The following is a 57,671-nucleotide window of genomic DNA, read 5'->3' as shown; positions in this document are numbered from 1 at the left end:
AGATTAAAACAACGGCTCCTAGTGTTGATGCAACCAAAACTCCGAAAAAGCCAGGCATGTTGATGTTGAGAAGGTCTAAGATGCTTCCGCCGATGAAGGCTCCAATGATTCCTACGATCATGTTGATGAGAAGTCCCTGGCCTTTTCCTTTAACGATAATGCTACCCAGCCAGCCGGCAATGATTCCGATAATGATGAAGAGAATGTAGCTCATGTTGTTCGTGTTGGTTTTTATTAAGATACGAAAAAATATGTGGTTTTTATCCTCAAGCCGGATGGGCTCAAACTTTTTATTCATTTATAATTTTTACGGGCATTCATGAGCTCGCAAAGCTCGGTTCCATTGATGAGAAAGTTTGCAAAGAATCTACGGCGCATCTACTCAGTGACCCATCACGGCTCCAAAGCGAATAGAAATAGATAGTCTCACTCATTCTTCGTTCGACAGCATTTCTATTTGCCGATTTCTCTGCCTATGGGGCCCCACTTGCGCAGCTGATGCCGGTCCCCACAAAAATTGAGGTTTTCACTTTTATTCGAGTTATTACATTAGTTTATCTTTCCTTCAATCTAATTGCATTATTTTAAATCATGTTTTGCCTGAAGGGCAAATATCTTAATAGCCCAGGGTAAGGAAGTGATAATGACTGCCACTCTGGGGTAATGGGTTTGATTTGGAATCGTCGCAACTGGGTGAGGTGTTTTGTGTGGGAGGTTTCTTGCGACGGATAATATGGTTTGTTTTGTCTTCGAGCCAGACGGGCTGTTCTTTTATCATTGCTATAAAAGAACCAAAAGATCTAGACGCCAAAAATTTGTTACCCATAACGACTTAAAGTCTAAACAGAATAATATTCACTCGTACCTCGCTCATGAAATTCTGTTCTTAACGACTTTTTCATCTATGGGTTCCCAACAAATTTTTGGATGTCACTGTTAGTGCAATAAATAAACGTTGTTTTAAACGGGTTTTGCCTGAAGGGCAAATATCATATAGCCTAGGGGAAGGGAATGATAATGACCGTCGCCCTGGGTTAATGTGTTTCAAATGAAATCGTCGCAACTAGGTACGTTGCTTTGTGTGGTTTTTTATTGCGGCGAATGATGGATTGGTTCGTATTGTTTTCGAGCTGTTAATTTTCTCTTAAATGAGTGATGTTTTGTGAGTTTGATTTGTGGTGATTTGTTTTTTCATTAACTTCAGATGAGTATTAAGATTAATGAAATTTGTAATGGAAAATAAGAACGATATTCTACTAAATAATGACATCCTTGTAAATAAATCTCCCATTTTAAATGAGGGAAGTCCTGAGGAAAAGAGGGAGGAGATTTTAAAATATTTTCAAGTCACATGGGCGCTGGATGATAGATTGTACGATAGCCTGAAAACTGAAGAGGCTTTTTACATGAGGGCTGATCCACTTCGTCATCCTTTGATTTTTTACATTGGACACACCGCTACCTTTTACATTAATAAATTAATTCTGGCAGGGATTCTAACTGAAAGATTGAACCCCAAATTTGAATCGATGTTTGCGGTTGGTGTAGATGAAATGTCGTGGGATGATTTGAATGAGCAGCATTACGACTGGCCTAAATTGGAGGATGTAAAACAATATCGCAGGCAAGTGAAGCAAATAATCGAGAACCTAATTCTTGAACTTCCCCTGCAAATGCCTGTCAATTGGGAATCTCAGTTCTGGGTAATTTTAATGGGCATTGAGCATCAACGAATTCACATCGAGACATCATCTGTATTGATCAGGCAATTGCCTGTTGATCAGGTTCAGCAAATTGATTTGTTTGAAAGCTGCACAGATAGTAATGTGGCTCCTGAAAATGTATTGGAAAGAGTAGAGGCTGGTAGGGTGAGCATAGGAAAGGATCGTGATGATGCACTTTATGGCTGGGACAATGAATTTGGAAGCTTTAAATCTGAAATTAAATCTTTTAATGCTTCGAAGTACTTGGTTTCGAACCAGGAGTTTAAAGAGTTTGTAGATGATGATGGCTATGGAAAAGAAAAATGGTGGACCGAAGAGGGCTGGAATTGGGTGCAATACAAGAAATGCAGCTATCCATTCTTTTGGTTAAAGGATGGAGAACATTGGAAGCTTCGTTTGATGAGTGAGGAGATTGAAATGCCATGGAATTGGCCTGTGGAAGTAAATTATTTGGAGGCCAAGGCATTTTGTAATTGGAAATCGGCGCAAGTGGGAAAGAAATTGAGAATGCCCACCGAAGCGGAGTATTATCGTTTATATGATAGTGTGCAAATACCGGATCAACCAGAATGGGAGCAAGCGCCTGGAAACATCAACCTGGAGCATTATGCATCTCCTTGTCCGGTAGATCAATTTGAATCGGCTGGTTTTTACGATGTGGTTGGGAATGTGTGGCAATGGACCGAAATGCCGATCTCAGGATTGGATGGTTTTGAGGTGCATCCTTTCTATGATGATTTTTCGACTCCTACTTTTGATGCCAAGCACAACCTGATAAAAGGGGGATCGTGGATATCGACAGGGAATCTTGCGATTCGAGATTCGCGTTACGCTTTTCGTCGTCACTTCTTTCAACATGCCGGATTCCGATATATCGAATCGGAAGAGGAGGTAGAAATTAAATCGGATTATTATGAAACCGATGAGTTGGTATCGCAATATTGTGAGTTCCAGTACGGGCAAAAGTACTTTGGAGTTGAAAATTATGCGCTTTCGTGTATTGGTTTAATAAAAAGCCACATAAGGGATGCGAAGCGAAGTAATGCTTTGGATTTGGGATGTGCAACTGGACGAATGACCTTCGAACTGGCGAAGTATTTTGACCATGTTACGGGGCTTGATTTTTCGGCTCGTTTCATTCGAATTGGTACGCAGCTTAAAGAGAGCGGGAAGTTGAATTACATCCGACAAGAGGAGGGACAACTGAATTCGTACCAGGAGTTTAAGTTGAGTGATTTTGGTTTGGATCAATATAGAGATAAGGTAGAGTTTTACCAGGCGGATGCTTGCAACTTGAAGACTTTGTATTCGGGTTACGATTTGGTTTTTGCCGGAAACTTGCTGGATAGGCTATACGATCCGAAGAAATTCCTAAAAGAGATTGCCAATAGAATCAATAAGGATGGTTTGTTGGTGTTGACTTCTCCTTATACCTGGTTGGAGGAGTTCACCGAAGTAGAAAATTGGATTGGTGGCTTCAGAAAAGACGGAGAACCATACTCTACGCTTCAGGGCTTGAAGGATATCTTGTCTGATCATTTTCAAATGGTAGACGAACCCAAAGATGTGCCATTTGTGATAAGGGAAACATCGCGTAAGTTTCAGCATACGGTTGCGGAAATGACGGTTTGGAGAAAGAAGTAATTAACAATGAATAATTGAGAAAAGGGGGTGATGTTTTGTCTCATCAGGCGGATTCGGCTTTACTGTCACCCAGGGGTAATGGGTTTTGTGCTATAGGCACTTTTTGATTTTGTTCAAATATTCGATTTTAGATATAAAAAACGGAGAATTATTAGTTCTCCGTTCTTTATGTTTCTTATGAAGTTTACAAATCAATTGTTTCGATACCAATGTCTCCGTGAGAAGAATAGTAATAAGAATTACTGTAGGAGTTTCCTGAACTAACTATTACCAACTTGTTGTCTTTGCGTAATATAAAAACAGGATACCCCTTAGTTTTGAAATTGTCAATTCTACTTAATGAGGAGTAATTAAAGATGTCAATTTGTTTTTTATCATTAATTCCTGCAAAGATTTTTGTTTCGTTTGAGTTAAATTCAAAATCATTGTAGGTGTCATTTCCTCTTGGAAGGGTTCCTATAAACTCCATACTTGAATTTGCATGATAAAGTGCTCCTTCACGAGATGTGATGATAACATTGTTTACATTAGAGACTTTAAAAATATTAGCATCAAGGGGATGATCGCCATGATACCTGTCTTCTTTGTGAAGAGTAAACTTTCCTGATTCATCGAATTTATAGTAATCCATGTCGATAGGAGTGATGCTTGTGGTAATTTCAATGATTTCATTTCCACTTGGCAATAGTCTTAATCTTGTGTCGTCGAAATCGCCAGATCCATCGATGTACTCTAATGTTTCTCGGCTGTATGATCTTAATGGTTGTTCCCACCAAGGCGAAGGAGACACAGAAGCAAATAGGAGTCCTTTGTTGTTACTGATTACACACTCAACTGCAACTCCAACGTTAATTTTTTCTTTTTCGTTAAGGTTATCCAAATCGTAAATGTACAACCAACCATCTGAACTTGGGATGTATAGTTCATTTCCGAAGCCATTATTACCGATATGGAAGTATCCAATGGAGCCATTTAAAGACAACTCGTCTACTACGGTATAGTCTTCATAGTTAACAGCTGTGATCTTGTTATCAGATAACATGTAAATGATTGGTTTGCTAGGATGCAGCTCTGCTTGTTGAATTGAATTTAAGAATGTAGGAGTGCCTGTTGTCTCTACCCAGTTACTGGTTCTTTCGTAGTTTTCTTTATTATAAAGTACAGCATAGTAAGAAAGTTTCTCAGCGAAAGGTACTTTGGTATCGATGAATTCATTTGAACTAAAATTGGTGATGCTTGTAACCAATTCACTGTTATATTGTCCTGGAATAGATCTATACAGTTCCATTTTTACAACTTCGTGATCTAAATTGCTCCATTTTAGTTTTGCAGAATGATCAGCTAATTTTTCTACTTCCAGGTCAATGCTTTTAGGAGCTAAAGTGTTAATTATAATTGAATCGCCAGAAGTAATGCCGAGATTGTTTGTTGCTTCAATTTTAATGTAGTGTTTTCCTTTAGATAAGGAACTGGTTTTCATTACTACATATCCTTCTTCATCTTTACTAAATAGTTCAAGGTCTCCATCAATATTACTGCTCCACTGCAATTTTAAATCGTCTATGCTGGTGTTGTTGTCGAGAACCCTGGCCTTAAATGTAATTTCTTCATCAGTAGAGAATCCTGCGTATAATTGAGGAGATGAAATGAAAACATATGGCTCAGCTAATAATCCAGGAATGATGTCAATGTCAATTCTTTGCAGGTCATCGTTTAGTTTTACAATGGTTTTTCCGCTGCCATACTTAGGGATGTAGCTGTAAACATCATAAGTGCCTGTTTTTAACCCTTTAAAATGCACCTGTCCAAATGCATCAGTTGTAAGCTCATTAGTGTATGGATCAGTAATAACTTTAATTCCTTTATTTACTTCATTTCCATTGTTCAATATGGTTGCAACGATTTGTCCGTCACCACCTAAAAATTCATTTGCGTTGTCATCTTTGTTGTCGCAACTTGAGATAAGGATTAAAAGAAGAAAAGCAATGAAAGATAATTTTTTCATGTGTGTTAAGTTTGTAGTATGATTTAAATGGTATTAGGTTAATTTGAGGAGACAAATGTAATAAATGATATAATATTTAGAGTGTATTTTAACTGTTGATTGTTTATGTTGTGTAATTGTTTTTATCCTCAAGCCGGATGGGCTGTTCTTTTATCATTGTTATAAAAGAACCAATCCCGATAGCTATCGGGACTAGACGCCAAAAATTTCGTTACCCATAACGACTTAAAGTCTAAACAACCGAACGAAGTGAGCTCATGAACACCTTACAGATATAATTATTCTGTGAATAAAATAATATTCACTCGTACCTCGTTCATGGAATCCTGTTCTTTACGACTTCCTCGTCTATGGGGCCCAACAAATTTTTGAATGTCACTGTTGGTGCAATAAATAAACGTTGTTTTAAACGGGTTTTGCCTGAAGGGCAAAGAACATATAGCCCAGGGGAAGGGATTGATATTGACCGTCGCCCTGGGTTAATGGTTTTTGAATGAGATCGTCGCAACTGGGTGGAGTGTTTTGTGTGGTGTGTTTATTGCGACGGATAATGGATTGGTTTGTTTTGTCTTCAAGCCAGACGGGTTCTTACTTTTTTATTCATTCATAATTTTCATGGGTATTCATGAGCTCGCATAGCTCGGTTCCTTAGATGAGAAAAGTAAGCAAAAGAATCAAGCCAATCGGATACTGTTCGCCATTCTATGGTTACGGTGTGCCCCGACTCGCTCCCGATAGTTATCGGGACTATTGCGGCTCCCGATCAATGTGTTTCTTTTGAAATGTTTTATTGAATAGAAAGAAATGTAGAGTACTTTATTCTACTTTCTCTATGATGACTTCTTCGGCTTCGCCGGACCAATAATGTACGGGAGCTTCTAATTTTTTAGATATTAATTCTTGTATGTCAGGTCTAACAGTCATTTGCCCTTTCATAATAGCTTGGAAGGCTGGTCTTGTTAGTGGAAGGGATTCAGACAGGTCATGAAATAAAAGACCTAGCTTCCTTAGTCGTGTTTTTAGGACATTAGGATAAATCAACCTGTGTTGATCTGTTGAAGTTTCGAAGCTTTGATCGGAATCGCAAAATCTCACTTCCTCAGGGAGTTGATTTCCACAGTTGGGGCAGTAGTTTAGTGCTTCAAATATTAAATAGTTACAGCAAGTGCACTTGTGCTTTCCTGGATAATGCTTTTCAGGCTCTTTTAGTTTATACTCTTTTATGATATCAGGTTGGGAAGGAGTAGAAATTGACTCTTCTTCATTCTTTTGGATTTGTTCCTGTTTTTTATGGAATATGTAGTGAGGATCTTGTGATTTTTTAATGACTTTATGGAAATCGAACTCGAATATTTCTGTTAGTACTAAAATGCTGTATTCATCTATTCGTTTCACTCCGGAAAAAATAGATTCAAAGATTGATTGTTTTAATTTTAACTTTTCAAAAATTTGTTCAGAGCTTAAGTTTTTTGCCTTCATGGCTTCTTCGAAGGCTTCAGGAATAATGTAATATTTTGTCATTGTGTTTATTGTATGTTTTGATTAAAAGTAAGGATAATAATTCAAAATAAAATAAGGATTAGGATAAATTGTTTGTTTGGGTGATCGTATTTTGTTAAAGTTAGTTTTGGTGAAGTTTGTCGGATAAATTCCCGAGAGTGTGGCTAAAACTTGTAAAGATTGTGTAAATGCATATCTGCTATTCATCGAACTCCGCTTGTTCATTCACAAAGCATTTTACAGAAAAAGCCAAGGGGATGCCTTGGCTTTACAATTATTAATTTTAATATCAGTAAGGATATTTGTTTTATGCCGGATGCGGAAGCGGTTGTGGCTGCATCTCTACTTTAATGTTAAGGTATTGGTTACTGTAACGACGAATAGTAATCATTGTAGTTTCGTAATTGATATTCTCTACCTTTAGCGTGAATTCACCATCAGGGAAATTCTTGAATGAGAAGTACCCATTTTTAGTGATTTTGGTTTGCATATCGTTCTCTACAACGCTTACCTCACCGTAAGAAATGGCCGATCCTGTTTCCTTATCTACAATAAATCCTCGCACGTCGATATGTGAGGTGTTAACCTTTTGCAGTTTGCGTGCGCTAAAGTAGGCATTTACCATATCGGGATGAGAAACACGATAGCTTTCGATAGACCAGTCGAGTTTTTCTTTCAGAAAGATATCGGTAGTTCGAATCAAGTCTTCAAACTCCTTTTTGTTGAGCTTGTTCTGTTCTTTGATGCGAATTTTATCTGCATTTTTGTCCTCGATATCATCGATGCGTTTTTTGTAAGCAGTTATGAATTCAGCTGTAATAGAGTAGTTTGCCAATTCGGTTTGGTTCTAAAGTGCCAAATCGTGCAATTGTTCTGCAGCATCGAGACGTATGCTTTGAGAGGTTCTCAATAATTTTTCCTGTATGGTATCCAGCTTATTGAGTAGTTCTTGGTTGTTGGTATCGTTGGCGAAACGTATTAGAGCTACGATTGTCAACTTGGAATTGTCGGAAAGTTCTTCGAACAATTCTCGTTTTGCCTTGGTGATCCACTGTGTTGGCTCATTCAAATCGTTACGTAATGTACGCAATTTGGTATGGTATCCTGTAAATACCATGATTTGAGCTTTTGTAGATTCATCGGTTTCGAATACCGATTGGTTGTCGTTCAACGCCTCTTCGAGGTGCTGGTAGCTTTGAAGCTTACTAGATTGTCTAGCTATCATTTTTTTGAATATTAGCCAATAAGTGACTTCTTGTTTTTAGCACTTACCGGAAATTAAGAAAGTAAATTGGTATTCAACTCACAAAAGCGTGAGGAGGGTAGTAGTTTGATACAGTTGCCTGTATCCTTATGGTAGCAGTGGTTGCCTAAGGTTTAAAGGGAGGAATATATATGGTTTGCCAGTTTTCATTTATAAATAACATGAATCTGTACTATGTATAAGATCATTTGTAGTGTCATTAAAAGGATCAATTGTAGTATTTAATGGATCTGTACCATGATGAAGAGGGCTGATTTGCAAGTTAAAAGTTCCTGGACTACTTGTAAATGTGCTTGTAAACTGATAAGGATTATCTGTAGTAAAAGCAAGAGTACCAATTGTTAGATCATATGGATCTGTACAATGATGAAGCAGGCGGATTTACAAATTCATTGGATTTGGACCATGTGTAAGTGTACCTGTAAACTGATTAAGGGTATCTGGAGTACCGTTAAGAGGACTAATTGTCAGATTAAATGGATCTGGACAATGATGAAGAGGACTGATTGACAGGTTAAGAGTACCTGTAGCATGTGTTAGTGTACTTGTAAAATGATTTAACGTATCTAAAACATGAGTAAGAGGGCTAAATGACTGTGTAATTTGTTTTGGATTAATTTTAAATCGATCTGTCAGTCATGTAAGTGCTTGCAATTAACAATGCATTCATTTCCTTCTCACAAATCCTTCTCTTGTTCTTTGCTAATGCAGTAAATTGATAATATATATCGTATTGTTTAGCTAAACTCATCTCGAATGTATGAAAGAATAATTAACAATACAAAATAAATTTGAAATGTAGGGTTTTAAAAAGTTGAGATGTTTAACCTGCATTTATTGAATTTGCTAGTATTTCAGATAATATTAAGAAAACTTAAACAAATGCTGTTTAGAATCATTCAAAATATGATAATTGATGAATTGGGTGTGTTTTTACCAAAAATGAACTTTTAGTCACTTCAAAGTTCAGTAATTTATAATGAAAGTGTGTTTTGTTTACATGAACGTCTTTTCTCTGTTTGTCAACTTGCTTGTGGTTAGTAGTATTTTGTTAGAAAAAATATATTTTTAATATATGTGTACAATGGCATTGTTTTTGATGGAGATAATTTAACTGTGTAGTTTTATTGTATGATGATATTTAGTGTTGAATATAATTATAGTTTTGAGGTTAGGTGTCGTGTATTTGAAGTTAGAGGTGGGGGGTGAAACATTATTTTGCGGAGAATTTATTGCAAACTTGAATAAGAAGTAATGTTTAAAAATGATAAAAGTATTGAAGGATATTCAATTCTGACTGATATGGTGTGTGTAAAGGAAAAGTGTCTTGAATTTGTAAATGAATAGATTGTTCATTGCTAGAGTTAAATGAGAATTTCCAATTGATTTATTAATTGGTTTGTAGAAGGGATAATTATACGAGTGATAATTATAGTGGAGTAAATAGAAATTTTTAATAAGAGTAATTCCGATATAATTTAAATAATAATTAAACTATGAAAAACCATTGGACAATAATCAGTAAGTATATGCTATTAATATTGATGGTATGTAATTTTAGTTCTTGCGATAATGATGATACCAAAGAGCTGGAAGTGGAAATAATATTAAATAAAGTAAGCTACTTAGAATTTTATGATAGCGAAAGGTATCAGTTTAGTTGGGACGTAGAAAGTGAAGAACATCATGATTTTAAATATAGCCTGCTTCTTGGAACAACTGGAGATAATCTTGAAGTAAAAGCAAAAAATCTTGAGCAAAAATACTATGACGTAAAAGAATTAGAAGTAGGTACGACATATTACTGGCAGGTTGAAGTCATTCATCGTGGTATAACCAAAAAGTCACATATATCTGTATATAAAGTGTATGATGTAAATGACAATAGTCTTAGATAAAAGTTACTCCAGTTATTTTAAAAATTCATTCTAACAAATTTAATGCAGAGGTATAAATCAATATACTATCTAAATTTATACATAAAGAAGATGTGAGTGATGTAAGTGTGGCTTTAGACCATGAAGGTGGAGAGTAGAATTTTTCCTCTTCATTTCTATCGTGTCACGCTAGGAGTTTTACACCTATACCAACAGAAGATTACAATACCAATAGATCAATATGAACAACAAGTACAACACCTTTTAGGTAGGGATTAAAGATGTTTTTGTTAGGAGGTATGGAAGGTTGCTAGCTTAATGGTGTGTTATGAAAAGACCTCAACCCCCAGCCCCTTCTCCTCGAGGAGAAGTTGAGTGCAACAAATTGAGTATAGAGAAAGTTGGGATGAGGTGGTAGGAGAAGGTTTCAGGAAGTAAGAAGTGTAGAAGAAATATTGAAATTGTAAATGAGTGGATCAAAAGATATAAGTATTGGAAATGATATATGGATTGAGTGGATTGAATTTGATTCAGAATCAGTAAAACCAAAAGATATTGATTCATTACTTGATCCTACTAAAATATTTTGGAAACATATAGAGGTGGAATGTGTGGCTGAATGTTGTGGTATAGATGCTTTCTCGTTTCTGGGTGAAGATATCATAAAAGCTTGTAAGAAGGTTGGAATACCAAATATAGTAGTGTTGTTTGATCAAATGATTAGAGAAATTGAATTGTTGGATGATGAAGTTTTAATTAGTGGTCTTTTGAATCAATTGATTAGTAGAAAAGTATTTTTGGACTTGCTTCAACATATCGTAATGCAAATTCGAAAAGTATAGTGAAAAAACCTCAACCCCAGCCCCTTCTCCTCAATGAGAAGGGGAGGTAACTACAAGAATTTGAGTAATGGGATGAGGTGATAAATTTAAATAGAGAATGAAATATAATTTAATACTAATGGTTTTGTTGTGCTATTCTGCTGTAGGAACTGCACAATTGAAAGTGGAGAAGGTTTATCGTAAGCAAAATGCTTATAATCGAATGACATCATCCTTTCCTGTTTTTTGGGTTTCGGAAGATTCAAAGGTGTCGAATGCTGTTAATCAGTTTCTTCAGATGAATAGACTTGGTCTGCTTGTTGGGAAAGAGAAAGAGCATGTGTTTGAAAAGGATTGGCCACAAGAAGATCGTTTTCATGGGAGGCAATCGGTTGATTATAGAATTATTGAGAATAATAAGGCGTTCTTGTCAGTTGAATTGAATGAAGAGTTTATGGGGGCTTATAGCTCTTATTCTACTGATCATGAGAATTTTGATTTGCGCAATGGAGAGGTGGTTTATCTGCCGGATCTTTTTACTGTAGATGGTTATGAAATTTTTAAGAAGATGATCAATAATGAGAGGAAGTTGAGTCTTCAGGCTGCTATTGCATCTTCTTACCAGGGGATTTCGGAAATCCTTAAAGAAATTCAAGCATCAAATGATGAAAGCTTAATTGAGAGTTTAAAAAGTGATCTTGAAGACTCTTATGATGAAGTTTCCATTTATGAGGACTGTATAAAGACAATTGAAGAGTATAGCTTCTCAAAAGAGTTTTGTTTAAAGAAAGAGGAGTTGGTTGTTTATCGTGGAAGATGTTCGAACCATGCCTTGAGAGCCTTGGATGCTATTGGAGATTTTGAAAATACAATGAAATATTCACTGATTAAGCCGCTTTTGTCGAAGTATGGTTTGAATCTTCTTTTCGATGAAAAGCCTGGGGATTTTGAAACGCATTACTCTGAAAAAATATTCTACGGTCATATTGCTGAAAAGTATCCTATTACATTGGTGCTTGATAAGTATTCGGATGAATATGTTAGTGGGGTTTATTTGTACAATAATATAGGCAGAACAATTCACTTGAGCGGAGAAGCGAAAGGTAATGGGCTTGTTTTAAGTGTGTACAATGAGAATGATGATAATACAGGAGAGTTTAGTTTAACTGTATCGGATGACAACAAAAGCATTGTAGGGGTTTGGACCAATACTGAAGGAAAATCCTTAAAGGTTGAATTGAAGAGAAGGGGAAAGTGAAAAAGGATGAAGTGAAAAGGATAAAGTAATTAGTGAAAGATGAAAGATACATTTAAAGTGATATTGATATCGCTTATGCTGTTGGTAGCCATTGATGTTACGGCTAAGGATGAAAAGATAAGTTTGATAGAGAGAAATGGTAGCGTATGCTTGAAGGTAAAGGGTGTTGTTTTTAGCAAGCACGGAGAGCTTATGAGGTTCAGAAATGAAAGGCATACGAATTCGTATAATGTATTGGAGCTTTATAATATTGTGAATGATTGCAACAATAAAAATCGATCTGCTTCGAAAGAAGATGATGGGGGGATGGATTTCGAGGATGTTTCTTATGATGTACTCGGCAGGATTGATGAGATTGGATCGAAAGATATTTCCTATGATATTCATGGAAGGGTGGATAGAATAGGTTCCAAGGATATTTCCTATGACATACATGGCAGGATTGATGAGATTGGTTCGGATGAGATATCCTACGACATACACGGTAGGATAGATGGAGTTGGATTTAAGGATATTTCCTATAACATACATGACAGGATCGATGAGATTGGTTCAGATGAGATATCATACGATATACATGGCAGGATAGATGGAATAGGCCAGGCTGAAATAGAATATGATATACAAGGAAGAGTGGAAAGAATTGGAGATACAGATATTTCTTATGATACAAATGGAAGAATAGATCAAATTGGCAATAGGTCTGTTTCTTATGATATTGATGGAAGGCTTGTTGAATGGTAATTCTATTGCTTATCCAAAGCATATGATTTTAACTGGAAAAGTATAAAACGAACATGTAAATTTTAATCTTATAAATTACATAAAAGGGTAATGATTAAAATTTCTTGTGAGTTCCATGTGTCAACTAAAAGAAAATTTAAACACATGAAAATTTGATAGTATGAAGCAATTGAATAAAATTCCATTTGGATTAAAGGTGAAGACATTGTTTTCAGGAAAGTTGGTTACAATGGGATTGTTTGTATTATTTGTACCAACGATCATATTAATGGCTTTTTTGCCTAGTGTTGATTTTCAAGATTCAAAGTATGATGCTGAATCGGTATCTGAAACAAAAGGAGTTGTGTTGGCTGTGCAGGAAACGAATTCTTCGTTGAATGGAAAGAGGGCTTTGAAATACAAGTATGAGTTTTACCTGGAGAATGCCAGAGTTACAGGAGAATCGTTTGGCTACGAAGAATCGATTGGTGTGGGGGATACGGTTGCTGTTGTGTATGTAAAGGATGAGTTGGGTATATCAAGAATTAATGGAACAAAGAATGGTGCTTTTGGAATTGATAGTATCAGTCTTTTGTTTGTTTTGATAGCGCCTGGTTTTGTGATTGTTAGTATTCCAATCTATAAAAAGGTGATGTTGTTAAAAATGCTAAAGTCTGGATTCAAAATATTACCGGCAAAGATTCAGTCGGAGATTAAATTACCAAGTTTTCAGATTGGAAATTCTAAATCATTTTACCGATTACAGTATTCTTATGAAGTTTCGGCTTCTGTTTACACGAAAGAGCTTTATGCGATTCAGGATGAATATAGTATGAGTAGGATTCGTATGAGTACTATGCTTGTTGATTCGCATAATCATACCCAGGCAGTTGTTCTTGAGGATTTACCGATTAGAATGAGAGATTATATTGTTGAGAAAAGTGCAATGGGTGCCAGTTAACATGAAGTTGATGGATGAGGGATGTTTTGAGCTTAAGTTTCAGCTCCTTGGTTCTGATATTTAACGGTTTTAAATGGCTGCAAATAAAATTGATACGATAGGGATTGTAATTTGAATAAATACGAAGAGAGCTTCAGTAATGAAGCTCTTTTTTTGTAATGTATTAAAAGGATTGTGACTTATCAAAAGATGTGTTGGTGTTTATTTAAAATGATTCTTACAAGAGTTTAAACTAAAGGTTTAGTTTGTAGTGTTTATATTAGTGGTAGGATACCGTTGAGTGAAGGGAAAAGGGGTGAGGGTATCGAGAGTTGAACTAAAAACAGATTGGTATGAAGATGAACTGGAAAAGGAAGATTGTATTGCTGGCTTTGATAATGATTAATTGTATTTGTATTGTTTTTGCAAAAGATACAGGCAAAGGAGAATCGCCTTACTTCGTTGTGCTTACCGGAGAGGGAGAACTTGCTAGATTGCCCTTAAAATCTACGAAAGTAGATGTGAATGTATCGGGGGTAATTGCCGATGTAAATGTAAAGCAAATCTATACAAATACAGGGAAGTCGACCATTGAAGCCATTTATGTTTTTCCGGCATCAACGCGAGCTGCGGTTTATGATATGGAGATGAGCATTGGTGATAGAAAGATCAGGGCAAAGATAGAGGAGAAGAAGAAGGCCAGAAAGATGTACGATAAAGCAAAGAAGAAGGGGAAAACAGCATCCTTGCTTGAAGAAGAGCGTGCCAATGTTTTTAAAATGAGTGTGGCCAATATTGTGCCTGGAGCTACTGTTGAGGTAGACATGTCGTATACGGAGTTGCTTGTTCCTACCGATAAGGTTTATGAGTTTATATATCCTACTGTTGTTGGTCCCAGATATGCTAGTAAGGAAGAGTATCAATCCGGAAACAAGAGCAATTGGAATGGTAATCCTTATTTAAAGGAGGGTGTTGAACCAAGATCGAGACTTGATTTGAAAGTGAATTTGAATGCTGGTATTGCAATTCAAAGTGTACTTTGTGAAACGCACGAAAATAAAGTTGGATATACAGGAAAGAGCAGCGCAAGTATTACAATGGCTGATCCATATGGTGGTGATCGGGATTTTATATTGCAGTACAAATTGGCTGGTGAGCAGATTGAAACGGGCGTATTGGTATATGACAATGCAGAAGGAGAAAAGTTCTTTCTGGCAATGCTGCAACCACCAGCAAGGGTAAAGCCTGAAAATATACCTGCGCGTGAGTATATTTTTATTGTAGATGTATCGGGTTCGATGAATGGATTTCCATTGGATATTTCTAAGGAGTTGATGCGAAACCTGCTAGGGGGATTGAGACCAAGCGATCTGTTCAATATCGTATTTTTTGCGGGTGGCTCGCAGACCTATGCTAAAGAATCCTTGCCTGTTACACAAGAAAACATTGAGAAGGCTATCCATTTTATGGGCAATAGTAGTGGATATGGAGGGACCGAGTTGTTAAATGCATTGCAGACCGCAATGGGTATGAATCAGAAAGATGATTTTGCCCGTTCGTTTGTGATTTTGACTGATGGTTTTGTTAGTGTTGAAAAGCAAACCTACGATTACATTCGTCAGAATTTGGGGAATGCTAACTTTTTCTCTTTTGGAATTGGAAGCGGTGTAAATCGATACATTATTGAAGGCATGGCGCATGTAGGTTATGGGGAGCCATTTGTTGCCATAAACGAAAAGGAGGCAAAGTCTGTAGCTGAAAAGTTCCAAAAATACATTTCGCAGCCGGTTCTGACCAATGTCACTTATCGATTTGAAGACTTTAATGCTTATGATGTTATGCCTGAGGTGGTACCGGATCTGTTTGCAGAGCGTCCTATTGTGATCTCGGGAAAGTACAGAGGAAGTGCCAAAGGAAAGTTGATTGTTAATGGAGTAAGTGGAGGAAAAGCCATTTCCCAATCTATAGAGATTAAGAATGATAAGAGTGAAAACAGAGCTTTAAGATATCTATGGGCAAGGGAGAAAATTCGCCTTCTGGGGGATTATAATAATTTGGGTAAAGATGGTTGGAGTAATAATGTTAACAGGGATAGCTTAAAAAGAGTAATTACAGATCTGGGCTTGAAATATAATCTTTTAACAGAATACACTTCGTTTATTGCAGTTGATACCATTGTCTCGAATAAAGGAGGGAAACAAAACAGTGTGAAACAACCTATTCCACTTCCTCAAGGTGTTTCTAATTCAGCTATTGGAGGAATGACCAAACCTGGTGTAAAAGGTGCCGCTTTAGAGGATTGTTTAGAGATTGAGGATTCAGATGCAGATGAAGAGTATGTGGTTGAGATTAAAGAGGTGTATGAAGAAGAGGAGGAGGAAGATGAGAATTTGCCATTTGTACTGGTTGAAGATATGCCGTCCTTTCCTGGAGGAATTGCTGCTTTGACCAAGTATTTAAATGAAAATGTAAAATATCCTGAAGCAGCTCGTAAAAATGGGATTCAAGGAAGAGTGTTCGTGAATTTCGTGATTGATACAGATGGAAGTGTTGTAGATGTGAAAATTGTAAGAGGAGTTCATGCCTTGCTTGATGCAGAAGCCTTACGTGTTGTAAAGGCAATGCCTAAATGGGTAGCAGGTAAACAAAGAGGAAAGCCTGTACGAGTATGCTACACATTGCCGATTGAGTTTAGGATTGGAAGTTGATCAGTCTTCAGGCTCTAGTTAGAGGTGATTGATTAAAGGCATAGGATGTTTATCAAGTTTAGAAGATAAAGAACAGGAAGAGTCTCCGAATAAGGAGGCTCTTTTTTATTGTTCTGGGGATTGGATGCGGAGAATTTAATTAGCAATAGATGTGTTACTGTTTACTAATTTAAAATGAATCTATAGGGAAATGGATTAGAAGTATAATTAATGTTATTTAAATTAGTAGTGATTTATGTAATGCTAAAATGTTATAGCTGTTGTTTCGTGTGCTGTGTTATTGTAAATCAGGATGCTTAATTGTTGAAAATCAAAAGAAGTTAGATATGTTTTTAAGAGGAAAAGTAACTGTTGATCCGGAGCAATTGACTCACATTAAGGTTGAGAAACCTGAGGGGAGTTTCAGGAAGCTGTTTTACCATATTACAGGTGGAAAAGTTGGAGATAAGAAAGAGATTGAAACTTTAAAAGCCATTTCGATCATACAGCAGATGCATTCCACATTTGCTTGCATGGGGATTGATAATGTGATTCGAATCAATCATGATGATATCGAGATCTATTTTGATACCAAAGGAGAGAAAGCTGATTTGGATTTTGCTATGGACAAGTACTCCATTGAGATTGATGAGACCATGTCGAAATACTTTGATTCTTTGTGGATGGTATTGGAGCACGAAGATGAGGAGTTTAAGTATTTGATTGAGATTAGTGTGAATCGAAACCATAAGGTAAATGAATATCCTATTGAGATTATTGTAAGTGGATTGTTGAAGGAGTTTGGTGATTTGAAGGGTGAACAGCTGAAAAATAAGCTGAATGGCGTGTTTAAGAATCAAAAGCGTTACGACCGCTATATAAATGATAGCAAGCAGAAGTTTGATTCATTCCTAAACAACCTGAGTTTTGAGTTGCAAAAGCGAATTCGAGTGGATGATGTGAAGATTCAATCGACCAACCGATTGATTGTTCAGAAAGAGCAGGCTAAAAAGAGTGGTGAAGAGGTTAAGCCATCAAGTTATGCGGGAACTCCTTATACATATTATGGATTTAGTGATTTCTTGTTGTACTCTGTGCTGTGGTCGGAGCTTTGTTTTGACCGAAATATTCATGTTTCTGATGCGGAAATCATTAATGAAGATGGGCATTTGTTTGGTGAGATTGGAGAATCGGGAATGGATGCTGCTGAAGGAAGCATTTTTGATAAGGATGTAAGCATTGAAGACTTATCGGCTTCTGATGGAAGTACTTTGCTTGAAGGAGATTCGCTTTTGGATACCAGTGATAGTGGTGTGTTTGAATCGGCATTTGAATCGGACGGCGGTGGCTGGTTTGATTCTGTTTCGGATGGTGGATTTGACTTTGATTTTTAATGTTTGTGAACTGAATATATGAGAATAAGAATACTTGTATTTGTGACTCTTGCCTTGGCTTTTATGCAGAATGAAATGAAAGCTCAGGAATTTGCTGAATTTAAATGGGTAAACGACAGTGTTTCGGGAAGGTATATTGAGAAATTGGCTATTCTGTTGCCTGTGCAGATTGAAAATTTGCCAAACCGATTTTTAATGCAGTTGGATCTTGGTTCTACTCAGTCGGTAATTAGGGGCAATACCATTGGCAGTTTTTATCAGAAGTATCCTGATTTAAAGAGGAAGTTGGATACCATTAATTTGTGCAAGTTTCATATGCGTGAATGCCCTCAAATCAACAATTTGGATATAAAGATAGGTGACGTATTTGATTGCAACGTGAATGCAGCAAGCTTGCAAGGCTATGGAGTGAAGGTTCCAGTAGATTCGCTCAGTCCTGAAGTTGAAATATTGATTGGCAGTATTGGGACAGATGTTCTGAAGGGTAAGGTGTTGGTTATCGATTATCCGAACAGTAAAATGAGTATAACTGATGCTTCGGAAATGAATGCCTCAGATTATTCATTTATCCCTTTTCAGTTTTTAAAGGAAAATGAAGACAACAGGTTATTGTTGCCATTTACTGCGAATGGACAGGAGTTGAGAGTGATGTTTGATACAGGAGCGAGTATGTTTCAATTGTCAGCACCCGAGAAGAATGCCAAAATGATTTGCGATAGCCAGGCTGTTGATTCATTGCTAATCAATTCTTGGGGTGAAAAGAAAAAAATCATTGGTTTGGAATCCAATGTTGAGTTGAGATTTGGAGAGAAAGTATTGCCTCAACTTAAGGTGTACTATGATCCGTCGAACAAGTATGATTTTTTCTATGAATCGAACAATGTGTTTGGTTTGACTGGCAATGCTCTCTTTCTAAATGATGTAGTCGTGATTGATTATCAGAACAAGAGGTTTGGAATTAAGAAGAACACACATTAAAGATCCTTTCTTGTGTAAAGTGTACTAAAATAGAATGATTAGCTAATGAAACTGTTTAGAATTAAAAATAAATTGAATTTACTGTTATTGATGCTCGTTTGCTGTAGCATGGTAGCATGTGTACAAAGGGATGTTAATTTAAAAGCGAAAGCCTTAAGTGATACCATTATAGTGGGTAAGAGTGTAAAGGTACGTTTGACATTGGAAGGAATCGATAGTGATATTTTTAAAGGTAGAGATACAAAAAGTAGTGATGGTTTCTTTGGTGACTATCATCAGAATCATGACTTTAGAACTTTTGTAAGAGAAGTGCCTAAGGAATTAGGAAAGAATGTATTGGGACCTTATACTATAAAGATGATGGACAGGGAGTTTGTTTCCAATAAAGTAATTGTTGAGGTAATAGAACAACCTGAGGAGTCTTTTGAAATTAAAATGCCCAAGGAAGGAAGAGTGGGAGAAGAAATTACAATCAAGTTAAGTGGAAGTTTGAATGGATCGCTTACAGCTAAACTTAAAGAGAATGAAATTTTTAAGGTGAATGCCAGGTCGATTAGAACGAGTGTAGTAAATGGTGTGCATAATACGGTATGGGAATTTAGTGTGAAGCTAAAGAAAAAGGGTGTGTTTGAGATGAACAGGAGTACGTTCGTGAATCTGCCGGATCAAATCAAAATTAAACCAGTACGATTTGAAGTGAAGTAAATTGTTGTACACATATAATATATAAAGATGCAATGAAGTAAGATCGATCAGATTGAGTGTGATTGATCCAGAAATAAAAAACCTAAAAAATTAAAACCCAAAATGAGAAATGTATTATCAATTTTATTCTTGTTGCTAGTGTTGAGTAGTAATGCACAAGAGAAAGCAAGAGTAAGTTCTGTAAATGGAGTAGAAATTTATTTGTTGGCCGAACCTGTTAGAGAGTATGAGATTGTAAAAGGTGATGGAAAAGGAATACAGTGGGGATCTTTTATCACAGGAGGCTTGATAAATGAATCCATTTCTACAAAGGTGAGTAAGTATGTAAAAAAGTTGGTAAAAGCATACCACGAGGAGAATATACAGTTTGATGCTATAGTGTATTCGAATGGGAAACAAATGACTGCCATTAAATTCACGGATGAGAAAACACCTGAGAACGATAAGCTTGCAGTTGTTCAGAAAATTAATGGGATTCCATTCTTTGTAATGAATGAACCTGTTAAGTCATATGATATGGTGAAAACAATAGGTGGGGGAATCAAATGGAAATCAGCGCTTACCGTAGGTTTGGTTAATAATAGCATTGAGCAGGATTTGATGAAGTTTGCGAAAAAGATGAAAAAGAAGTACATGAGTAAGCAAATCTCTGCCATTGTGTATTATCGAGGGAAAAAATCGGATGCGATAAAGTTTAATGAGTAGGGATCTGTTTAAAAGCTGAAAAGTGAATGATTTCTAAAAATAATAAATGCATGAGAATCTTAATTGTTGTTCTAATTATCCTGGGTTTTACAGGATGTAAAGAGAAGATGGTTTGCTCTTATCGAATTCCGGTTGATAAGGGTGACGGTCTGATGGTGTCGACACTTGAGAAGCATGCTTTTGATACCACTCGATTTGTGGAGGTGAATGAAGATATTTGCCAAGGAAAATATGGTAATGTTCATTCAGTTTTGCTTCTTCACAAAAACGAATTGTTGGTAGAGCAGTATTATAATGACTGGGATGAAAACGAGATGCATTTTTTAGCCTCAACCACAAAGAGTTTTTCTGCCATATTAATGGGTATTGCTATTGATCAAGGAAGGATTAAGGATGAGCATGAAAAGATGTTGAATTTCTTTCCGGAATATTCCGTTTTAGCTGATGATTCTTTAAAAAGAAGGGTTTGTATCAAGCATTTGTTGACCAATGCATCTGGATTTGAATGGGATGAGCATGCTTTGGCTGTTGATGATCCGCAAAATATGGGCGTGCAAATGGATAAGAAGGAGGATTGGTTGAAGGAGTCGTTGGCGTTGCCAATGGATACCATGCCAGGCAGTATTTATGCATATAGTGGTCCCAATAATATTATTGTGGGCGAAATCATAAAAAGAGCGACAGGGAAGAATGCTGATGAGTTTGCCAATGAAAACCTTTTTGCACCATTGGGCATTAAAGAATATGACTGGTATTTCAAGAATGGAGTTTGCGATATGAGTGGTGGCTTGAAGCTGAAAGTGAGAGATATTGCTAAATATGGTATGTTGCATCTGAATCAGGGAAAATGGAAGGACAAACAAGTGGTATCATCGGAATGGATGAAAAAAACATTTGAGCCATATATTGAAATCAAGCATACGGTTTACAGTTGTTTTCAATGGCGAATGGTAGAAACGGAATATGGATTTAATTCTTGGTTTATACCGGGAAATGGAGGGCAGATTATAAGTGTTGTTCCTGAATTGGATTTGGTGATTATCATCAATGCCGACAATAGAGGGATTCGAAAAGATGAATGTATTCCTTTGGAGCATTTAATAAAGGCATTGACAGAGATACATCCTGAATGCAAAAAGAATTGATAGAAACTAAAACCCATACCTATGAATATGAAATTATTTGTTGCTCACCTACTAGTTATCGTATTGTTTGTTAGTTGCAAACAGGATGCAAAGGAGATTAAAAAGAGTAGTGATGAGATTGTTTTGTTGGATCATGATCCTGTTGTGAAAAGCAAAAATGAGATGCCAAAGAGCTTGCCGATCTTATTTCGATCTGGAGATCATAAATTGGTAGGTAGAGTTTTAATGGCTCATGGATCGAATGCAAAACCTACAGTGATTTTTCTTCATGGTAACCCAGGATTTGAAAAGAATGAAGAAACTGGTCAATTCTTAAGAAGACAGGGATATAATACAGTGTTCTTTTCTTACTCGGGTACATGGGGTAACGAAGGGGTATTTAATTACAAGAATTCCATAGAGGATATTAAGTCTTTGGTGATATATCTAAAGAGAAATGCGAAATACTTTAGAATAGATACCAGTAAAATTAGTCTTTGTGGACATAGTATGGGAGCTGATATTGCCATATTGGGAGGAAAAGAAATTGAAGGATTAAATACGATCATTTCCATAGATCCATGGGATGCTTATAATGCTTTGCAATCAAAATCGGAGGAGGAATTGAATCAATACATTTCGAATGTGGAAAAAAGACCATGTATTAAGCTGAGTTCGGGAGCTGATTTTGTGAATGAAATCATATTCAATCAAGAGATGAGTTTGGAAACAGCTTTACACTCCAATGTCAGCTTTCATATTTTTAGTAGCAAGGAGTTGGAAATGGCATTTAAGGAGCATCATAAGGATATTGCCGATGTGAATATTCATGTGCTTCATGCATGCGATCATTCCTTTTCGGACAAACGCATGGAATTGGCAAAGGTGATTATAAAAAGTTTACAGTAATCAATTGGTAAAATGCTTATTTCGCTTGTAATCTAAAGGTTAAAGTCGTGAAAAAGAGAATTGTAACTGTGCTTGTTCTATTGATTCTTATGGGATCGTGGTTTTACTTGGGGAGAGAGAAAGGAAAAACTGTGGAGAGCTTTGAGTATTTCTTTAAGGTTTATAAGGAAAGGTATGCTCTTTTTGAAGTAAAGCAGGTCGATTGGGAGAAGGAGTATGAGCATTATTCAAAATTGGTTGATAAGAACACAAGTGATGATGAGCTTTTTGAAATCTTTCGAGAGGTGCTGCAAAAGCTGGACGATAAGCATTGTTATATCTATCGCTTTAATGAAATCTACTTTTCGGGTTTTGATCTGCCGTCTTTAAATTATTTCGATTTGTTGTCTTTTGATTTTCGCATGCCAACAAAGGATTTCTCATTGGATGTAATAAAGGATCATTACCTGGAGGAATCAGAAAACTCTTTGAGATTGTATTCTTTTATGCCGCCAATGGGTATTCGAGATGTTTTTACCACTGGATGGTTGAGAGATTCGATTGCCTACATTCATATGACTGAAATGAGTAATCGATCTGATCAGGTTCATGAGTCGATCAATGCTTTTCTGAATAAATATAAGAATGCCAAGGCTTATGTAGTTGATGTTCGTGATAATATTGGAGGTTATTCTGGTCCTGTAAAGGAATTGGCTGAACACTTTGCGAAAGAGGAACGCAGGTATGCTGTTTCACGCTTGCGAAATCCTGATGGAATCAATCAATATCAGGATGCAGATTATTGGGTGTTGAATCCTAGTGAGGATAGTGGATATAAAAATCAGGAAATTGTGCTGTTGACCAATCAAAATACTCAAAGTGCTGCTGAATTGTTTACGCTTATGATGAAAACATTGCCTCAGGTGAGGCTTGTTGGTGATACTACCTCCGGCGTTTTTGCCGATACACATGTAGGAAAGCTTCCTAATGGTTGGGAGTATCGATTATCAGAACGAAAAACAAATGATTGGAATGATAATGTGCTTGAGGATGTTGGGGTTGTACCTGATACGTTAATAAAGAATAAATGGTCGGAATTGCAAAAGGGTACGGATAAGGTGTTGGAGTATGCGATACATAGTATGAGAAAATAAATAATGCTTAATGCTATAATAGGAATAAATTTTTTTTTAAAATGGGATTATTTTCAGAGCCAGAACCACAAAAAGTGGAGGTAAAGGGACATCTATTGAAATGTCCGATATGTGGAGAAGAATTATTTTATGAGCGAGAAGCGCAGTTGAATACTGCTGTAGCTTCTTTCTTTAATTTTGATTGGACAAATCCTTCTGCCACTTGTCTTGTGTGTGCGAACTGTACGCATATATCTTGGTTTTTGGGAGAGTGTGACTAGATTTCACGCTTTAAATGGAAGTTAGTTGAATTAACTTAGATTAACCTTAATTGGGGCAATATTAACTTGCTTTACATTGAAAAATATGTTGTTTTGTAAAGGGACAAATTAAGTGTGAGTTCAGCTAACCACTAAACTAACTAATCGATGTTATCCCTGCGAGTTTTAATTTGCAGGGATATTTTTATAATAGCGGCTTATGTTTTGATTATTCGGTAGTATCTGGCATTGTCAAATCCGTGGCATGTATCACTTTTCCAGTATTGCATTCCTAGTTTTTCGAGAACTTTTATGGAAGCTGTGTTTTCAGAAATGACTCTTCCTATGATTTGATTGAACCCTAATGTTTCAAAACCATAGGTCAAGCATGCTTTTGCTGCTTCGCTGGCGTAACCGTTGTTCCAATGTTTCCTGAAGACTCTAAAGCCAAGATCGATGAGGTTTTCTTCGTTTAGCTTTAATCCGCACCAGCCAATGAACTCCTTTTCTTCTTTTGTGATCATTGCCCATCTGCCAAAGCCATTCTTTTTGTAATCGTCATAGTTCTGAAGAAATGATTTGGCTTGCTCGACAGATTCGAATGGAGGATCACCAGTATATTTAATCACCTCAGGGTCGGAGTTTAAATCAAACATACTTTGAGCATCTTTAAGAGAAAACTCTCTTAATTGTAATCGCTCTGTTTCTATCACCACTTTCATGATTCTCATTAAATTAGTCCAATCTCAATAATCTAATTTTATCTATGCGAACATCATTGCGTTCACCATTCATGTTGTTGTTGAACTCTTCGAAACTAATTTTGAAAAAGTTATGACCTTTTTTAAGATCCACATAAAAAGAATTGGAGTAGCCGTAATCATTCCACTTTCCTTTTCCTCTTTGAGGGAAAACAATTGAACCTATGTATCCGTTATTTTGCCAGAGACTTCTACTGGCACATTTGTCTCCGGTTTTGATATCACCATTCCCATTTGCATATAAGAAGCTCAGCTTATACTTTCCATTTCGAGTCGCTTTAACCTGAAAATAGTATGGTTCTTTATCCGTCTTCTTTAAAACGATATATGGTGATTTTCTTTTGCTTTGAAAAGCTTCCGCTTCCAGGAATTTTTCATATCTACTTTCATAAAGAAGAACTGGTTTGGAAAGAAAGGAGTGTTGATTTAAGCTATCTACCGCTTGTACGCAAAATTCAACAGGTTGGGAGAAGTTAACTTCAACCATATAGTTGTCTTTTGTTTCGAGTAAAAGTTCTCCGTTTTGATAAACCTTATAATGGGTAGCATTGTTGGTTTTATTCCACTTTAATTGATTGTTTGTATAAGATAAGCTTGGAGTTTCTGGTGAATAGGAATGCTCAACTGCATTTATTTTTTCATCAATTGGGATTTCGTTGTTCATTTTAATCACAATTTTGTGATGCCCTTCGATGTTTTTAGGCACAACGGCTCTTTTGTAAGGCGTGCCATCAAATGTGAAAGAACTAATCTTATTTCCAAATCCGAGTATTTCAATATGAAGGATTGCCTTGTTGTATTTGAGGTTGCTTAGTACTTGTTTTCCTTTGAATTCTCGCGGAATAACTGGTTTAAATTCCAATTCTTCTGTTGTGAGATTGATTCCCATTAGAACATGAAGAAAATTGGAGATGCTTGCAGAGGCACTTAAAAGGTTTGAATAAGAATCGTTTGTTGTGTGCTGGAAATCTCCATTCTCAATTAAAAAACTTCTTTTGTTGGTTAAGAATAATGCTGTTGATCTAATTGAAGATGCAAGTCCCCAAAGTACTGCTTTTGTGTTTTTGTTTTCAGCTGCTGCCCAATTCCAGGTTGCCTGAATAAAAGGCCAAATGCTGTTGTTGTGGTAGTTGGCTGCGTTTGGAATTTGAGGATGGAAGCAAGCAACTCCAAACTGATGTATTGGAATGTTCTCAACTGAATTCTCTTTGATGTTCCAAATGTTGGCAAGGGATTCGCCAAGTGGATCGGAATGATGAGATATTAAATTGTTTTTGTTGTATCGAAATAGGCCAAGGTATTTTTTGTTTTCGATTTTAAAATTGCTGTTGATGCTCTTTTTTAATGCCTCAGAGATGTGATTGTATTTTTGTGTATCCTTGCTAAGGAGGTTTCCGATTTCGATAAGAATTTGCAAAGCCTTGTAGTGAACTACTTGGTTGGATAAGGAATAGGTTTCATATATATCGGTAGGAGTCATCCATTGGGGATAGGATTGTTCCTGACGATTCAGGAATGAGGCTTCTCCTTTGAAAAGATGAGAATGATAATCCCATATTAAATTGATGTCATCGTCGATGCTGTTTTTTATAATAAAGTAGATTCTTCGAAGCCAATCGGTATCGCCAGTTACTTTGTAAATATCCCAAGCGGCTGTAGCCCATATCAAGCGATCTGAACTAATGGGCCAGGAGCCTCCAGTTCCTGGATCTTGAACGATTCTGTCGTTCTTTACCCTTTGCATTAGGCTATTTTGACATGCTTTAGGATGAAGTATTGCCAGTGATAGCATGCCAGAATATCCTAAGTTGGTACTTGTGATGTTTTCTCGGGAGAAGATGCTGTCGTTTAGAATTTTTCGATCTATTTCCTCTAATGATAAGTTGTATGTCGCATTTAAAATTTCATGATTCGATTGGTATGCAGGATATTGAAACAAACTGCGTTTTAGTTTCCACTTGTTGTTTTGTACATATGGGTATGAGGAGTTGATTTCCTTTTTATTTTCGGCAATAGCAATGAATTCGCTCTGTTCAACACGGTTTGGGTAGATGCTAAATTGATTGGACTTGTAGATTAAATTGTTGTCTGATTTACAACTTAGCATATTCACTATGGTGAGAAGAGTAAGTATAAAAGGTATGTGTTGAATTCGCTGATATTTTTGCATAATTTCGTTTTGAATCAGCATTAAAATTAATAAAACGATCTTTAATTGAAATTGTTATGGTATGTTTTAGAGCGATTGTATGCGATAATGTAACAAAAAAACGACCGAAGCCGTTTTTTCATAGTGGGTAAAAAGTAATGTTGTATGTAGTAATTGAGATTACTAATAAAATTATATAAAATAAATTAAATAGTCAAAAGTTTATTATAAAATTTATTGAGATTTTGTGTTATTTAATTTTTCTGCTTTTTCTAAAAGTACATCATACTTGTATCCGGCTCCAAAATCTTTATTGGTAATTAAAACGCCTTTGAATTCAATTATTTCGCCAACGCTAACTGTTTGGGTTGAGGTGATTGTTAAATCAAAATTTCCATTGTGTTCTGTTCCATCTTGGATATGAATCCAATTTATGTTTAATATATTCTTGTTGAATTTGGTTACTTTTCCTTTTACTTTAATAATTGAATTGACCAGTTGATCTTTCTTTTTGTATATCGTTTCAATATTAGTGAAATCTTTGTTGGCCTTGATATCTACTTCAACTTTAACAGCAGTTGGTTTTTTCATTTGTGACCCATGGGAAATACTTGCTTTATTCGCAGTCTTAGATGAGATGGAATTTAAGAAATAGATTAAGGGGAAGGTTCGATTTAATTCCTTACTGTGAAAATCTTTCATTGGTAATGCATCTTTGTAAAAATAGGTTTTGCCAATTTCAATTGGCTGTTTTCTGATTGCAACCCAAATTTCACCATTCTCATTTTTTCCTTTGATATATGAGTATGTGTTGCCATCAATCAATTCTGTTACTGTTATTTTTTCTTTCCCATCAGGGACATCAACCGATTTGCTTTGTTTTTCATTTTTGCAAGCCGATAATGATATGGCAATCATAAAAAGGCAGGATAATAATAGATTCTTCATAGGTGTATGTCTTAGTTTGATATACAAGATAATGGTTTTATTTTGATCAATTCTAATAATAAGGAGGATGAAAGTTAAAAACTTGTTAAAACAGTTTTAAATATCCGGTTCCAATTAATTATACCTTTTATTTGTTTGGATGAGTTTATAATGTTATTGTAAAGTAAATAAAGACTTGTAGGTCTTATAAGTTCAATAACGGACGGTGATGTAACGGAATCGGACATTGATAGAATAATTCTAAATAATATTTACTTGCTTAGAATGGTGGCTAGTAGTTGTTTTTCAGGTTTGGTATAAAAAATGCTAAGGGAACTGCATTTTTATTTAGACCTAAAACATATTTGATGGTGTAGGGGTGAATTTGTCTTTAATAAAACTCATAGCAGTTATCTTTATAGTGTTTTAACTTATATAAATGATTCAAGCATGCTACGTATTTTTTTATCCCTGGTAATTCTTATTTCGAGTTTTACTGGTTTTGCACAGAATAACGCTCAATGGCGCGGAGAAAACAGAGACGGAAAATATCCTGACTCTAACCTTTTAAAATCATGGCCTGCTGAAGGTCCTAATATGTTATGGCATTTTGATCAATTGGGAGATGGTCATGCATCTGCTGCTGTTACCGAAAAGTATGTCTATACTGGAGGTACAGAAGGTGACGAAGGTTTTGTGATTGCATTTGATCATTCAGGAAATCAGGTTTGGAAACAAGTGTATGGTAAGGAGTGGATGGATTCTTACGATGGGGTAAGAACTACACCTACGATTAATGATGGCTTGCTATACATCTATACAGGATTTGGAGAACTTATTGCCATGAATGCTGATAATGGTAGCATTGTATGGAAGAAGAATGTGATTAATGAGTTTGAAGGAAGTAATATACGTTGGGGTGTAACAGAGAACTTGTTAATAGATGGCGAAAAGTTGTTTTGTACTCCAGGTGGAAGTCAGGCTAGTGTAATTGCTCTGAATAAAAAGAATGGAGAGTTAATTTGGAAATCAGTAGCTAAAGGTGAAAAATCTGCCTATTGTTCTCCAGCTCTAATACAATTGAACAACAGAAGTCTATTGGTTACTCATACCCAAAATTCCATTGTTGGTATTGATACAAAAGATGGTAAAATGTTATGGAGCGTTGATCATCCAAATAGATATTCAATTCATCCAAACACCCCTGTTTATCAAGATGGCATGTTGTATTGCTTTAGTGGATATGGCAAAGGCGGTGTAATGTTGCAATTGTCTGATGATGGAGCAAGTGTAAAAGAGTTGTGGAGAAATGAACAATTGGACAATCAAATGGGAGGAGTGATCTTATTAGATGGTAAAATTTATGGATCAGGTCACGCAAACAGAGAGTGGTTTTGTTTGGATTGGAATACAGGTGAGACGCTTTATTCATCAAAAATGCTAAGTCGAGGAAATGTGATTTACGCAGATGGGATGCTATACTGTTATGGAGATAGCGGAGAAGTTGCTTTGGTTGATGTAAGCAATGGATCATTTAACAAGGTGAGTTCGTTTCGTGTTCCTTATGGTGAAAAGCAACACTGGGCGCATTTGGTAATTCACAACAAGAAGTTGTATGTACGTCATGGAAGTTCGTTAATGGTGTATTCAATTGCAAAGTAAAAACTTATAACACTATTATAACCAATTAAATTATGAAACGATTACTAGGGTTTGGTCTCATTGTTTGTTTTGCCTTTACTCAGTGTAAACAAGAAAAAGTGTTTACAGAATGGAGAGGGCCAAATAGAACAGGAGTTTACAATGAAACAGGACTATTGAAAAAATGGCCTGAGGAAGGACCAAAAATGTTATGGCACAATGATAGTATTCCAGTTGGATATTCTTCGGTTGCCATTGCTCACAATACAATTTATCTGACAGGATTAATTGATTCGACAGATTACCTTTTGGCTTTCGATATGGATGGTAATAAGAAGTGGCAAACGCCTTATGGTAAGGGATGGGATGCTTCGTTTATAGATAGTCGTGCTACACCAACCATTGAAGATGATAGAATATATCTTTCAAGTGGAAAGGGTGATGTTGCTTGTGTAAATGCCTTAAGTGGAGAAATCAACTGGAAAGTAAATGCCAGCGAAAAATTTGGTGGAACTTTTGGTACTTGGGGAATTTCCGAATCGCTTCTTCTTTATAAAAATATGGTGTATTATACTCCTTGTGGAGATCAAACCACAATGGTTGCATTGGATAAGATGACAGGAGAAACCATTTGGCAATCGGAAAGCTTAAATGATAAACCTGGCTACGTATCTCCTTTAATGATCAATCGAAATGGTAAGAATCAAATTGTTACTGTGATTGAGAAAAATGTATTTGGAGTAAATCCGGATAATGGAAAAATTGAATGGAAATTTGATTACGGAGCATACGCTGGCGGTAAATGGAAAGCAAATATCAATACCAATACTCCTTTGTATAAAGATGGTAAGATATATATAACCAATGGATATGATCACAAGTCGGTAATGCTGAATTTAAATGAAGATGCATCAGGAGTTGAATTGGCTTATGTGGATTCTTTACTTGATGTTCATCATGGAGGTGCAGTTTTGTTGGATGGCTACATTTATGGTTCCAACTGGGTAAACAACAGAATGGGAAATTGGTGTTGTTTGGATTGGAATACGGGAGCAAAAATGTATGAAACCAAATGGCAGACTAAAGGTTCTATCATTTCTGCAGAAGGAATGTTGTATTGCTACGATGAAAAAGGTGGGAATATTGCTTTGGTGAAAGCAGATCCAAAAGAATTTAAGGTGATAAGTGAGTTTAAAGTACCTTATGGAAAAGGACCACATTGGTCTCATTTGGTAATAAAAGATGGGGTGATGTACGTGCGCCATGAAAACGCACTGATGGCCTACTCGATAAAAGAATAAGGAATGAAAATTTTGACCTGACAGTGTTCTTTGAACCTGTCAGTGTCATGTTTAGACAATATTATATGCTGTCGAAAAGAAGCGAAAAAGGATTAATTCTCTTGACTGTTGTGGTAGCAACAGCATTGTTTGTGTATTGGTTGCTATACAATCCAGCCAAGGATATTCATGCAAGTATTCCAGGAATGGACAATCGACCTAAGGAAAGTGAAACAGGAGGTGGAAAGGTTAAGATTGGTGAAGGATTTGATTTCTTTAAAGATTTGTCTACTGAGTTGAAAGGCAAATGGATTCAGTTTCGCGGAGCTAAATCTGATAATATATCAGCAGACCAAACCAAACTGATTAATTCATGGGGAAGCGGACCTAAAATTGATTGGGAGGTTGAATTGGGAGAAGGTCATGCGGCACCAGTGGTTTATAATGGAAAAGTATTTGTGCTGGATTACGATGAGGTGAAAAAAGCAGATGCCTTAAGATGTTTTTCATTGGAATCAGGGGAAGAGTTGTGGAGAAGATGGTATCGCGTGCGTATAAAAAGAAATCATGGTATATCCAGAACTGTTCCAGCAATCAATGATAAGTATTTGATTACTATTGGACCTCGTTGTCATGTGATGTGTACAGATCCTAATACAGGAGATTTCTTGTGGGGAATTGACTTGGTTAAGGAGTACATGTCTGAAATCCCTTTTTGGTATACAGGTCAGTGTCCGATTATAGTTGATAATATTGCCATAATTGCACCTGGAGGATCATCTTTACTAATTGGTGTGGATTGTGCAACTGGGAAAGTGGTATGGGAAACTCCAAATCCTGATGGATGGAAAATGTCACATTCGTCTATCATGCCAATGACTTTAGATGGAAAGAAAATGTGGGTATATGCTGCTGTAGGTGGTATTGTTGGAGTATCCGCAGGAGGTGATGATTTGGGAGAGATTCTATGGAAAACAAAAGATTTTGCTCCTTCGGTTGTGGCTCCTTCGCCAATTGTTTTTGGCAATGGCAAAGTATACATGACAGCAGGATATGGTGCAGGTGGTATTTTATTACAGGTAAAAAAATCAGGTAATAAATATTCGGTTGAAACCTTGCAAAAATTCAAGCCTAAAGATGGAATTGCATCGGAACAACAAACGCCTATTCTATATGATGGTCATATGTTTAGTATTCTTCCTAAGGATGCTGGAGGATTGAGAAATCGTTTTGTTTGTGTTGATCCAAATGATAGTCAAAAGATACTTTGGGATAGTGGTTCAGGACATCGATTTGGCTTAGGGCCATATGTAGTTGCAGATGGGAAATTCTTTATTCTTAGAGATGATGGAACCATAACCATTGCTAAGGCTACATCAAAGAGTTTCGAGTTTTTGGATAAAGCCAAGGTTATGGATGGACATGATGCTTGGGGACCTTTGGTTGTTGTTGATGGACGTTTGTTAATGAGAGATGACAAACACATGGTATGTATTGATTTGAGAGCCAATTAAAGAATTCAGATATGAAGAATAAATTGATTTTATGGTTATCTGTTGTTTTGCTTATTGTATTGATAGCATTTATGGCAAAAGATCTGTTTAAAACAGGAAATCTAAGCCAGAAGAATGTATACGAGTATGATTTGAATTCTTTACGTCATGTAGATGATTCAAAAATTAGTCATAAGGAGAGCAAGCAAATCAAAATTGAGGCAGATGAGATTCATGCTGTGGCGGTAGATCAGGAAGATAATATTTATGTAGGCACAGATAAAAGCCTGCTTGTATTAAACTCAGAAGGAAAGCCAATTAACAATTTGAAATTAAGACAAGCAGCATCATGTATTACTGTAATGGATGATGGTAATATTTTGGTGGGAATGAGCACTCGAATTGATGTTAGAAAGCCTGATGGGAGTTTAAGAAATAGCTTTGTTGTGAAGGGTGATAGAACTTACATTACATCAATTGCTGTTCAGGATACCAATGTTTTTGTGGCAGATGCAGGTCAGAAAATTATTCATCATTACAATATTGATGGAAATAAAATCAAGGAAATTGGTGGAAAAAATCAGGCTGAAGGGGTTAAAGGTTTTGTAATTCCTAGTCCATATTTTGATTTGCTAATTGGACGACAAGGCGAATTGTGGGCGGTTAATCCAGGGCGACATGCATTTGAGGCATACAATTTTGAAGGCAGACAAATATCAAACTGGAACAGAACCTCGATGAGTTTAGATGGTTTTAGTGGATGTTGCAATCCTTCGAATATTGCTATGTTATCTGATGGTTCTTTTGTGACCGCAGAAAAAGGATTGGAAAGAATAAAAATACATCTCCCTTCAGGAGATTTTAAATCAGTAGTAGCTGCTCCAGATTTGTTCGAACCTGGAACGGTTGGTATTGACTTGGCTGTGGATTCAAAGGATAGGATTTTGGTAATGGATCCAGCCAAAAGGTTAATCAGAATTTTTGAAGCAAAATAGAATGGAAAGAAGAGATTTTTTAAGAAGCGGCTTGAGAGGGTTAATAATAGCAGTATTGGCTGCAATTAGTGGGGTGTTTGTTTACAGAAACTATACAACGAAAGAGAATTGTGAGTTTACAACTCCTTGTCAGGATTGTAAGCAATTAAAAAGTTGTAAGAAACCTGAAGGCTTAAAATTTAAAAGAGATCAAAAAGTTTCTAAAAACTAGTCGCTAATTACTAGTAAGCATGAAAAAAGATAGAAGAGAATTTATAAATACATGCTTTCGTTTTGCAGCGGGAGCAAGCATTGTTGGAGTTGCAGGCGTTTTAGCGAGCAAAAGTGTGAAAGGAGATTACCTTTGGCAACTTGATCCAACCAAATGCACACAATGTGGGCGTTGTGCAACAAGTTGTGTTGTAACACCATCTGCAGTAAAATGTATTCATGTTTATGACATGTGTGGTTACTGTGATTTGTGTGGTGGATATTTTCGACCTAATGTAAAGAACCTATCTACGGGAGCAGAAAATATGCTTTGTCCAACAGGAGCAATCAAGCGTACTTATGTAGAAGATCCTTATTTTAAATATGAGATCATTGAAGAGTTATGCAATGGTTGTGGCAAATGTGTAAAAGGTTGTGGTGCTTTCGGAAATGGTTCATTGCAACTGCAAGTTAATCACGATTTATGTGTGAATTGTAATGAATGTGCCATCGCTCGTGATTGTCCATCAGATGCATTTAAACGAGTTCCTCTTGAAGAAGCCTACCAGTTTGCAGGCTTCAAAACCAATAAAAAGATTTAAGAAATGAAGAAAATCTTTTCGATATTTTCTCTGATACTATTATCTATAGTTGATTTTGTAGCTTTTGCGCAAACTCAACGATTTCCAAGACCAGAATTTGAATCAGGTTACACTCAGCCAGTAACTTCTATGCCAGAACCTCGTGCGGGAATATTCGCGTTGGTGGACGTGTTACTTTTAATTGCAGCTTTGAGCTTGATTACCTGGTTTATTCATAAAAAACGTTCACGTACAGGTGTTGTAGTTACTTCTCTATTTTCTTTGGTATATTTTGGATTCCTTAGAGAAGGGTGTGTATGTTCTGTAGGATCGGTTCAGAATGTTGTGTTGGCATTATTTAATCCAGGATATCATATACCACTTTCAGCTTTAGCATTTTTTGTTATTCCATTGGTTTATACACTGTTTTTTGGAAGAACCTTTTGTGCTGGAGTATGCCCATTGGGAGCGGTGCAAGATGTCTTTCTGTTAAGACCTGTTAGTTTGAAGAAATGGCTACAGAAAGTTCTTGGATTGATTCCATGGATTTATCTTGGTTTAGCGATTCTTTATGCAGCAACGGGAACCGATTTTATTATCTGTAGATATGATCCTTTTGTAGGAATATTCAGGTTCAACGCTACCTTCTTCATGTTTGCCATTGGAGCAGCATTTCTACTTATTAGTGTTTTTATTGCACGTCCTTACTGTAGGTTTTTATGTCCTTACGGTGTTATTTTGAATTTGGTGAGCAGGGTATCTAAAAAGCATTTAACCATTACTCCTGCAAGTTGTATTCAGTGTAAACTTTGCGAGAATTCATGTCCACTAGATGCCATCAATAAGCCTGTTGAAGTCAAACAAATGGAGGATAAAAGATCAGCAACAAGACGCTTTATTCTTTTGGGAATGATTATTCCTGCCTTAATGATTATTGGAGGCTGGGTCGTTTCTAATTTTCATGAGAATTTAGCAATGGTGAATTCTAAAGTACGTTTGGCCAATGAATTGCTTCATTTCGATTCAAATACTATGGAGGAAAGTTTGGAAATTGAAGGATTTAGAACCTCAGGAAAAACAAATGAGGAATTATATTTGGAATCAGCAACTATATTGAAGCAGTTTTATTATGGATCGTGGATGCTGGGAGCATTCGTTGGCTTGGTATTTGGGTTGTCCTTGGCTGGATTAACAAGATACAAATATCGAGAAGATTATGAGCCAGATAAGGGGGAATGTGTAAGCTGTGCAAGATGTTTAAAATATTGTCCTGTAGAAAAATAAAAGATTTAGAAATAATTACTAACCTATGAATAATAAATTCAAATTAAGAAAGACCAACCAATCTCTGTGGAAAAATATCGCAATTGTAGCGGGAATTTTCTCCTTTATCATATGCATGTTGGTTTTGGTAAATTATATGCAAATCAATAGAATTGACCCTGTAAAAACAGAATTAATCAATTCATTGGTGCAACGATTAGAAGAAAATCCAAATGACAATCAATTGCGTGAACAAATTCGAGAGATGGATCTGTTGGTGCGAAAAGCATACTTTACCAATCAATGGCAAGTGAAAGCTGGTGGTTATCTTTTTTTATTAGGTGTTATAGTCACAGCAATTGCTTTGCAGATGTTTTATGCAGGTAAACAAAAACCCCCAGAAGTAACAGAGAGTGAACAAGAGAATATCATCTTGTTTAAAGAAAAAGCCCGAAAGTGGATTGGAGTAGGTGGTTTTGGATTGGTTGCAATTACATTATTAATAGCTTTTTTAACTCACAAAGAATTGGGTAATAAGTTTACCCAAGCCGCAATGGTTGCACAAACAGCGACTGAAGAAAGTAGTGATGTTGAGGTAGTAGAACCTGTAAAGGAAGAGGTGAAGGAAGAGCAGATTGAAGAAGAGGTGAAGAAGGAGAGTGAAAAGCCTACTGAACCTGTAGTTGATGAAAAGAAAGATGAGGTAGTTGAAAAGAAAGAACCAGAGATTAAAAAGGAAGCTCCCACCAAAAAAGTTACTAGCGGTGTATCATACCCTACAAAAGAAATGATGGCTAACTTTCCTGCATTCCGTGGTGCTGGTGGACAAGGGGTTTCTTATCAAAAAAACATTCCTACCTACTGGGATGGCGCAAGTGGTAAAAATGTATTGTGGAAGGTTCAAGTACCAATTCATGCATACAACTCACCTGTAATTTGGGGAGATAAACTGTTTTTATCAGGTGCTAATGCTACCCAAAGAGAAGTATATTGCTACGATAGAAACAATGGAAAACTACTTTGGACTGCTAAAGTGGAAGGCATCGCAGGTTCTCCGGCAAAATCGCCTGAGGTAACTCCTGATACAGGCCATGCAGCTTCAACGGTAACAACCGATGGAAAATTGGTATTTGCAATGTTTGCCAATGGAGATGTTATTGCAGTTGATTTTAATGGAAAGCAACAATGGGCGAAGAACCTAGGCGTACCTGATAATCATTACGGACACTCTTCATCTTTGTTGGTATATCAGGATAAATTAGTTGTGCAGTACGATCATAAGAAATCGGCTAGAGTGATGGCTCTTTCAACTGCAACTGGTGACGAATTGTGGAGTACCAAGAGAAAGGTTCGCGTATCATGGGCATCACCTGTGATTGCTCAAATTGGAGGAAGCACGCAAGTTATTCTGGCTGCTGATCCGAATGTTGCATCCTATGATGTAAATACAGGGAAAGAACTTTGGAAGTTGGATTGTATTACCGGTGAGGTTGGTCCTTCTGTTGCCGTTGGAGATGATGGAACCGTGTTTGCCTTGAATGAATATGCAAGTCTTGTAGCCATTAAACCAGGCGAAAGTCCTGAGGTTTTATGGGAAGCATACGATTATTTGTCGGATGTTCCTAGCCCTGTAATATCAGGAGATAACTTGATTATTGTAACCAGCTATGGCGCTGTAGTATGTTACGATGCTAAATCTGGCGAATTAAGATGGGAACAGGAATTTGATAGTGGATTTTATGCGTCGCCAATCCTTGCCGATGGCAATGTATATCTATTGGATAGAGATGGTGTGATGCATATTTTTAAAGCAGATAAGGAATACCAGGAAATTGCAGCTCCTGCTTTGGGAGAAAAATCAGATATGACACCAGCATTTGCTGATGGAAGAGTATATATCCGTGGAGAGAAACACCTTTATTGTATAGGGAAATAACTATGAGTGAGATTCAAAATATTGTTGACAAAATAATTGCTGAAAAAGGGAAAGATTCTGATAAGGTGATTCCAATTCTTCAGTCCATTCAGGGGAAATTTAATTATTTGCCTGAAGAAGCTTTGAAGAGAGTTTGTGATACAACGGAAATTACAGAATCACAAATTACAGGAATCTCTACTTTTTATTCTCAGTTTAGACACCATCCGGTAGGAAAGCATATTGTAAAAGTATGCGTTGGAACGGCTTGTCACGTAAAGGGAGCAAAGCAGGTTTACGATAGTTTTAAGCGTGAATTGAAAATTACTGAGGGAGATACCGATGCCGATAAGCTATTTACTGTTGAAGAAGTGGCTTGTTTGGGATGTTGCACCATTGCTCCAGTGGTTCAGATTGATGATGTAACTTATGGACATGTAGAAACTGGTAAGGTTGCAGAGATTATTGAAGATTTTAAAAATCTTGCTCCAAGCGAAGAAAAGCAGGTTCGTGAAGTAACGGAAGAAGGAATTTCACAGGGAGAAATCCGAATAGGATTAGGTTCATGTTGTATTGCCAGTGGTAGCTCTGGTGTTAAGGAAGAGCTGGAACGAACCCTTGAAGACAATCAAATTAAAGTGGATGTAAAGCAGGTTGGTTGTGTTGGAGTGTGCAACCAAGTGCCAATGTTGGAGATTCACAAGGCTGGTGAAGAGCCAGCTTTTTACACTAAAATAAAGGCGAATGAGGTAAGTGAGATCATTAAAAATCACTTTCGCTCCGAAAATTGGATGAGTCGTTTCAAAAACAGATTCTACAATTATGCGGAAAACCTTACTTTTTCTGATATTCCAACAAGTTCGAATAGGTACAGTGCAAATGAGGAGGGAACTCCAATTGCAGAGTTTTTGAAAGGACAAGTAAATGTTGCTACAGAATACAGGGGAGAGATTAAGCCATCTGATTTTGAAGAATACAAATCAAAACATGGTTTTGAGGCATTTATTAAATGTTTGAAAGAGCTTTCGCCAGATGAGATTATCGCTCAGGTTGAAGAAAGTGGATTAAAAGGCCGTGGTGGAGCAGGTTTTCCAACTTTTATCAAATGGAATTTGGTAAAGAATGCAAAGGCCGATCAAAAATACATTATCTGTAATGGTGATGAGGGAGACCCAGGAGCATTTATGGATCGTATGTTGTTGGAATCCTACCCATTCCGAGTGATTGAAGGGATTCTAATTGCTGCTTATGCAGTAGGTGCCAGCGAAGGTCGCTTGTACATTCGTGCAGAGTATCCTTTGGCGGTAACCCGAATTAAAGAAGGATTGGAGATCTGTAAGAAAGAGGGCTTAATTGGGAAGAATATCCTTGGAAGTGATTTTTCTTTCGATTTAAAGGTGTTCGAAGGAGCGGGAGCCTTTGTGTGTGGAGAAGAAACTGCACTAATTGCGTCTATCGAAGGGAAACGTGGTATCCCTGAATTGCGCCCACCTTATCCTGCTGAGAAAGGCCTTTGGGATAAACCAACCTTAATCAACAATACAGAAACTTTATCCATGGTTCCTTTCATTATTCGAAATGGTGCGGAAAGTTTCAAGGAAATTGGAACTGAAAATAGCAAGGGAACCAAGGTATTTGCTTTGGCAGGGAAGATTAACCGAGGAGGTTTGATTGAGGTACCAATGGGTATTACAATTCGCCAAATTGTTGAGGAAATTGGCGGAGGAATTGCCAATGGAAAGAAATTTAAGGCAGTACAAATCGGAGGACCATCTGGAGGCTGTATTCCTGCGCATATGGCCGATACAGCCATTGACTTCGATTCGTTGAAAGAAGTTGGAGCCATGATGGGATCGGGAGGATTGATCGTTTTGGATGAGTCTGACTGTATGGTGGATATTGCCCATTATTTCTTGTCATTTACCCAGGAAGAATCATGTGGTAGATGTACTTTTTGTAGAATTGGTACAAGACGAATGCTTGAGATTTTGGAGAAGATCAAATCAGGAAAAGGAAAATTAAGCGATTTGGATCTGTTGGAGCAGCTGGCCATCAATACCCAAAAAGGAAGTATTTGTGGATTGGGGAAAACCGCACCAAATCCTGTATTGTCGACATTAAAGTATTTCCGTCACGAATATGAGGCACATATCAAAGGCGAATGCCCTGCCGGAAAGTGTGAAAACTTGATTCGCTACGAAATTAATGAGGATTGTACCGGATGTACCAAATGTGCTCAACGCTGTCCGGTAGATGCCATACAGGCAAAACCATATGAATTGCACACTGTGGACAATGAGTTGTGTATCAAATGTGATATCTGTAAACAGATTTGTCCAGTTGATGCAGTGGAGATAAAATGAATTGCCAGAAATAAAATGAATTGCCACGGGCTTTAGCCCGTGGATTGGAAAAAGAAACAAAATGCCAACAATTAAAATAGATAATCAGACCATAACAGTTGCAGAAGGAACCAGCATTTTAAATGCAGCTCGTTCTGCAGGGATTCACATTCCTAGTATGTGTTACATGGAAGGATGTAGCAATCATCCAACCTGTATGGTTTGTATGGTGAAAAACAATGCCAACCAGCAAATGATTCCTTCATGTGCAACGAAAGTTGTGGATGGAATGGATTTGGCAAGTGAGGACACAGAAGTAAAAGAGGCCAGAAAAGAAGCCATTGAGCTTTTAATGAGCGATCATGTTGGTGATTGTGAAGCTCCTTGTCGTATGGCTTGCCCGGCCTATATGGATATTCCAAAAATGAATCGATTCATTGCCAATAATCAGTTCGATAAGGCATTGAAAATAGTAAAAGAGGAAATTGCCCTTCCGGGGATTTTGGGATACGTATGCTCGGCTCCTTGTGAGAAAGTTTGTCGCAGGAAAGATGTAGATCAGGCAGTTTCCATTTGTTTGCTGAAGCGATTCTCTGAAGAGTCAACTCAAAATTATTTGCCTGAAAAGAAAGACGCAAGTGGAAAGAGAGTGGCAATTGTTGGTGGAGGCGCATCCGGACTTTCAGCAGCCTACCATTTGTTATTGAATGGACACGATTGTGAGTTGTTCGAGAAGTTTGATGGTGTTGGAGGAATGTTGCTTGCATCAGTTTTGAATGGTGAATTGCCAACAGAGGTGATGGTAAGAGAAGTGGCTGCTCTGGAAAAGCTTGGTTTGAAAATGAATTGCAATGCTGAGGTTTCCAAAGAGAAATTTGAATCCTTACAACAAGAATACGATGCTGTGATTCTTGCCAACGGAACAGATGGAGAAACATTTGGTTTGGAGGCTGGAAAAACCGGATTGAAAGTGGATGCTGGAACTTACACAACATCCAATTCGAAGGTATTTGCTTGTGGTAGCGTAATTCGAACTCAGAAAATGGCAGTGAAAGCCATAGCTATGGGTAAGGAAGCAGCCTGGTCTGTTGATGCTTATTTAAATGAAGGCAAAGCGAAAGCAACAGAAAGATTATTCAATTCAAGATTTGGTACACTTCGCAAAGATGAGCTGTCTGAATATTTGAAAGAATCGGTTGAAGGAAACAGAGTAGATGCAAAATCTCCGAAAGGATATACACAAGAAGAAGCCATTGCAGAAGCGAAGCGTTGCATGCACTGCGATTGTAGAAAATTAGACAATTGTCGATTGAGAGATTGTGCAGAAGAATACAAAATTGATCGTAGAAGATTTGCATTGGGCGATAGGAATTCTGTGATGAAATACATTAATCATGATTCGGTTATTTATGAACCGGAAAAATGCATCAAATGTGGATTGTGTATAGAAATCGCCGAAAGGCATGGTGAGAAAACCGGACTGACCAATATTGGTAGAGGTTTTACGGTGAAAGTTGCTGTTCCTTTTAATCAACAATTAAGTGCGGCATTGACTGTTGCTGCGAAGGAATGTGCGGAGGCATGTCCAACGGGAGCGTTGTCGCTTCGCTCTAATTAAGAATTGGTAATTAATAATAATCACCTCACCCTTAATCCCTCTCCATGAGGAGAGGGAAACGCAAATAGTAGAGGGTAGGTGAAATTAACATACAAAACTCAATCAAAGCTCCATTCCCCTTCTCCTCAAGGAGAAGGGGCTAGGGGATGAGGTAAACAGAAAATGAAACAACTATTCCTATCCATATTAACCATCGCTTTGAGCCTATCAACCATAGCTCAAAACAAACACAATTGGCTTTCTTTTCGTGGGAATGCACAGTTGAGTGGTATTACGCAAGCAGAATTGCCAAAGAATCCATCTCTTTTGTGGTCATACAAAACAGGGGATGCCATCAAATCTTCGCCCATTGTTCGTAATGGGATCATTTATGTAGGATCGAATGATGGATACCTGTATGCTTTCAATAAAATGGGAGAGTTGAAGTGGAAGTTCAATGCGGAGACTTCGGTGGAAGCATCGCCTTTATACTTGGATGGAAATGTATATTTCGGAGCTTTGGATGGAACTTTCTATTGTCTGAATGCCGGTACTGGCGAGGTGAAATGGAAGTTTGTAACTGAAGGTCAAGTTTCAGGATCGGCAAATTGGTTTTACGATAAAACTAGCAAGCAGAAAAGAATCCTATTCGGTTCCTACGATTTTAAATTGTATTGCATGGATGCGAAGTCTGGAAAGATGTTGTGGGAGTATGAATCGGATAACTACATTAATGGAGCAGCATCATGCAATGGCGAAATTGCCATGTTTGGTGGTTGTGACGGATTTTTGCATCAAGTGGATGTGAAGACAGGAAAAGCTAAGTATAAGTTGGATATTCAGACCTATATCGCTTCTTCGGTTGCCTTGGATGGAAATCATGCATTCTTCGGAAATCATGATGGAGAGTTTTACTGTGTAGATTTTCAGAAAAATCAGGTGAACTGGAAAAAGGAAGGAGCAATTTCTTATTTGGGATCTCCTGCCATTGCCGAGGATGTTGTGATTATTGGAGCTGAAAATCGCCAAGTGTACTGTTTCGATAAGAAATCAGGAAAAATAAAATGGCAATTTAAAACCAGAAACAAGATAGAGGCATCGCCTGTGATTGCTTCCAATGCAGTGGTAATGGCATCGGGAGATGGAAGAGTGTATTTATTAAATAAAGAGAGTGGTCAGAAAATCTGGTCATACGAAATAGGAAGGGCCTTAATTGGAACGCCGGCAGTTGTGGAAGGAATGATTGTGGTGACATCGATGGATGGAGCTGTTTATGTTTTTGGAGAGAAGTAAAACCTTCAAAGCCCCGCGATGAACGGAATCTTTGCTGGAGAACGGGTTATTTTGCTGGAGAATTGCATTTAGAGCTGGAGAATTGGGTGAATGACTTGGAGAACGGGTAGAAAAGCTGGAGAAATGGGTGATTTACCTGGAGAATGGATTATGGTGATGGAGAAAGACCCCATGGAGGCGGTGAAAGCTTTTAAACAATGATGAACCATTAACGATTTGAGGATGAAGTAAATTTTATCAGGAAAATTGGGGCATAGAACGAAAAAAAGTGATTTAAAAAGCGAATGGTATTATTTTATACCATTTTAGAGATTAATTTACATGGGTATAATGCCGATAGATTGTTAATACTTAATTATGAGTGAAGCGATATAAGTAAGAGAAATTAACAACTAATCTGTATTAAGGATTCGAAAAGATAACAAGCATGGAAATAGAGTTAAAGCAAATTTCAAAATATTATCAGGTTCCTGGCAAGGAAAAGAGAATGGTTCTTGACAATTTATCCTTAAAAATAGAATCGGGTGATTCGGTTGCTATTGTTGGACCATCCGGTTCTGGTAAGAGTACATTGCTAAACTTGATTAGCTCATTGGATCAAGCCAATTCAGGAGTTATTCTTCATGGAGAAAGAGAAATTGGGAAGCTGGGAGAAGATGAAGTTGCCCAGTTCAGGAATAGAAACTTGGGTTTTATTTTTCAGTCACATCACTTGCTACCTCAGTTAAGTCTAATTGAAAACGTATTGGTTCCCCTGATTCCAGAAAAAGATAAGAAGATAAAAGTTGAGGCCGAAAAAAGAGCTCAGGAATTGATTGATTTTGTTGGTTTGTCAGGCCAGATTAGTCAATTGCCCGGACAAATGTCGGGAGGAGAATGTCAAAGAACTGCTGTAGTGCGTGCTTTAATTCATCAACCAGGATTGTTATTGGCCGATGAGCCAACAGGTTCTTTGGACAAGCAATCGGCTGATCAACTTGGAGATTTATTAGTATCGATCAACGAAAAGCAAAAAGTAACACTTGTTGTGGTTACACACTCCATGGATCTGGCAAAGAAAATGAAGAAAATATACAAATTGGATAACGGAAAATTATCTAAAATCTAAACAATAAAAACCCTTACAAATGAAGAACTACATCTTAATGGTATTGTCGCTGTTTTCGTGTACATCGAAACAGAAAAAAGTAAGTGAATGGAGAGGTGAGAACCGCTCAGGAATTTATGCAGAAACAAACCTTTTAAAAGAGTGGCCAAAGGATGGTCCAAATCTTCTATGGGATGTAGAAGGTATTGGAAATGGCTATGGATCTCCTGTTATTACAGACAATAACATTTACTTGAATGGAGAAATTGATAGCATTGCTTATTTGATTGCTATGGATTTGGAAGGGAAGATGCTTTGGAAAACAGAATTTGGTAAGGATTGGATGAAAAATTTTATCGGTTCTAGATCTGCTCCAACCGTGGTAGACGATTTGGTTTATGTGGCTTCTGGTTTGGGAGACGTTGCGTGTATCCACGCTGAAACTGGTGAGTTGAAGTGGAAAATCAACATGCTGGAAAAATTTGAAGGTAAAAATACACGCTTTGGATATTCTCAGTCTCTTTTGGTAGATGGAGATTTGGTTTTTGCTGCACCGGGTGGCAAAGAAAAGAACATTATTGCATTGGATCGATTTACAGGTGAAACCAAATGGATCAATTCTGGAGTTGGTGAAATGCCTGCATATTGTTCTCCGCTATTGATAAAATATCCAACAAGAAATATTTTGGTAACCTTCTCGGAACATGCTTTGTTGGCAGTAGAATCGCAAACGGGTAAAACTTTATGGACAGAACAACAGGATACTACCAAAGGAGATGTAAACGGAAATACTCCTATTTATGAGGATGGATATCTATACTACGTAACTGGTTGTGGTAATGGTACCGTAAAATTGAAATTGGAAGAAGATGGTGCCAAAATCACGGAAGTGTGGAGAAATGAAGAATTGGATAACATTATGGGCGGCGTTGTGAAACTTAACGGTAAGATCATTGCCTCAGGACATCGTAAAAAAGTATGGAAAAGTGTTGACGCAGAAACAGGAGAAACCAGAGATACTTTGAAGTTTGGAAGAGGTGCAACTATTGCTGCCGATGGAATGTTGTATTGCTATAACGAAAGAGGACAAGTTGGTTTGGTGAATGTTACACCTGAGAACATGGAAGTAGTCAGCAAATTTAAAGTTACAAAAGGAACCAAGGAGCACTTTGCTCAACCTGTAATTGAAAATGGAGTATTGTATATCCGTCATGGAGATGCATTAATGGCATATGATATTAAGGCGACTAATAATTAACAATGAGTAATTATTAATTGTTAGAAGAAGAATAGAATTAAAGTTTCAGCAATTTGTTTTTTACGCAAGAGCAATTTCTTGATACTTGAATCTTGATACTAAAAATCTAGACTATGAGTAAGCAAATATTTATATGTGGTTGTGAAAAAGATGGAAAAATCGAAAAAAAGTCTGTTCAGAAGTTGATGAAGACTTTGGAGGAGAAGAATATTGGCTTCACTTATATTGAAGATATGTGTGGTACAATTCTTAAGAATCCAGACGATTTGGAAAGTCTGTACACAGCTGAAGATGCTGTCGTTTTTGGATGTCAGGCTCGTGCCATGCAACATCTGGTAGATAATTCAAGTCGTAGGAATGAGGATTTGGACATAGAATATCACCATATTGATGATGAGAAGGATGAACTGATTTCCAGTCTGGAATCGGGAACAGGTGAACCACTAAAAATTAAGTATTCAGACGAGTGGAAACCTTGGTATCCAGTTATTGATTATGAGCGTTGCAATGGCTGTAGAAAGTGTTTGAACTTCTGTTTGTTTAGCGTTTACTCGGTTGAAGATGATGGAACAGTTGTAGTATCAGCTTCGGCAAATTGTAAAGACATGTGTCCTGCCTGTGCAAGGGTTTGTCCACAAAATGCTATCATCTTTCCAAAACATGCCGAAAGCCCAATTGATGGAGGAGAAGGAGATGGTTCTGAAAATGAAAAAACGGATATTCTTGAACAAATCCAGAATGATGATGTTTATTCTGTATTGAGTGCAAGAAGAAAGAATTTTCAGGTGTCATTATTGAAGAAAGATCAATTACAAATGGCAGAGGAGGAACGCAGAGCATGTTGTAGTGGAGCGGATAAAGTAGAAGAGCAAAAAGAAGAGAAATGTGCTTGCGACTGCAATTGCAAAGAGGAACCGGAAGCAAGTTGCGATTGTAAAGATGGTGATGCCAATTCCAATTCATGTTGTTGTTAAATAAGAAAGAATGATATTTTCATTAGGATCAAGGATATTACGCACTGTTGATTTAAAATTGCTATGGAAGTTAGGCTATAACCTTGGCTTTAAAGGTATGAAGGCCGTTGCAAAGCATAAGAAACGTTTGAAGAAGGGAGAATTGTATCCAGCTTTCATGATGATTTCGGTTACTGATAATTGTAACTTGAATTGTCAAGGCTGTTGGGTAACCATTAACAATACTTCCAAGGGAATGGATGTGGAAACATTGGAGAATATTATCACTTCCAGTAAGGAAAAAGGGTCATACTTTTTTGGCCTTTTAGGTGGTGAACCATTGATGTATCCTCAATTGTTTGAGGTGATCGAACGTCATTCCGATTGTTACTTTCAAATGTTTACCAATGGAACTTTGTTGACAGATGAAGTAGCTCAACGCCTAAGAAAGTTGGGGAATGTATCGCCTTTAATTAGTGTGGAAGGCTTGCAGGATGTAAGTGACATCAGAAGGGGAGCAAAAAATGTGTATGGTCGTACCATGACTGGTATTGAATCATCCATTAATAATAAACTTTTTACAGGAGTTGCAACAAGTGTTTGCAAATCGAATTTTAAGGATTTGGTGAGCGAAGAGTTTGTAAATTCTTGCATCAAGAAGGGAATTCATTATTTGTGGTACTACATTTATCGACCAGTGGGAGAGCGCCCAACAACTGAATTGGCCTTATCAGAAGAGGAAATTCTGGAGCTGAGACAATTCATGGTTGATATCCGAGTAAAAGCGCCATTAATGATTATCGATACCTATTGGGATGAGAAAGGAAATGCTCTTTGTCCGGGTGCCATAGGTTTATCGCATCATATAAATCCTTACGGAGATATTGAATTTTGTCCGCCAATTCAATTTGCTGGTGAAAAAATTGAGGCGGATACCAATATTCCTGAATTAATTGAAAATTCAAAATACATTTCAGGTTTAAGAAATGGTATCACTGATTGTACACAAGGATGCATTTTATTGGATGCGCCAGATCAATTACATACCATGTTGAAAGAGGCTGATGCTTACGATTCATCGAAAAGAAGCAAAGCATTCGAAGAATTACAAAAAATGAAACCATGTGCTGGCCATCATATTCCGGGAAAAGAAATTCCTGAGAAATCGTGGGTGTACCGATTCGCAAAGAAATATTCATTCTTTGGATTTGGGGCATATGGGTAAAGTGGAGACGCACGTCCGTTTTTGATTTTATGTAGAGACGCACGGCCGTGCGTCTGTACGATAAAAGAATAGAAGATTACGATAATGAGATTGCAATGATATTAAGGAAAGATCAAATAAATACCAATTTAGGAAATGCACTACCGCAAACTCCTGAGAAGCTAAAGCAAATCAGGGATTTGATTCGTGATTATGCTGCTGAAACGGAAATTGTTCCTCCTTTGCAGGAGTCTGAGGTGATTTTTCATTCAGGAGAATTGATCAAAATGCATCCTGAGTTGTTTCTATATCAGAAGTTACTGGCTGTAATGATTAATAATTTTGCATGGCAAAATATTGTAGCTGGAATTCCTTTCAATCGCAGAATCTTATTACTTCCTAAGTGCTTTAGTCATGCCGATTGTCCTGCAAAGTTCGATGAATTGGGCTTGTTATGCGAACAATGTGGCAGATGTGATTTGGCGGATATCATTTCCAGAGCGGATGATTTGGGCTATCACACCATAGTTAGCGAGGGAACAACATCAGCAAGTGTATTGCTTTCATCTGGTCAGGTGGAGTGTGTAATTGGAGTAGGCTGTTTGCATTCTTTCGAAAGATCTTTCCCTTTGGCCGTAAAAGAAGCGGTTCCATCTATTGCGATTCCATTGTATAATAATGATTGTAAAGATTCCAAGGTGGATGAGATTTGGTTGAATGAAGTTCTTGCCAATCGAAAGGAAAGCAATTGGAATGGTTGGATTGATTTGGATCAACTGAAGAAATCTGTTAAATCATGGTTTAGCAAGGAGAAGCTGCAGGAGTTTTTTGATTACACAGATGACACAGTAGATATTGCTATCAACTGGATTGAGAAAGATGGTAAGCGTTGGCGTCCTTTGATGATGACTGCGGTTTATGATGCCTTGATGGGAAAATCAGGTGAGTACAACGAAACTATTCAAAAATTAGCAGTTTCGATAGAGTGCTTTCATAAAGCATCGCTTGTACACGATGACATTGCAGATGATGATGATCAAAGATATGGCAAGCCAAGTTTGCACAAGGAGTATGATGTACCCGTTGCTTTAAATGTTGGAGATTTAATTGTAGGATATGGTTACCAAATGATTGCCGAGTCGGGTGCAAAGCATATTAAAAGCCTATTAAAAGTAGCATCTCGTGCTCATCGTGATTTGTCTTTGGGACAAGGTGAAGAATTGCTTTGGAGATCGAATGGGAAATTGCTTAGCAGAGAGGAAATTATTCGAATATTTAGCAACAAAACCTCACCAGCTTTTGAGGTTGCATTGCAATTTGGTGCCATTCAGGCAAATGCAGGTAGCGATGTTGTGGATGTGATTTCAGAATACAGCACAGCATTGGGCATTGCTTATCAGATTAATGATGATTTGGATGATTTCAAGCAAAATGAAATTGCCAGTGGATTCAATACGGTTCAACCTTCGATGATTTCCTGTATACTGAATGAAAAATATCCGGACAAGATGAACGAATGGAGACGAAATCAGAATTCGGATATTTTGAAATGGGATGAAACCAAAGCTGCAATGCAAGAAGCAGAGGAAATGCTTGCTGACTATAAACACAAAGCCATGAAGAGTCTATGCAAGCTGTCCAATCCAAATTTAAAGATATTATTAACCCGCCTATTGAATAGGATTGTACCTGAATAAATATGACATTGTCTAGAAAATCAATCAACTGTAACCAAATCATATTGGAATCACTTTTAGGAGCAAAAGAAGCGTTAAGTGAAGAAGCTCAAAACCATATTCTTTCGTTTTTACGTTCCCAAAAATGTGAATCAGGAGGGTTTATTGACAAAGCTGGCAAATCCGATTTGTACTACTCGGTTTTTGGGTATACGCTTGCTTTGGTTTTAGATTTGAAATTAGATATTACTAGAGAGAAAGAATACCTAAAACAATTCGATCAAAAGAATCTTGATTTTGTACATTCTGTTTGTTTGGTAAGGGCTTTCTATTTGCTTCACCTTATAGATTTAAAACAAAAAACAGGATTTAAGGCCACTAAATATTTGAGAATAGGCTTTGCTAAAGATCTTATTGTAGGAAAATTGGCAAAAAAAACAATGAATGATTGCTCGGCGGTTTTATGGGAATTAGAAACTTATATCTCTAAAGATGATGGGTACAATCACAATGCAAAAGAAGAAGAGCAATCAACGGTTTATGCGAATTATTTAATGTGGACTTTATACCAGGATTTGCAAATAGAAGAGGATTCTATTGAAGAAATTCAAAATGCGAATCAGTCATTAATATTGGATAACGGTTCATATGCGAATGAGAGCAATAGTTCTGATGGTGTTACTTCAGCTACGGCAGCTGGTATGATCATGAATTCAAATCATGGAAAAAGTAAGGAGTGGTTACTTGAAAAGAGATCGAAGAGAGCTGGATTTATTGCCGCTACAGGCGTGCCTGTTTCAGATCTTTTATCAACAGCTACCGCTTTATTAGCCCTGAAAATGTCTGGTGAAAATATGGACTCGTTTGCTGAAAATTCCTTAAATTTCATCAACCTACACTGGGATGAGTCAGGGGGCTTTTTCGGAAGTATTGCAGATATGTCATGTGACGTGGAATACACCTATTATGCTCTTTTAGGCTTGGGGGTGTTATCTTAATAGAGACTCCGTGTGTGGATGAAAGATTACCAATTGCTAAACTAAACAAAGACATGATTTCCAATTACGACCACATACAAAACCTAAAAGAAAAGCTTGACGATCATATTCTTTCCCTTCGAAATGAGAATGGATATTGGGATGGAAAATTATCAAGTAGTGCTTTATCAACTTCTGTAGCGGTTTTTGCATTATGGAAATACGATAAAAAGAAATACGACACTCATATCAACAAAGGATTGTTCTGGTTGGCTCATAATGCCAATTTAGATGGTGGCTGGGGCGATACCATAAGAAGTAAAAGTAATTTGAGTACGACTTTGCTTACATGGGCTTGTTTTTCAATTGCCAAAGATCGTCCTGAGTTTACAGAATGCATTCAAAATGCCGAGAATTGGTTGACTGATCGTTTGAAGAAATTGGATCCTGAATCCATAAGTACAGCTATTCTGAATCATTATCAAAGTGATCAAACTTTTTCGGTGCCGATTCTTTCTATGTGTGCTCTATCTGGAAGATTAGGAGATGATGGCTGGAAATTGGTTCCACAACTACCGTTTCAAATGGCTGTATTTCCCGATCAGCTTTTTAAGTTTTTAAATTTATCAGTGGTAAGCTATGCAATTCCGGCGTTGATTGCGATTGGCTTGGTAAAAGCACATCATTGTAAACCCAATCAATTAACGAAGAAGCTGAACCAATCGGTAAAACCAAAAGTTCTACAGATCCTATCAGAAAAACAGCCTGGAAATGGAGGCTTCTTAGAAGCAGCTCCTTTAACGGGTTTTGTACTAATGAGCTTAATTGGAGCAGGAGAGCGAGATTTAGAGGTTTGCCAGAAAGCAGCAAACTTTTTGGAACATTCCATTCGTGAGGATGGATCTTGGCCGATTGATACTCATTTGGCAACTTGGGTAACCTCATTATCAGTAAATGCTTTAGATGGTAGTATTTTATCTGAAATTAGGGATAGAGATAAGCTTGTTTCTTATTATCTGGATTTCCAGTTAAAGAATATTCACCCATTTACAAAGGCAAAACCAGGAGGTTGGGCATGGACTCATTTACAAGGAGGAGTACCGGATGCTGATGATACTTCGGGAGCATTGATTGCATTGCATAAATTGAACGAATATCAGAATATTCCCATTGAGGCGATAAAAAATGGTGTGAATTGGTTATGTGAGCTTCAGAATAATGATGGAGGATTACCTACTTTCTGTAAAGGTTGGGGTAAATTGCCGTTCGACTGTTCTTGTCCTGATATTACCGCACATGCCATAAAATCATTATCTCTTTGGCGAGATAAACTGGATGCCCAAACCAGAGGTAAGGCGGATAAAAGTATCCAGAAAGCGTGGAGGTATTTGCAGAACTCGCAACTAGATAATGGCTCATGGTTGCCTTTATGGTTTGGAAATGAGGACGATTTGCAGCATGAAAATCCTGTCTATGGGACCTCTATTGTATTATATTCTCTAAGTGATTTAAATCCAGATGTTTTAAAAGGACTACGTGAAGTTAAAAACAAAGCTATAGCCTTTCTACAATCTGCTCAGAATGGAGATGGAGGATGGGGAGGAAATGCAAATCTGATCTCTACAATTGAGGAAACTTCCTTAGCAATTCGTGCCTTGGCTTCAATTCAAAATCAAGAAGAAATAAATAATGGATTGAAGTGGTTACAACTTCATCTTCCTAATGATTTGAATGATATTAAAGCTACCCCTATAGGATTGTACTTTGCTTCACTTTGGTATTTTGAGGATATGTATCCATTGGTATTTGCAAGCTCTGCATTATATGAAGTGCATAAATCAATTACGAATTACGAGTTTTCAACTGCGAGTGAGTCTCATTAAGTAGTAGCTATCCCTGATTTATAATCAGGGATTTTTGGGCTAAGAATTTTTTAATTCTTTTGTAATATATTTGAATTAAAAATCCAGAACATCTAAGCTGTAAATCACAAATTTGCAGGAGCTAAAAAAAGGCACGAAAATTCGCGCCCATATTATTCATTGTTAATTGATAGTTATTCATTGTCTACAACTACTCCAATCATCTCCCAGAAGATCTTCTCATCCATCACATTTACATGATATTCCATGGCTTTGCGATTCTTTCGACCTTTGCTAGAGAATTGTTCTGCATGAGCTGTAATCAGGTAATCTACATTTTTAGAAACCACTCGTTTTACAATTAAACCACGCTCTTTCACCAATTGCTGTGCCAATTCACGATCGATTCTTTGACCGTTGATCTTGCAGTTGAGATGACCAGAGAAACAAACGCTTTTTCCTGTCAATGATTTCAATTGTTTCTGTACTCCAGGTGTAGTAATTGGAATTTTGGTTCGTTCATATTCTATTAACAAATCCAATTCTTTCGGAAGAATACAAAGCAAATCAGAAACCAAATGAAGGTCATCCATTTCGGCATTGGTAAGAATTTCATCCAATAGGTAAATGCGAATCAGCTTTCGCAAGTACTCCTCATGAATTTCCATTACCTGCTCTTTCGAAAGTTTGTATACAGTAGCCAAATCTACCAAGGAGAAAATCTCTTTCTCTTCCAGAATGCGATCTGCCAAAGCACGATCCAAAACATTCAAATACTGACGTACAGGTACAGAATCACCGGCACTGGAGGTTAACCTGTTCAGTAAGTCGTAAAGTTTGGTTTTTTGGATGTTGGCGATATTCTTGGCTTCCTTGCGTTTCATGAAGATATTGCGCTCTTTCGGGCAATCTTCAATTTCAATCAAATGAAGGAAGTTTTCTACAAAGTCTTCAATCTCGTTTTGCTGAGCATACAAGTTTTTTAGAATTGAGAAAAGCTTTGCTGTTGCCAGTGAATCAGATTTGGCGCTATGGCGCACGGAAAATTCAATATCGTAATAAGTACACAGCTGCTCCAATCTACGCAAACCTGAATCGGGAGCTACCAAATCGAAAAGTTTTAAAGTACAAATCCCTTCCAGTTTAGGCATACTGCCATTTAGAATTGGTTCTAAAAAGCGAACGGTAAAATCCAGATCGTGAGCTACCAAAGTTTTGCCATTTAGGCGAGAAAGAATATCGGGAACAACATCCGAAGCCGAAGGTGCACTTTTCACCATATCATCGGTAATGCCATGAATTTGAAAACCTTCAATATCTTTTCCAGGATGAACAAGTGTTTCGTAGCTATCCAATAATTCTCCGTTCCAATTTACAGTTTGAATGGCCAATTCAACAAGGTGATCTCCATGTTTCGGTGAAATACCTGTAGTTTCGAGTGAAATGATTGCAAATTGATGCTTATATAGTTCCAGTATTGGATCGTTTGTCATAGTTAGTTTTTATTAGGGTAATCTGATTATACCATTTAAATTTCAGAGTGAGCATAAGCGAAACTGTGAAATATTAAATTGAAATGCCGATATATAATTAGTTAGGCATTTGGAGTGATACGAACAAATGGCTCATATTAATTAATAATCGGTATTAGAGCAAATATAGAAATTATGAGTTATGAATGATAAATTATGAGTTAAAAATCCATTAATAACTCATCATTTATAATTCCTAATTATTAAAAATAGTGTAGATTTGAGACTCGAATTTTGAAGACAATATTAAAACATACACTATGAGTAATTCAAAACAACAAGCACAAGAATTAATCGATTTTATTCATGGAAGTCCGAGTACATACCATGCGGTAAATAATATCAGAAAAGAATTAAATGAGGCTGGATTTCAGGAGTTAGATCTTCGTGATGAGTGGAAGGTTGAAAAGGGAGGAAAGTACTTTACAACAAAAAATGGATCAGCTATTTTCGCTTTTCAAATTGGAACGGGAGAGATTGAAGAAGAAGGATTCCAAATGATTTGTGCTCACTCTGATGCACCAGGTTTTAAAATCAAACCAAATCCTGAAATTGAAGTTGAAGGAAACTATATCAAATTAAATACAGAAGTTTACGGTGGTCCAATCTTGAATACATGGATGGATCGTCCGCTTTCTATTGCTGGTCGTGTATCGGTAAAATCAAACGATCCTTTGCATCCAGAGCATTTGTATGTAAAGATTGATCGTCCTTTGATGGTGATTCCTAACCTGGCAATTCACTTGAATCGCGCGGTAAACGATGGTGTTGCATTGAATAAGCAGAAAGATATGCTTCCATTGCTTTCTATGATTACAGAAGAGATGGAGAAGGACAATTGTTTGGTGAAATTGATTGCCGAAGAATTGAAAATTGATGCTGAAGCCATTATCGATTTTGATGTGAACCTATTTGAAGTTGAAAAAGGATGCATCTTCGGATTGAATGACGAGTTTATCTCTTCTCCACGTTTGGATGATTTGGCAATGGCTCATGCGGGTTTAAAGGCTTTATTGTCGGTTGGTAACTCTAAGAAAACTCAAATGCTTGCCATTTTCGATAACGAAGAAGTGGGAAGTGTAACCAAGCAGGGAGCAGGTTCTCCGGTATTGCGTCACATCTTGCAGCGCATTGTTTTCAAATTGGGTAAAGATATGGAAGCATTGCACCGTGCCATCTACAGCTCTTTCATGATTTCGGCGGATATGGCTCACGCTGTTCATCCAAATATTGGTGAGAAGCACGATCCTACAAACCGCCCGTTTATTAATAAAGGACCGGTAATTAAGATCCATGCAAACCAAAAATATACTACCGATGGTGATTCGGGTACAGTATTCGAAACATTGTGTAAGAATGCTGATGTTCCTTATCAAAAGTTTGTGAATCGTTCCGACTTAGTTGGAGGTAGCACACTGGGTAATGTATCAACTGGTCAGGTTGATATTCGTACCGTTGACATAGGTAACCCAATGTTCGGAATGCACTCGGTTCGCGAAACAGGTGGAGTAGAAGACAATGCTTTCGTTCGTAAAGTATTTACTTACTTCTTCGGATTGTAAGAACTACAAAATATGATATTTGAAAGGCAGCACATTGGTGTTGCCTTTTTTGTTTGGAGATATGAATTGTGTTACTTTATTAATACCCTTCAGGATTACAAGTTTTCTATAAGGGAGATCTACATTTCTTCATAAAACCTCTTAATTTCTATTTACCAGAACGATGTAGCTGATTTTACCCTCGATTTTTCCCTTAAAAGGCTCAAAAAAGGGGTGCGGGATAGCAAATTTGCTATCGCCGATAGGAAAAGAGGTCTGCAATAGGTCAATATTGGGGTTCGTACCCTCGACTTTTCTATTCTAGAGGGAAAATTTGGGGTCACAGATAGCAAATTGCTATCTATTTTTTCGGCAGCTCGAATATTTTTAGGGCAAATTAGATCTCTCTGAGGGAAAACTCGAGCCTTAGCATAGCAATTTGATGTGCAAATAGGGAAAACTTGCCCTAGCAGATAGAAAGTTTGATGTATGTCAATAGCAAATTTGCTGTTGTTTTGCCCTAGGCCGAGGTTCTGGAGAGGAATATTGCTATTTGGGATAGGAAATTTGCTATCCCAGACCCCAAATTTGCTATCGCGGACAGCAATTTCTTATGGTAAGAATACAACAAAGGCCAAATCAGCAATATGCTTGACTTGGCCTAACTAATTATTGAGTTTTTATTAATACCAAAGGTGGTATTAAACACTTGGAATGCCACCCATTCCAAATACCATTGCAAGTAGAGCCACTGTTTCGATAACCCCCATAGCAGCAATATACATACCTGATCCTTGTTTGTCGTCAACAGCCAGGTTAGCACAAGCAGCAGCTCCAACTTTTCCTTGCATAATCGCAGATGCAGCAATAGCAAGACCTACGAAAAATGCCCAAATCATTTGATTGCCATAGCTATCAGGATTAAGGTTGGCTCCAATCATCGAATTCATGAAAATCATACCATAAATTACCTGGCTCAATGGCATACCAACCATTGCAAGAGCCAATGAAGGAAGTTTTTTCTTGTCTTTGATGGATTGTTTCCAAAGACCCATTGCGCCCATGGCTGCCATTCCTGTTCCTATTGCCGATCCAACTCCTGCGATTCCTAAAGCGATTGCGTGTCCACCAAATCCTGATACTACTGTTAATAAAGTCATGTTCTTAAAGTTTTATTTGTTGATTTTTATTTTTTTAATTTAAAAGGCTTGTATTCTCTTCCCGAGAACTCTACACTTGCGTGACCTGCATATTCCAGCATATTTAATCGTACACCATGTACCAATACCGCCATGCCTGCAAGTACCATGTTTAATCCGTGTCCCAATATCAGCACGATAACGGCACTTATGCCCGAAACTACGGTTGTAACTCCATCACCAATGGCCATATTGTTAAAACTTGTAGCCATTAATACGGTTGATAATCCAACGGCATAAAGTCTGATGTAGGAAATGATATCCGAGAATCCATTAATAATGCTTAGGGGCAGATTTCCTAAGGAAGAAAGCATTCCCTTAAAGAAATTTGAACCAGTATGGGAAAACAAAGCCACCATGCTGATGCCTAGTGCGAACAGATAGGGGGTAATTGGCTGAGATTCCAATCCCAATACCAAATTGTTTACCACTCCATACAATCCCCAAACAATGGCTACCCATCCCAGTTGTCCTAGCGCTTTTATACTATTGTTGTATTTCCAGGCCATTTGCAAATGCCCTATGCTAAGGTGCAAAGCTCCAATTACAAACATCAGTTTTTGAATGAAGATGCTATCGCCACCAAAACTTGCGAGTTTTTCAATTCTGAGCTGATTTAAAATTGATATTTCAGCAATGGCCTCAGAACCAAAATAGGTGCCGGTTAAAATGCCCCATATCATTATGGCTGCTGAAAGTGTGTACATCAATTGAAATTCGATTGAGCTTGCAAATTTCTTTTTGCGATGCACCAGAAAGGTGATCAGTAAAAATACTAGTCCATACCCGGCATCCCCAACCAATATTCCTGTGAAAAAGGTAAAGAAGATCATGAATATCTTCGATACATCCAGCTCTTTGTAGCCAGGAACCAAACCCATAAAGTTCATTACAGGCTTAATTTTTTCGGCCCATTTGGCTGTTTTAAATAAAGTTGGAACTTCATCAGTTTCATCTTCATTGGGATCTTGAATTACATATCCCCAGGAATTTTCTTCTGCAAGCCGAATCAAGTTCTCAACCGATTCTTCGGGCATATAGCCTTTCCAATAAACAATTTGCTCATCTAACTTTTGGCCACTAAACTCCACCTTTTTTAGATCCAAACTTTTACTTTCCAATGCCAGCGCCTTAACAAGAATGCCTTGAAGTAGCGAAAGGGCTGTGAGCAGATTTTGACATTGCTTTAGTATGGCTTCGTTTTGGTTGATCAGATCCACTACCTCATTTTTCCCATATTCAGGAAGTTTAACTTCGGTTAGATTTAATTTCTGATCTTCATTTTCTGCTACGAAAACAATTTGGTGCAGCTCGTTTAATTTCCCAACAATAGAAAACTGATCTTGCTCTGAAATAGCCTTTAAATCCTTGTCATTGGCCAAATACAATCGAATAAAAACCCCCTTTTGTTGTAACAGTTTAAAGTCATCTAATGCAATAGTTCCCCAATCCTTAAACCAATCCAGGTTTTCGTTCAGTCTTTCTTTTTCTTGTAACAGATTCTGATATTCCTTCTCAGTGCTCAATATCTTTTCAAGCAAGGAGTTTTCATCCTTTGTGAGTTTATCAATTCGGTCTGTATTGACAATTGGATCGCTTTCCTTACTCTTGTACTGATCAAGAATCTGGATTGCCTTTTTTAATTGCTTTACACGGCTGTCAACTTTATCAATCGAACCATCTTTCGGCAACTGAAAAGGAGCAATATGTACCATACCCAACTCACCTAAAATAGCAAGGTTAGCCTTGATGTCTTTCTCTGAATTTGGCAGGAACAAGAGCAATTTTTTCATTTTTATAATCATGATACTGCCTCCTCTAATTTTTTGGTTTTAACCACTTTTGCTGTAGCAATGGTTAGGCGCTCATCATCTTGCAATTTTTGTCCGATTTTTCGGATCGCCATTTTGGCATTTGGAATTCTTCGATTCTCGAAAAGCTTCACACGAGCTCTCACTTCCATTAATTCTTCTTCCAAAATCTCAATTTGCTTTTGCAAGCAATCAATTTCGGCAAGCAACTGAAGCTGCTCTTTCATCAAATCAATGGCATTGTCTAGCCACAGGGGAGCATCATCATGAATCGGGTTGATATTAAAATCCACACGTTCAAATTGTCGTACTCTTACACCGGCAACATCTACCTGTTTGGTAATGATTTCGTTTACAGAGATAAAATTGTCAACATTAATCCATGAGTCGTTTAAAACGGCTATCCAGCTTTCTGCTTGCTTTTGGTTTTGCTCAATGTTTTCCCTAATGTGAAGGATCTTTTCTGCAATTGTATTAATCGTAGCCATTAAGGATTTTTCCATGGCCTCGAAAAG

45 protein-coding genes (2 of these 45 cut by a window edge) are annotated in these 57,671 nt (G+C 37.2%); 33 read left to right on the top strand and 12 right to left on the bottom strand.

Features of this window, described 5'->3' with window-relative positions; genetic code table 11:
* Nucleotides 1-298: the 5' portion of a GlsB/YeaQ/YmgE family stress response membrane protein gene (locus DF185_RS06440; protein ID WP_207784594.1), read on the bottom strand. 26 nt of this gene lie to the left of the window's left edge; only the first 298 of its 324 coding nucleotides appear in the window; its start codon is at nt 296-298; its stop codon lies beyond the left edge, outside the window.
* A gap of 934 nt (nt 299-1,232) precedes the next feature.
* On the opposite strand from DF185_RS06440, the gene ovoA reads away from it, so the two are divergent.
* The gene (ovoA, locus tag DF185_RS06435; RefSeq protein ID WP_110360138.1) at nt 1,233-3,368 is read left to right on the top strand and encodes a 5-histidylcysteine sulfoxide synthase; all 2,136 of its coding nucleotides are present in this window, start codon (nt 1,233-1,235) and stop codon (nt 3,366-3,368) included.
* A gap of 184 nt (nt 3,369-3,552) precedes the next feature.
* Here the strand turns inward: ovoA and DF185_RS06430 are convergent, their stop codons facing one another.
* The 4 genes from DF185_RS06430 to DF185_RS06415 form a co-directional block, all read right to left on the bottom strand.
* Entirely contained in the window at nt 3,553-5,373 is a 1,821-nt protein-coding gene (locus DF185_RS06430) for a hypothetical protein (RefSeq protein ID WP_110359914.1), read from the bottom strand.
* Between the two features lie 816 nt (nt 5,374-6,189).
* The gene (locus DF185_RS06425; RefSeq protein WP_110359913.1) at nt 6,190-6,894 is read right to left on the bottom strand and encodes a zinc-ribbon domain-containing protein; all 705 of its coding nucleotides are present in this window, start codon (nt 6,892-6,894) and stop codon (nt 6,190-6,192) included.
* Nucleotides 6,895-7,180: 286 nt separating this feature from the next.
* Complete coding sequence (locus tag DF185_RS06420; protein WP_110359912.1) at nt 7,181-7,708, bottom strand: carboxypeptidase-like regulatory domain-containing protein; 528 nt, start codon at nt 7,706-7,708, stop codon at nt 7,181-7,183.
* Nucleotides 7,709-7,720: 12 nt separating this feature from the next.
* Nucleotides 7,721-8,098, bottom strand: a complete 378-nt coding sequence (locus tag DF185_RS06415; RefSeq protein WP_110359911.1) for a hypothetical protein — start codon at nt 8,096-8,098, stop codon at nt 7,721-7,723.
* Nucleotides 8,099-9,633: 1,535 nt separating this feature from the next.
* On the opposite strand from DF185_RS06415, the gene DF185_RS06410 reads away from it, so the two are divergent.
* The 13 genes from DF185_RS06410 to DF185_RS06350 all read left to right on the top strand — a co-directional run bounded on the left by DF185_RS06410 (nt 9,634) and on the right by DF185_RS06350 (nt 23,391).
* Nucleotides 9,634-10,035: a hypothetical protein gene (locus DF185_RS06410; protein WP_110359910.1), complete on the top strand. Its 402-nt coding sequence runs from the start codon at nt 9,634-9,636 to the stop codon at nt 10,033-10,035.
* Nucleotides 10,036-10,481: 446 nt separating this feature from the next.
* Entirely contained in the window at nt 10,482-10,856 is a 375-nt protein-coding gene (locus tag DF185_RS06405; protein ID WP_110359909.1) for a DUF6331 family protein, read from the top strand.
* Nucleotides 10,857-10,953: 97 nt separating this feature from the next.
* Nucleotides 10,954-12,093, top strand: coding sequence for a hypothetical protein (locus DF185_RS06400; RefSeq protein WP_110359908.1), 1,140 nt, complete (start codon nt 10,954-10,956; stop codon nt 12,091-12,093).
* A 39-nt stretch (nt 12,094-12,132) separates the two neighbouring features.
* Nucleotides 12,133-12,837, top strand: a complete 705-nt coding sequence (locus DF185_RS06395) for a hypothetical protein (RefSeq protein ID WP_133249979.1) — start codon at nt 12,133-12,135, stop codon at nt 12,835-12,837.
* A 160-nt stretch (nt 12,838-12,997) separates the two neighbouring features.
* Complete coding sequence (locus DF185_RS06390; RefSeq protein ID WP_110359906.1) at nt 12,998-13,777, top strand: hypothetical protein; 780 nt, start codon at nt 12,998-13,000, stop codon at nt 13,775-13,777.
* 332 nt (nt 13,778-14,109) lie between these two features.
* Complete coding sequence (locus tag DF185_RS06385; protein WP_110359905.1) at nt 14,110-16,464, top strand: TonB family protein; 2,355 nt, start codon at nt 14,110-14,112, stop codon at nt 16,462-16,464.
* Nucleotides 16,465-16,790: 326 nt separating this feature from the next.
* Complete coding sequence (locus tag DF185_RS06380) at nt 16,791-17,837, top strand: hypothetical protein (RefSeq protein WP_110359904.1); 1,047 nt, start codon at nt 16,791-16,793, stop codon at nt 17,835-17,837.
* Nucleotides 17,838-17,855: 18 nt separating this feature from the next.
* Nucleotides 17,856-18,815, top strand: coding sequence for a hypothetical protein (locus tag DF185_RS06375; protein WP_110359903.1), 960 nt, complete (start codon nt 17,856-17,858; stop codon nt 18,813-18,815).
* Nucleotides 18,816-18,860: 45 nt separating this feature from the next.
* Nucleotides 18,861-19,520 carry a hypothetical protein gene (locus tag DF185_RS06370; RefSeq protein ID WP_133249978.1) on the top strand — a complete coding sequence of 220 codons (660 nt, stop codon included), beginning with the start codon at nt 18,861-18,863 and terminating at the stop codon, nt 19,518-19,520.
* Nucleotides 19,521-19,622: 102 nt separating this feature from the next.
* On the top strand, nt 19,623-20,225 hold the full coding sequence (locus DF185_RS06365) for a hypothetical protein (protein ID WP_110359901.1): 603 nt from the start codon (nt 19,623-19,625) through the stop codon (nt 20,223-20,225).
* Nucleotides 20,226-20,275: 50 nt separating this feature from the next.
* On the top strand, nt 20,276-21,370 hold the full coding sequence (locus DF185_RS06360) for a serine hydrolase domain-containing protein (protein WP_165835962.1): 1,095 nt from the start codon (nt 20,276-20,278) through the stop codon (nt 21,368-21,370).
* Nucleotides 21,371-21,391: 21 nt separating this feature from the next.
* Complete coding sequence (locus DF185_RS06355) at nt 21,392-22,258, top strand: alpha/beta hydrolase family protein (protein ID WP_110359899.1); 867 nt, start codon at nt 21,392-21,394, stop codon at nt 22,256-22,258.
* Between the two features lie 47 nt (nt 22,259-22,305).
* Nucleotides 22,306-23,391: a S41 family peptidase gene (locus DF185_RS06350; RefSeq protein ID WP_133249977.1), complete on the top strand. Its 1,086-nt coding sequence runs from the start codon at nt 22,306-22,308 to the stop codon at nt 23,389-23,391.
* Nucleotides 23,392-23,848: 457 nt separating this feature from the next.
* On the opposite strand, the gene DF185_RS06340 is transcribed toward DF185_RS06350, so the two are convergent.
* The 3 genes from DF185_RS06340 to DF185_RS06330 form a co-directional block, all read right to left on the bottom strand.
* A complete protein-coding gene (locus tag DF185_RS06340; RefSeq protein WP_110360137.1) occupies nt 23,849-24,352 on the bottom strand; it encodes a GNAT family N-acetyltransferase in 504 nt (167 codons plus the stop codon).
* 13 nt (nt 24,353-24,365) lie between these two features.
* On the bottom strand, nt 24,366-26,561 hold the full coding sequence (locus DF185_RS06335; RefSeq protein WP_133249976.1) for an alpha-L-rhamnosidase-related protein: 2,196 nt from the start codon (nt 26,559-26,561) through the stop codon (nt 24,366-24,368).
* A gap of 213 nt (nt 26,562-26,774) precedes the next feature.
* Nucleotides 26,775-27,488 carry a hypothetical protein gene (locus DF185_RS06330; RefSeq protein ID WP_133249975.1) on the bottom strand — a complete coding sequence of 238 codons (714 nt, stop codon included), beginning with the start codon at nt 27,486-27,488 and terminating at the stop codon, nt 26,775-26,777.
* A gap of 429 nt (nt 27,489-27,917) precedes the next feature.
* Between DF185_RS06330 and DF185_RS06325 the strand changes: the two genes are divergently transcribed.
* From DF185_RS06325 to DF185_RS06240, 18 genes are all read left to right on the top strand, one after another.
* Nucleotides 27,918-29,129, top strand: a complete 1,212-nt coding sequence (locus DF185_RS06325; protein WP_110359894.1) for an outer membrane protein assembly factor BamB family protein — start codon at nt 27,918-27,920, stop codon at nt 29,127-29,129.
* 32 nt (nt 29,130-29,161) lie between these two features.
* Complete coding sequence (locus DF185_RS06320; protein WP_110359893.1) at nt 29,162-30,409, top strand: outer membrane protein assembly factor BamB family protein; 1,248 nt, start codon at nt 29,162-29,164, stop codon at nt 30,407-30,409.
* Between the two features lie 65 nt (nt 30,410-30,474).
* Nucleotides 30,475-31,902, top strand: coding sequence for an outer membrane protein assembly factor BamB family protein (locus DF185_RS06315; RefSeq protein ID WP_110359892.1), 1,428 nt, complete (start codon nt 30,475-30,477; stop codon nt 31,900-31,902).
* Nucleotides 31,903-31,913: 11 nt separating this feature from the next.
* Nucleotides 31,914-32,876, top strand: a complete 963-nt coding sequence (locus tag DF185_RS06310; RefSeq protein ID WP_110359891.1) for an NHL repeat-containing protein — start codon at nt 31,914-31,916, stop codon at nt 32,874-32,876.
* Nucleotide 32,877: 1 nt separating this feature from the next.
* Nucleotides 32,878-33,087, top strand: coding sequence for a hypothetical protein (locus DF185_RS06305; protein ID WP_110359890.1), 210 nt, complete (start codon nt 32,878-32,880; stop codon nt 33,085-33,087).
* A gap of 19 nt (nt 33,088-33,106) precedes the next feature.
* On the top strand, nt 33,107-33,667 hold the full coding sequence (locus DF185_RS06300) for a 4Fe-4S dicluster domain-containing protein (RefSeq protein WP_110359889.1): 561 nt from the start codon (nt 33,107-33,109) through the stop codon (nt 33,665-33,667).
* Between the two features lie 3 nt (nt 33,668-33,670).
* Nucleotides 33,671-34,930, top strand: a complete 1,260-nt coding sequence (locus tag DF185_RS06295; RefSeq protein ID WP_110359888.1) for a 4Fe-4S binding protein — start codon at nt 33,671-33,673, stop codon at nt 34,928-34,930.
* A 25-nt stretch (nt 34,931-34,955) separates the two neighbouring features.
* Nucleotides 34,956-36,845 (top strand): PQQ-binding-like beta-propeller repeat protein, encoded by a 1,890-nt coding sequence (locus tag DF185_RS06290; protein ID WP_110359887.1) that lies wholly within the window; start codon nt 34,956-34,958, stop codon nt 36,843-36,845.
* A gap of 2 nt (nt 36,846-36,847) precedes the next feature.
* A complete protein-coding gene (locus tag DF185_RS06285) occupies nt 36,848-39,187 on the top strand; it encodes an NAD(P)H-dependent oxidoreductase subunit E (protein ID WP_110359886.1) in 2,340 nt (779 codons plus the stop codon).
* A gap of 61 nt (nt 39,188-39,248) precedes the next feature.
* Nucleotides 39,249-40,784 carry an FAD-dependent oxidoreductase gene (locus DF185_RS06280; RefSeq protein ID WP_110359885.1) on the top strand — a complete coding sequence of 512 codons (1,536 nt, stop codon included), beginning with the start codon at nt 39,249-39,251 and terminating at the stop codon, nt 40,782-40,784.
* A gap of 162 nt (nt 40,785-40,946) precedes the next feature.
* Entirely contained in the window at nt 40,947-42,056 is a 1,110-nt protein-coding gene (locus DF185_RS06275) for a beta-alanine-activating enzyme beta-propeller domain-containing protein (RefSeq protein WP_110359884.1), read from the top strand.
* A gap of 427 nt (nt 42,057-42,483) precedes the next feature.
* Nucleotides 42,484-43,164, top strand: a complete 681-nt coding sequence (locus tag DF185_RS06270) for an ABC transporter ATP-binding protein (protein ID WP_207784593.1) — start codon at nt 42,484-42,486, stop codon at nt 43,162-43,164.
* A gap of 19 nt (nt 43,165-43,183) precedes the next feature.
* Nucleotides 43,184-44,401 (top strand): outer membrane protein assembly factor BamB family protein, encoded by a 1,218-nt coding sequence (locus tag DF185_RS06265; protein ID WP_110359882.1) that lies wholly within the window; start codon nt 43,184-43,186, stop codon nt 44,399-44,401.
* A gap of 113 nt (nt 44,402-44,514) precedes the next feature.
* A complete protein-coding gene (locus DF185_RS06260) occupies nt 44,515-45,375 on the top strand; it encodes an ATP-binding protein (protein ID WP_110359881.1) in 861 nt (286 codons plus the stop codon).
* A 10-nt stretch (nt 45,376-45,385) separates the two neighbouring features.
* Nucleotides 45,386-46,579, top strand: coding sequence for a radical SAM protein (locus DF185_RS06255; RefSeq protein WP_110359880.1), 1,194 nt, complete (start codon nt 45,386-45,388; stop codon nt 46,577-46,579).
* A gap of 47 nt (nt 46,580-46,626) precedes the next feature.
* The gene (locus tag DF185_RS06250; protein WP_110359879.1) at nt 46,627-48,255 is read left to right on the top strand and encodes a polyprenyl synthetase family protein; all 1,629 of its coding nucleotides are present in this window, start codon (nt 46,627-46,629) and stop codon (nt 48,253-48,255) included.
* Nucleotides 48,256-48,263: 8 nt separating this feature from the next.
* A complete protein-coding gene (locus tag DF185_RS06245) occupies nt 48,264-49,232 on the top strand; it encodes a prenyltransferase/squalene oxidase repeat-containing protein (RefSeq protein WP_165835961.1) in 969 nt (322 codons plus the stop codon).
* Nucleotides 49,233-49,246: 14 nt separating this feature from the next.
* Nucleotides 49,247-51,094: a prenyltransferase/squalene oxidase repeat-containing protein gene (locus tag DF185_RS06240; RefSeq protein ID WP_133249974.1), complete on the top strand. Its 1,848-nt coding sequence runs from the start codon at nt 49,247-49,249 to the stop codon at nt 51,092-51,094.
* A gap of 173 nt (nt 51,095-51,267) precedes the next feature.
* On the opposite strand, the gene DF185_RS06235 is transcribed toward DF185_RS06240, so the two are convergent.
* Nucleotides 51,268-52,566 (bottom strand): exonuclease domain-containing protein, encoded by a 1,299-nt coding sequence (locus DF185_RS06235; RefSeq protein WP_110359876.1) that lies wholly within the window; start codon nt 52,564-52,566, stop codon nt 51,268-51,270.
* A gap of 299 nt (nt 52,567-52,865) precedes the next feature.
* Between DF185_RS06235 and DF185_RS06230 the strand changes: the two genes are divergently transcribed.
* Nucleotides 52,866-54,167 (top strand): M18 family aminopeptidase, encoded by a 1,302-nt coding sequence (locus DF185_RS06230; RefSeq protein ID WP_110359875.1) that lies wholly within the window; start codon nt 52,866-52,868, stop codon nt 54,165-54,167.
* 680 nt (nt 54,168-54,847) lie between these two features.
* Here the strand turns inward: DF185_RS06230 and DF185_RS06225 are convergent.
* The 3 genes in view from DF185_RS06225 to DF185_RS06215 are tightly spaced (at most 26 nt apart) and all read right to left on the bottom strand, a layout consistent with a single transcriptional unit that may run on beyond the window.
* Nucleotides 54,848-55,306 (bottom strand): ATP synthase subunit C-like protein, encoded by a 459-nt coding sequence (locus tag DF185_RS06225; RefSeq protein ID WP_110359874.1) that lies wholly within the window; start codon nt 55,304-55,306, stop codon nt 54,848-54,850.
* A gap of 26 nt (nt 55,307-55,332) precedes the next feature.
* Entirely contained in the window at nt 55,333-57,138 is a 1,806-nt protein-coding gene (locus DF185_RS06220; RefSeq protein WP_165835960.1) for a V-type ATP synthase subunit I, read from the bottom strand.
* Nucleotides 57,139-57,146: 8 nt separating this feature from the next.
* A protein-coding gene (locus DF185_RS06215; protein WP_110359872.1) for a V-type ATP synthase subunit D crosses the window boundary here: on the bottom strand, nt 57,147-57,671 show its 3' portion. The gene runs 84 nt beyond the window's last position; the window shows 525 of its 609 coding nt (coding positions 85-609); its start codon lies beyond the right edge, outside the window; its stop codon occupies nt 57,147-57,149.

It is taken from the genome of Marinifilum breve, assembly GCF_003202155.1.
In the GTDB taxonomy this organism is placed as follows: Bacteria; Bacteroidota; Bacteroidia; order Bacteroidales; family Marinifilaceae; genus Marinifilum; species Marinifilum breve.
The sequence above is the reverse complement of the archived record's forward strand: the minus strand, read 5'-3'. Positions and strand labels throughout refer to the sequence as shown.

Excerpts from the sequence above, each read along its gene's own strand:
- DF185_RS06290 (WP_110359887.1), top strand. The coding sequence starts at position 34,956 with ATGAATAATAAATTCAAATTAAGAAAGACCAACCAATCTCTGTGGAAA.
- DF185_RS06225 (WP_110359874.1), bottom strand. The coding sequence starts at position 55,306 with ATGACTTTATTAACAGTAGTATCAGGATTTGGTGGACACGCAATCGCT.
- DF185_RS06410 (WP_110359910.1), top strand. The coding sequence starts at position 9,634 with ATGAAAAACCATTGGACAATAATCAGTAAGTATATGCTATTAATATTG.
- DF185_RS06335 (WP_133249976.1), bottom strand. The coding sequence starts at position 26,561 with ATGCAAAAATATCAGCGAATTCAACACATACCTTTTATACTTACTCTT.
- DF185_RS06300 (WP_110359889.1), top strand. The coding sequence starts at position 33,107 with ATGAAAAAAGATAGAAGAGAATTTATAAATACATGCTTTCGTTTTGCA.
- DF185_RS06275 (WP_110359884.1), top strand. The coding sequence starts at position 40,947 with ATGAAACAACTATTCCTATCCATATTAACCATCGCTTTGAGCCTATCA.
- DF185_RS06235 (WP_110359876.1), bottom strand. The coding sequence starts at position 52,566 with ATGACAAACGATCCAATACTGGAACTATATAAGCATCAATTTGCAATC.
- DF185_RS06330 (WP_133249975.1), bottom strand. The coding sequence starts at position 27,488 with ATGAAGAATCTATTATTATCCTGCCTTTTTATGATTGCCATATCATTA.
- DF185_RS06285 (WP_110359886.1), top strand. The coding sequence starts at position 36,848 with ATGAGTGAGATTCAAAATATTGTTGACAAAATAATTGCTGAAAAAGGG.
- DF185_RS06430 (WP_110359914.1), bottom strand. The coding sequence starts at position 5,373 with ATGAAAAAATTATCTTTCATTGCTTTTCTTCTTTTAATCCTTATCTCA.
- DF185_RS06220 (WP_165835960.1), bottom strand. The coding sequence starts at position 57,138 with ATGAAAAAATTGCTCTTGTTCCTGCCAAATTCAGAGAAAGACATCAAG.
- DF185_RS06400 (WP_110359908.1), top strand. The coding sequence starts at position 10,954 with ATGAAATATAATTTAATACTAATGGTTTTGTTGTGCTATTCTGCTGTA.
- DF185_RS06370 (WP_133249978.1), top strand. The coding sequence starts at position 18,861 with ATGAAACTGTTTAGAATTAAAAATAAATTGAATTTACTGTTATTGATG.
- DF185_RS06315 (WP_110359892.1), top strand. The coding sequence starts at position 30,475 with ATGCTGTCGAAAAGAAGCGAAAAAGGATTAATTCTCTTGACTGTTGTG.
- DF185_RS06270 (WP_207784593.1), top strand. The coding sequence starts at position 42,484 with ATGGAAATAGAGTTAAAGCAAATTTCAAAATATTATCAGGTTCCTGGC.
- DF185_RS06380 (WP_110359904.1), top strand. The coding sequence starts at position 16,791 with ATGTTTTTAAGAGGAAAAGTAACTGTTGATCCGGAGCAATTGACTCAC.
- ovoA (WP_110360138.1), top strand. The coding sequence starts at position 1,233 with ATGGAAAATAAGAACGATATTCTACTAAATAATGACATCCTTGTAAAT.
- DF185_RS06340 (WP_110360137.1), bottom strand. The coding sequence starts at position 24,352 with ATGAAAGTGGTGATAGAAACAGAGCGATTACAATTAAGAGAGTTTTCT.
- DF185_RS06320 (WP_110359893.1), top strand. The coding sequence starts at position 29,162 with ATGAAACGATTACTAGGGTTTGGTCTCATTGTTTGTTTTGCCTTTACT.
- DF185_RS06405 (WP_110359909.1), top strand. The coding sequence starts at position 10,482 with ATGAGTGGATCAAAAGATATAAGTATTGGAAATGATATATGGATTGAG.
- DF185_RS06395 (WP_133249979.1), top strand. The coding sequence starts at position 12,133 with ATGAAAGATACATTTAAAGTGATATTGATATCGCTTATGCTGTTGGTA.
- DF185_RS06360 (WP_165835962.1), top strand. The coding sequence starts at position 20,276 with ATGAGAATCTTAATTGTTGTTCTAATTATCCTGGGTTTTACAGGATGT.
- DF185_RS06265 (WP_110359882.1), top strand. The coding sequence starts at position 43,184 with ATGAAGAACTACATCTTAATGGTATTGTCGCTGTTTTCGTGTACATCG.
- DF185_RS06385 (WP_110359905.1), top strand. The coding sequence starts at position 14,110 with ATGAAGATGAACTGGAAAAGGAAGATTGTATTGCTGGCTTTGATAATG.
- DF185_RS06390 (WP_110359906.1), top strand. The coding sequence starts at position 12,998 with ATGAAGCAATTGAATAAAATTCCATTTGGATTAAAGGTGAAGACATTG.
- DF185_RS06365 (WP_110359901.1), top strand. The coding sequence starts at position 19,623 with ATGAGAAATGTATTATCAATTTTATTCTTGTTGCTAGTGTTGAGTAGT.
- DF185_RS06310 (WP_110359891.1), top strand. The coding sequence starts at position 31,914 with ATGAAGAATAAATTGATTTTATGGTTATCTGTTGTTTTGCTTATTGTA.
- DF185_RS06280 (WP_110359885.1), top strand. The coding sequence starts at position 39,249 with ATGCCAACAATTAAAATAGATAATCAGACCATAACAGTTGCAGAAGGA.
- DF185_RS06375 (WP_110359903.1), top strand. The coding sequence starts at position 17,856 with ATGAGAATAAGAATACTTGTATTTGTGACTCTTGCCTTGGCTTTTATG.
- DF185_RS06415 (WP_110359911.1), bottom strand. The coding sequence starts at position 8,098 with ATGATAGCTAGACAATCTAGTAAGCTTCAAAGCTACCAGCACCTCGAA.
- DF185_RS06255 (WP_110359880.1), top strand. The coding sequence starts at position 45,386 with ATGATATTTTCATTAGGATCAAGGATATTACGCACTGTTGATTTAAAA.
- DF185_RS06355 (WP_110359899.1), top strand. The coding sequence starts at position 21,392 with ATGAATATGAAATTATTTGTTGCTCACCTACTAGTTATCGTATTGTTT.
- DF185_RS06230 (WP_110359875.1), top strand. The coding sequence starts at position 52,866 with ATGAGTAATTCAAAACAACAAGCACAAGAATTAATCGATTTTATTCAT.
- DF185_RS06425 (WP_110359913.1), bottom strand. The coding sequence starts at position 6,894 with ATGACAAAATATTACATTATTCCTGAAGCCTTCGAAGAAGCCATGAAG.
- DF185_RS06295 (WP_110359888.1), top strand. The coding sequence starts at position 33,671 with ATGAAGAAAATCTTTTCGATATTTTCTCTGATACTATTATCTATAGTT.
- DF185_RS06260 (WP_110359881.1), top strand. The coding sequence starts at position 44,515 with ATGAGTAAGCAAATATTTATATGTGGTTGTGAAAAAGATGGAAAAATC.
- DF185_RS06325 (WP_110359894.1), top strand. The coding sequence starts at position 27,918 with ATGCTACGTATTTTTTTATCCCTGGTAATTCTTATTTCGAGTTTTACT.
- DF185_RS06305 (WP_110359890.1), top strand. The coding sequence starts at position 32,878 with ATGGAAAGAAGAGATTTTTTAAGAAGCGGCTTGAGAGGGTTAATAATA.